A 56,071-nucleotide genomic window follows, 5' to 3' on the forward strand; every position below is an offset into this window, starting at 1 on the left:
GATCACAGCCTCGGTCACCCCTGCGCTGTGGCGCGAGTCCAGTTGCTGCGCCAGTGTGTAGCGGGACTTGCGCTCCACCAAGGTCACCAGTACCCCTTGGTGGCCCTTGCCGACCACGGTGTCACCCTCCCAGTCACCTATGCGGCTGCGTGCGTCAACGATGGCGGGGCGCTGCTCTATGCAGAGCCGATCTTTGAGTGTGCCGCGCCGCTCTTGTCCGCTGCCGTAGCGCTTGCGTCGCACCTTCTGGCAGCGCAGGTGTTTGATCAGCTCACCGCCTTTGCGTTTGTCGTCATAGATGTGCTGGTAGATGCATTCGTGGCTGATGGTCAGCACGCCCTCCAGCCGCAGCCGTCCGCTGACCTGCTCGGGAGAGAGCTCAAGGCGCAGATAGCGGTGCACCTGGCTCCACTGCTGCGCATTGAACTGGCGTGCATTGCGCCGTGCCCTTTGGCGGGCACGGGCTCGCTCATGAGCGCGGGCGGGTTTGTAGCCTTGGGCTCCAGCGTTGCGATTGAGCTCGCGGGTGATGGTCGAGCGGCTTCGATTGAGCTGTGCGGCTATCACTGCCAAGCTTATGTTTTGACGACGCAGTGCGTGGATTTGGTATCGTTCTTCTCGGGTCAAGTGGGTATAGGTCATGGTGCAACGTTTGGGACTGGCTGGTCACAAAAATGCATCCTATGCACTCTTGGCCCAACTCGGTTTACTTGCGTTGCACTTCGTACTTGAATCCGCCGTCGCATATTTATCCATCTGCGGCAGAGTGGGCTGATGCGCTCCCTCAGCCCGTGGCTCGCCCCGCGCACTCCGCCACCAACCAGTCCCTGAACGCCTTGACCAGCGGCGTCTGCGCCCGCGCCTCCGGGTACACCAGGTAATACGCATCGGTGCTGGTCAGCACCTGGTCGGACAGCTCCACCAGGCTCCCTGCCGCCAGCTCCTGTTCGATCAAGAAGCGTGGCAGCAGCGCCGCGCCCAGGTGGGACACGGCGGCCTGCGCAATCATGGCGAAGTGCTCGGACTGCGGGCCGCGCAGGGCCAGCGCCGTGGGCGCGCCCACCCGCTCGAACCACTCAGCCCACTGGGTGGGGCGGGTGCTTTGCTGCAGCAGCACCACGCGGGCCAAATCCTGCGGCGTGCGGATGCGGTGGCGGTCCCGGTAGGTGGGGCTGCACACGGGCACGGTTTCTTCGTGCATCAGGTATTCGCACACGGCGCCCGCCCAGTGCGGCGTGCCAAAGTGGATGGCCGCGTCAAACGGCGTGCCCGCAAAGTCAAAGGGCTCGGTGCGGGCCGAGAAGTTGACCAGGGCCTCGGGGTGCAGCGCCATGAAGCCTCCCAGGCGCGGGATGAGCCAGCGGGTGCCCAGCGTGGGCAGCACGGCCAGGTTGAGCAGGCCGTCGGTGCTGGCAAACGCCATGGCCTTTTGTGTGCTGGCCGACAACTGCTGCAGCACGTTTTGCACGTCGGCCGCGTAAACGCGGCCCGCGTCGGTCAGCACCACACGCTGGCGCACGCGGTGAAAGAGGGCGGTGCCGATCTGCGCCTCCAGCTGGCGGATCTGGCGCGACACCGCGCTTTGTGTGAGGTGCAGTTCGTCGGCCGCGCGCGACACGCTCTGGTGGCGGGCGGCGGCCTCAAAGGCCAGCAGGTCGGTGGTGGACGGCAGAAAGGCGCGGCGTAGCAGGGTCATGGGCAAGTCATGCGGCGGGAGAATGAAATGCAGCGGCTGTCCATGCACCCTTTTGGAGTCTGGCGCTCAGGTATCAAGCGCTGGCAGCTATGCAATTTTCAGGGAGTTCATTCTCATTTGTGATCAAGTAGTTCCATTTTTTTGCTATCCACCCGCGGCGGTTTGGCGGATATTGGCGTACCCACCGGGGGTTTGCGCCTGCAAGCTTCTCCCCTGCTGATTTGCGAGCCGCCATGTCTGCCACCACTGACACCACTGCCACCACTGCCACCACTGCCCCTGCGCCCCATGCGATCGAAGCTGATCCACTGCTGCAACGCCTGGGCGTGACGTGGGGTATCCATGTCCGTCGCTGAAGACCAGCACCCCATCGTCATCATCGGCGGTGGCGTCATCGGGAGCGCCATTGCGTACTTCCTCACGCTGCAGCAACCGGGCTGCGCAGTGGTGGTGGTCGAGCGCGATCCGTCCTATGCGCGCGCCTCGTCGGCGCTGTCGGCCAGCTCCATCCGCCAGCAGTTCTCCACCGACATCAATATCCAGATGTCGGCGTTCGGCATCGGCTTTTTGCGCAATGTGGCCACGCTGCTGGCCTGCCAGGGCGATGTGCCTGCGATTGGCCTGCACGAGGGCGGCTACCTGTACCTGGCCACCCCGGCGGGCGAGCCCACGCTGCGCGAAAACCATGCGCTGCAAAAGCAGCATGGCGCCGATGTGGCACTGCTCAGCCCGCAGCAGCTGGCCGAACGTTTTCCGTGGCTGGCGCTGCAGGGTGTGGCGCTGGGCTCGCTGGGCCTGTCGGGCGAGGGCTGGTTTGATGGCTACCTGCTGTTGACGGCGCTGCGCAAGAAGGCGCAAAGCCAGGGCGTGCGCTACCTGGCCGATGAGGCTGTCGATTTGGACACGGCGACCAGCGACGGAGTGTTGCATGTGAACGCCGTGCGCCTGCAAAGCGGGGCCGTGCTGCCGTGCCGCTACGCCGTGAACGCCGGCGGCGCGTGGGCGGCGGCCATTGCAGGCTGGGCGGGCATCGACCTGCCCGTGGTGGGCAAGCGCCGCACAGTGTTCAATCTGGCCAGCCCTGCGGCGCTGCCAGGCTGCCCACTGCTCATCGACACCAGTGGTATCTGGCTGCGGCCCGAGGGCAAGGGCTTCATCTGTGGCTTTGCGCCAGAGGCGGGTAATGACGCCGACTTTGCCCCGCTGGAGCCCGAGTACGCAGCGTTTGACGACCACATCTGGCCCACGCTGGCCGGGCGCATTCCGGGCTTTGAGGCGCTGCGCATGCAGGGCGCCTGGGCGGGCTACTACGAGATGAACACCTTCGACCACAACGCCATCGTGGGCCTGCACCCGGCGTGCGACAACCTGGTGTTTGCCAACGGTTTCTCAGGCCACGGCCTGCAGCAGTGCCCAGCCGTGGGGCGCGGGCTGGCCGAGTGGATGCTGACCGGGCGTTACCAGAGCCTGGACCTGGCGCCCGTGTCCATCCAGCGGCTGGTGGACAACCGCCCGCTGCGGGAGAAAAACGTGATCTATTGATCCGGCCCCTGTGAACTTGCATCAAGCTGCATAGCGAACAGGGCCGTGCTCGAAATACTTGCGAATTCGTTCGGGCTGGCGTTGCACGCTGCGTAAGTGCTTTGCGGCGGCCTTCACCAATTGCAGCTTCGTGCGCGCCGGCGCCTGCTTGGTTACCGCCTGCTTGATGTCCGCATTGGCCATCTCATCCGGGTTCAACTCCGGGCTGTAGCTCGGTAGGTAGAACACCTCGATGGCATCGGCATGCTCTGCCAGCCAGGCCTTGACATGCCTGGCGTGATGCACCCGCAGGTTGTCCAGGATCAGAAATAGCTTTCTGGTCTGTCCCTTGATCAGGCGGCGCAGAAAGTCGATCAGGATCGTGGTGTTGAGCGCGCCGTCAAAAATGCGCCAGCGCATCTGCCCCTTGTTGGTGACGGTAGAGATGACAGACAGGCCGTGGCGCTTGTTGTTGACCCGCACCACCGGCGTCTGGCCCTTGGGCGCGAAACCTCGGCCGCGCACGTCGTCGCTGCGCAGCCCGCTCTCGTCGCCCCAATGAATCTCCGCCCCTTCGGCCTTGGCGCGCGCGGCGATGGCGGGGTAGTCCTCATCGAGCCATTTCTTGACCGCCGCCGGTGACTGCTCGTAGGCCTTCTTCATCGGTTTTTGCGGTGTGAAGCCCCAGCGCGCCAGGTACTTGCCCATGGTGCGCACCTGCAATCGAATGCCAAACCGCTGCTCGATGAGTTGGGCCACTGCAGCGCGGCTCCACAGCGCGTAGGGCATCTTCAGCTGATCGGGTGTCTTGTCGGCAATGAGCTTGCGAACCTGGCCCTCCTGCGCGGCATCGAGCAAGCGGTTTTCTCCCACCTTGCGACCTCCGATGGTGTCGTGCAAGGCCTTGGCGCCCAGCGCTTCATGGCGCTTGCAGATGTTGAAGACGCCCGTGCGGCTCAGGCCGGTGAGTACGGCGATTTCCTCGTACGTGTTGCCGGCTTTGCGCAGTCGGATGACCTGCACGCGGCGCTCGTGCCGCGCTTCGCGGCTCAGCGATCTCATGTCGGTTGCTTGCATGAATCCCAGTTGAGGGTGGTGCAGAAAAATTCAAGTGGGCAAGGGCCGGATCAATAAGCCCGTCGCCAGGCTGCCGATGCGCGAACCTGCCGTGAACTACCACACGTTCGGGCTGAGCCTGTCAAAGCCTGCGCACCACATTCATCCACCCCGTCCATATCTTTGTAGTGAGTCGTCATGAACGCACCGCTTCCACTTTCCGCAAGCGCTGCGCCAGCCGCCACCTTTGCGCCCGCAGACCGCATTCGCTCCATCGGCGTGTCCGACATCGTGCGCATATCGCAGGCGGCCAACGAACTCAAGCGCCGGGGCCAGCCCGTGATCGTGCTGGGCCTGGGCGAGCCTGATTTCGACACGCCCGCCCATGTTCTGGAGGCGGCACAGCAGGCCATGGCCCAGGGCGACACCCACTACACGGCGCTCGATGGCACGCCCGCGCTGAAAGCGGCCATCCAGCTCAAGTTCCGTCGCGACAACGCGCTGGAATTCGCCACCAACGAAATCACGGTGGGTGCGGGCGCCAAGCAGGTCATCTACAACGCGCTGATGGCCAGCCTGAACCCCGGGGACGAGGTGATCCTGCCCGCGCCGTACTGGACGTCGTACGCCGACATGGTGCTGATTGCGGGCGGCGTGCCCGTGGTGGTGCCGTGCAGCGAGGCCAATGGCTTTCGCATCACTGCCCAGCAGCTGGAAGCGGCCATCACGCCGCGCACGCGCTGGGTGTTCATCAACTCGCCGTCCAACCCCAGTGGCTCGGCCTATAGCGCCGAGCAGCTGCGGCCCATTCTGGACGTGGCGCTGCGCCACCCGCAGGTGTGGGTGCTGGCCGACGACATTTACGAGCACATCCTGTACGACGGCCGGACCTTTGCCACGCCCGTGGCCGTGCTGCCCGCGCTGCGCGAGCGCACGCTCACGGTGAACGGCGTCTCCAAGTCGTATGCCATGACGGGCTGGCGCATCGGCTATGGCGCAGGCCCCAAGGCGCTGATTGCCGCGATGGCCGTGGTGCAGAGCCAGGCCACGTCGTGCCCTTCGTCCATCAGCCAGGCGGCGGCGGTGGCAGCGCTGACCGGCCCGCAGGATGTGGTGGCCGAGCGCTGCCGCGCGTTCCAGGCGCGGCGCGACGTGGTGGTGGCCGCGCTCAACGCTTCACCCGGCCTGCACTGTCGCGCCCCCGAGGGCGCGTTCTACACCTTTGCCCGCTGTGAAGGCGTGCTGGGCCGCACCACGCCGGGCGGTGCATTACTGCGCACCGACGCCGACTTTTGCGACTACCTGCTGCGCGAGTTCCACGTGGCTGTGGTGCCGGGCAGCGTGCTGGGGCTGGCGCCATACTTTCGCATCTCGTACGCTGCGTCCATGGCCGATCTGCAGGAGGCCTGCGGCCGTATCCAGCGCGCCTGCCACGCGCTGTTCTGAATTGTTTTTGAGAAGTGATTGCCCGACATGACCCACGTTTCCATTCCCTCCCGCACTGGCGGCCAGATCCTGGTCCGCCAGCTCATCACCCACGGCGTGAAGCAGCTTTTTTGCGTGCCGGGCGAGAGCTATCTGGCCGTGCTCGATGCGCTGCATGATGCCGACATCGGCGTGACCGTGTGCCGCCAGGAAGGCGGCGCCGCCATGATGGCCGAGGCGCAGGGCAAACTCACTGGCCAGCCCGGCATCTGCTTTGTGACGCGCGGGCCGGGTGCCACCAATGCGTCGGCCGGTGTGCACATTGCCCATCAGGACTCGACGCCGCTGATCCTGTTCGTGGGCCAGGTGGCACGCAACGCCAAGGGTCGCGAAGCTTTCCAGGAGCTGGACTACAGCGCCGTGTTTGGCACCATGGCCAAGTGGGTGGTGGAGATTGACGACCCCGCGCGCGTGCCCGAGCTGATCTCGCGCGCCTTCCACGTCGCCACGTCGGGCCGCCCTGGCCCGGTGGTGGTGGCGCTCCCCGAAGACATGCTGACCGAAGCCGCCGCCGTTGCCGACGCGCTGCCCTACCAGGTCACGGAAACACACCCCGGCCCCGCGCAGATGGCCGAGCTGGCCCAGCGCCTGAAGGCCGCACACCAGCCCGTGGCCATCCTGGGCGGCAGTCGCTGGTCAGAGCAGGCGGTGCAAGAGTTTGTGGCGTTTGCGCAAGCATGGTCGCTGCCGGTGTACTGCTCGTTCCGGCGGCAAATGCTGTTCCCGGCCAACCACCCGTGCTACGGCGGCGACCTGGGCCTGGGCGTGAACCCGCGCCTGCTGGCGCGCATCCGTGCGTCGGACCTGGTGCTGGTAGTGGGCGGGCGCCTGTCCGAGATCCCGTCGCAGGGCTACGAGCTGTTTGCCATTCCCAACCCCGCACAGCCGCTGGTGCATGTGCATGCCGATGCGGACGAGCTGGGCAAGCTCTACCGCCCGGCGCAGGCGATCCACGCCACGCCCCAGGCCTTTGCCGCCGCGCTGGCCAGCGTGCGCCCTGCAGCGCCGGTGGCCTGGCAGGCCCATGCCGAAATGGCGCGGTCTGAATACGTGTTGTGGAGCGACACCAACCCCATCCAGATCCCCGGCGAACTGCAGATGGGCCAGGTCATGCAGCACCTCAAATCCACCCTGCCAGCCAACACCATCTTCTGCAACGGCGCGGGCAACTTCGCCACCTGGGTGCACCGCTTTTGGCCGTTCACCACTTACGCCAGCCAGCTCGCGCCCACCAGCGGCTCCATGGGCTACGGCCTGCCCGCGGGCGTGGGCGCCAAGCGCCTGTGGCCAGAGCGCGAGGTGGTGGTGTTTGCGGGCGATGGCGACTTTCTGATGCACGGGCAGGAGTTTGCGACCGCCGTGCAATACCGCCTGCCCATCATCGTGGTGCTGCTCGATAACGCCATGTACGGGACCATCCGCATGCACCAGGAGCGCGAGTACCCCGGCCGAATCAGTGCCACGCAGCTCAAGAACCCCGACTTCAAAGCCTACGCCCAGGCCTTTGGGGGCCACGGCGAGCGGGTGGAGCGCACCGAAGACTTCGCCCCGGCGCTCGCCCGCGCGCGCGCCAGCGGCCTGCCCAGCGTGCTGCACTGCCTGATCGACCCTGAGGCGATCACGCCCACGGGCACGCTGCAGGGAATTCGGAGTGCGGCAATGGCAAAGCAGTGACGCTCTGATCAAGTCGTTTATTCATAGAGTTTATTTTTGGGTTTGAAATGAGCAATCTATGAATTTTCAGGCGGCTAGTTGACGCGTCCACTCACGCACGGCACCGGCGAGTTCCTAAAAAATATTCATAGAGTTGCATAAAGTAATAAAAAAGCTACTATCTATGAATGCCAAGACAAACCACCAGTCCTGCGGACTATCCGCAGGCCGTACTGCAGCAGATTGAGTTGCTGGGGCAGAACATTGCCATCGCCCGCAAGCGGCGTGGCGAATCACAGGCGCAATGGGCGCGGCGCTTGGGGGTGTCGCAGCCGACCATGGCGCGCATCGAGCGGGGCGATCCTTCGGTGGCCATGGCCTCGTATGTGATGTGCATGTGGCTGGTCAATCCTGCCGTAGTGGTGGCGGATCTGGTGGCGCCTCAGCGCGACCTTGCGGCGCTGGAGCGCGAGGTCACCCGCGTGCGGGGCGCACCCAAGCCCGCTCGTCCGACAGCGAAGCGCACGGCGGCCGCTGCAGCCGTGCCTTTTCCTGCCGCCAAGTCGGCCAACAACACGGCAGCAGGCCTGGCCGCGTTGCTGCATCCGGCTACACAGGGTTCGACATGACCGGGGCAGTCACCCCGCACAACTACGTACCGCAGGACCAGCTCTCCGTATGGGCTCTGGTGAACCCTGCGCGGCCCATGCTGGTGGGCGAGTTGCGCCTCTCCCAGCTGGTGGCCGACTGCGCCACGTTTGCCTATGCCCCGCAGTGGTGGAACTTTGCGCTGAGCGAAGATTTGCCGCTGGTGCAAGGCCAGGAGTTCACGGCGGGCGAGCGCGCAAGCGCCCCCGGTGCCATCGACGACGCGCGGCCCGACCGATGGGGCGAGCGCATCATCCGCCATGTAGACCGGCCTGCGCGTCTGTCGATTCTGGAAATGCTGCTGTTTGCGGGTGATGACCGATTTGGCGCGTTGGGCGTGTCGGTGTCGGCAGACCAATACAGTCCGCGCCACCTGGGCGCGTACCCGCAGTTGCGTGACCTGGCGCAGCTCAGCGCCGCCATGGAAGACCTGCAGACCCAGGCCCCGGTGACGGCCGCCATGCAAAGGCTGATCCAGCCCGGGGTGACGCTGGGCGGTGCGCGGCCCAAGGCCTTGCTGCAGACCGATGCCGGAGCATGTGTCATCAAGTTCAGCGAGCTGGACGACGCGGTGGACACGCCCTTGGTGGAACACGCCACGATGACCCTGGCCGCCAAGGCCGGCATCCGCGTGGCAGCCACGGGCGTGTTGCCCATCCCTGCACGCCACGGCAAGGCACGTCACGCCCTGACCATCGAACGCTTTGACCGCGTAGGCGACTACCGGCTGCATTGCATGTCGGCCCGCACCGCGCTGCGCGCCGCGCGTTTGCCCGAGAGCTACAGCGCCCTGGCTACCGTGCTGCTGCGCCTGGGCCATCCTGACCGGCAGGGCGCGCAGCGTGAGGAGTTGTTCCAGCGCATGGTGTTCAACATCCTCATGGACAACACCGACGACCATGAGCGCAACCACAGCCTGCGCCTGGGCCTGGACGGCTACCACGAGCTGACCCCTGCGTATGACGTGGTGCCGGCGCTGCAGAACCTGGGCTACCAGGCGATGTTGGTGGGCAAGGCGGGGGCGGAGTCCAGTCTGGACAACGCGCTGACTGAGGTCAACGAGTTTGGCATTCGCAGAGCCCGTGCCATTGAGCTGATCCGCCAGGTGGTTCGTGTGGTGGATGGTTGGCACACCCACTTTGCACAGCAAGGCGTGTGCCGAGCAGACATGGAGCAACTGCACGCCAGCATCGACCGGGATGCCATGCGTGCGCAAAGGAAGGCGTTTCTCTGAGCTGGAATCAGCGAGGGCTTGGCAGCAGCCTGTCACACCGCCGCGCACAATAACGGGCGTGACCGTCCCAGCGCCTGACCTTCCCGTTAACGAGCCCACAACGGCTGCCCCCCATGAGTGCCAGGGGCAGCGGCTGCGCCGCATCGCCCACCTCGACATGGATGCCTTTTTTGCATCGGTCGAACTGCTGCGATATCCCCAGCTCAAGGGCCTGCCGGTGGTCATTGGCGGTGGCCGCCGCAAGGTGGACGAGCTGTTGCTGCAAAACCCCGACGGCTCCGGGCCGCGCGAGCCGTGCTTCATCCCGGTGGAGGATTTCCCGCTGCTCAAGGATTACGTGGGCCGGGGCGTGATCACCACGGCCACCTACCCCGCGCGGCAGTTTGGCGTGGGCTCGGCCATGGGCATGATGAAGGCTGCCAGGCTGTGCCCGCAGGCCATCGTGCTGCCCGTGGATTTTGACGAGGTGCGGCGCTTTTCGCGCCTGTTCAAAAGCACCATCATGGAGATTGCGCCGGTGATGCAGGACCGGGGCGTGGACGAGGTGTACATCGACTTCACGGACGTGCCCGGGGGCCAGCGCGAGGGCGGGCGCGTGCTGGCGCGGCTCATCCAGAAAAGCATCTTTGATAGGACCGGACTGACCTGTTCCATCGGCGTGGCGCCCAACCGGCTGCTGGCCAAGATGGCCAGCGAGTTCAACAAGCCCAACGGCATCTCCATCGTTTACGAGGAAGACCTGCAGGGCAAGATCTGGCCCCTCAACGTGCGCAAGATCAACGGCATCGGTCCCAAGGCGGGCGAGAAGCTGGCGCGGCTGGGCATCGAGACCATCGGTCAGCTGGCCGCGCAGGATGCGCAGTGGCTGATGGGCCACTTTGGCAAATCCACCGGCGCCTGGATGCACCGCGTGGCCTGGGGCCGCGACGAAAGCCCCGTGGTCACCGAGAGCGAGCCCGTGAGCATGAGCCGCGAGACCACCTTTGACCGCGACCTGCATGCGGTGCGCGACCGGGCCGAGCTCTCTGCCATCTTTACCGACCTGTGCCAGCGCGTAGCCGAAGACCTGCAGCGCAAGGGCTATGTGGCGCGCACCATCGGCATCAAGCTGCGCTACGAGGACTTCAGGATCGCCACGCGCGACCACACCGCGAACACGTACACGGCAGACGGTGCCACCATCCGCCATTTGGCCGGGCAATGCCTCAAGCGCGTGCCGCTGGACAAGCGCCTGCGGCTGCTGGGCGTGCGCGCCAGCGGCCTGGTGCGCAAGGGCGATGAACCTGCGCCAGAGCACGGCCCTTCGCAGTCTGGCAAGGCGGGGCGCACGCGGCGGGGTGCAACGCAGGTGATGGACAGTCCGCAGCTGTTTTGAGCACCCGGGTCTATCCCCGTGCGCCCGGCCCTGCAATTCGGAGTTCTTTTGTGCAGGGCGGCTGATCGGCCGTTAGACTTGACAGGTATCAAGCGGTAACAGGGCCCCAGCGCCTGACGCTCAGCCTGCTCCCTTGCAGGGCCTCCAGGAGTTATTCATGCGCATCAATCTGCCGGTGACCCAGCAGAATTTCGACTTTCCGGGTGATGAGTTGCTGGTATCCAGCACCAACACCAAGGGCGAAATCACCCATTGCAACCCGGCGTTTGCACGCGTGAGCGGTTTCAGCTACGACGAGCTGATCGGCCAGCCGCACAACCTGATCCGCCACCCTGACATGCCCCCCGAGGCCTACAAGGACATGTGGCGCACCATTGGCAGGGGGGAGCCGTGGACGGGCCTGGTGAAGAACCGCCGCAAGAACGGCGACCACTACTGGGTGCGCGCCAATGTCACGCCCATCATGGAGGGCGGCAAGCCGCGCGGCTATATGTCGGTGCGCACCAAACCTGGCGCCAACGAGGTCGCCGCGGCGGAGGCGCTGTATGCGCAAATGCGCAGCGAGGCGGCATCGGGCAGGAGCAGCTTGTCTCTGGAGGCAGGGGCCGTGCGCCATGGCGGGCTGCGCGGCTGGGCGCAGCGGCTGGCGCAGATGGCGCTGTTGCCGCGCATGGCGTTGCTGATGGGGTTGCTCGTGCTGCTGGCCCTGGTGCCAGACGCACTGTCGCTGCAGGGCACTACGGCCTGGGTGGCGCGGCTGGTGCTGATGCTGCTGGGAGCTGCCTGGGTGCTGTGGCGCTTTCAGGCCATGGTGCTGCATGGGGTGCGCGATGCCACGCGGTTTGCCTCGGACATCTCGGCCTGCAACCTGACGACGTCCGTGCGCGGCGACTACCCGCAGCCCCTGGGCGCGCTCATGCAGCGCCTGCAGCAGACGCAGCTGAACCTGCGCGCGGTGGTGGGAGATGTGCGCACCGAGGTGCGCAACTTCGTCGAATCGGCCGACGAAATCGCGCGCGGCGGGCTGGACCTGTCGGCCCGCACCGAATCGCAGGCCAGCAGCCTGCAGGAGACTGCGGCGGCCATGGAAGAGCTGGCCAGCACCGTGCTGCAGACGTCCGACACCGCCGCCCATGTCTCGCGCGAAAGCGCGCAAAGCAGTGAAATTGCCAAGCGGGGAGGGCAGGCCGTGCGGGAGATTGGCGACGCCATGCAGCAGATGAAGCTGTCGTCCACCAAGATCAGCGAAATTGTCGGAGTCATCGAGGGCATTGCCTTCCAGACCAATCTGCTCGCGCTCAACGCGGCCGTCGAGGCGGCCCGTGCCGGTGAGCAGGGGCGGGGTTTTGCGGTGGTGGCGGGCGAGGTGCGTGCGCTCGCGCAGCGCAGTGCCAGCTCGGCCAAGGAGATCAGTGGCCTCATCGGCGTGACGGTGGGACAGATCGCCAGCGGTGCGCAGCAGATGGACCATGCGGGCACCACGATCGGGGGCGTTGTCGACGCGGTCGAACGCGTGAGCACGCTGGTGCAGCAGATCAGCAGCGCCACCAAAGAGCAGTCGCAGGGGATTTCGCAGGTGAATGAAGCCGTGACCCAGCTCGATACCGTCACCCAGCAGAACGCCGCCCTGGTGGAAGAGTCTGCCGCAGCCGCGCAGGGCCTGAAGGAAAGTGCCGTGTCCCTGGGCCGCTCGGTGGACGTGTTCAACATGCCCTGAGGCAGTGCCGCCCCGGGCGCCGGTGCTGTGGCCGTGCGCTACTGCCGGGCCGTGCGCACGTTGCGCGGCAGGGCCTGCGGGTGGCTGGTGCGCAGCGGGTTGATGTCCAGCCCGCCCCGGCGCGTGTAGCGCGCGTACACCGTGAGCTTGATGGGTTTGCAGCGCGTCCACACATCCATGAAGATGCGCTCCACGCACTGCTCGTGGAACTCGTTGTGGTTGCGAAAGCTCACCAGGTACTGCAGCAGCCCTTCCTGGTTGATCTGCGGGCCGCTGTAACTGATCTGCACGCTGCCCCAGTCGGGCTGGCCTGTCACCAGGCAGTTGCTTTTGAGCAGGTTGCTGGTGAGGGTCTCGGTCACGGGCGCTTCGTGGAATTCGGCTGTGAGCAGCTCGGGCGCGGGCTGGTACTGCGTGCATTCCACGTCCAGCCGGTCCAGGCTCAGGCCGTCCAGTTCATGCACGGGCTCCTGGTCGAACAGCTCGGGCGCGATGAGCTTTACGCCCACGGTGGCGGATTGCCCGGCGCCACGCCACACGGCTTCGCTGATGTCGGTGCGCATGCGCGCCTGCACTTCGGCCGCATCGGCAAAACGGGTGTTGTTGAAGCTGTTGAGGTACAGCTTGAACGACTTGCTCTCCACGATGTTGGGCGTCTCGCACGGCACGGTGATGTGCGCCAGCGCCACCTGCGGCTTGCCGCGCAGGTTCAGCCACGACAGCTCGAATGCCGTCCACAGGTCGGCCCCAAAGAAGGGTGCGGCGCCGGTGATGCCGATCTCGGCCCGTTTGCCTGCGCGCGGGATGGGGAAGAGCAGCGAGGCGTCGTACTGGTCTACATAGGCCGAAGCCTTGCCGAGCTGGGATTGTTCCGGTGTGTTCATGATTGCTATATATTTTATAGCTGCTGGCGCTTTATGGATAAGCGCCAGAGCCTGTTTTTATCTAAATTCCCGTTCGCGCAGCCACTTGGTGGCGATCCATTTCTCACCCGCAATCACCGGCGCACCGCCGTGCAGCGTGCGGGTGGAGGGGTGTGGGCGCTCGTAGCTGAAGAACACCGCATTGCCACGTTGCGGCGCCACCTCGAGGTGCACGTCGGGGAAGGTGGTGCCGCCGCCTTTTTCGGGGGTGTTCAGGTACATCACCAGCGTGCCCACGCGCTGCCCGCCGCGCTTCAGGATAGTGGGCGTGCCGGGCTCGGCGGGGTCGAAGTAGTCGTAGTGGGGCTTGTACTCGGCGCCCGGGCGGTAGTGCAGCACCTGCAGTCCCTCGCCGTTTTCGATGGGCCAGTTCAAGAGGCGCGCAATGCGCTCTTCGATGCGCTGGATCAGCGGGCTCTGGCCGCGCTGGAAGAACATGCCGTCGCTGGTGCGGTCATCGTTGATTTCCTCACCGCCCGTCTTGGTGGCCACGGTGAGCGAGCGCGCCAGGCGCGGCTGTGCATCGGCGATGAGGGCATCGCACTCCTCGGGCGACAGCAGGTTGCCAAACACCACGATGCGCGGCTGGGCCATGGCCAGCAGCACATTCACGGTGCGGTCGCCGCAGTCCAGCTGGGCGGGCGATGCATCCAGCCGGGGCTCGGGCACGGGTACGGCAGCGGGCTGGCCCTGTTGCACGGCCAGTTCGTTCAGGTGGTCCTGCAGCGTGGCCTCCAGGGCGTCGGCCGCCACGTCTTCATCCCAGCCCGCATCGCGCATGGACTGCAGCACCACGGGGGCGGCATAGCCGGCCTGGGCCTGTTCAATGATCCAGCGGCGCAACTCGGGCGTGATGGCCTGCCGCGTGGCTGTGGTGTGGCGGGTGGTTGTGGTGTGGCGGGTGGTTGTGGTGTGGTCCGTGTGCTGGTCAGAACGCGATGCCATGGCGGTCCTTTGACGTGAGCAGGGTTGTGTGCGGGCTTATGTGGAGGGTACGACTTTGCGCCGAAACACCAGGCGCTCCGGCGTGGAACATGCCGGGACAAAGGCGTAGCCATCCAGATCAAACCCTTCGAGCTGGTGTGGCGTGGCCACGCGGTGGGTGATGGCATAACGCGCCATCAGGCCCCGCGCGCGCTTGGCATGAAAGCTGATGATCTTGTAGCCGCCGCCCTTCCAGTCCTCGAACACACATTCGATGACACGGGCCTTGAGCGCCTTGCGGTCCACGGCCTTGAAGTACTCCTGCGACGCGAGGTTGACCACTACCGGCTTGGTGTCAGCGCGCAGCCGGGTGTTGAGGTGCTCGGCAATCTGGCGGCCCCAGAACTGGTAGAGGTTGTCGCCTGCGGCCGTGGCCAGGCGCGTGCCCATTTCCAGGCGGTAGGGCTGCATGCGGTCCAGCGGCCGCAGCACGCCATACAGGCCGCTCAGGATGGCCACGTGGCTTTGCGCCCAGTCCAGGTCCTGCGGGGCGAGCGTGCGGGCGTCCAGCCCCTCGTACACGTCGCCATTGAAGGCCAGCAGCGCCTGCCGTGAATTGCTGGCCGTGAACCGGGGGCGCCAGGCCTGGTAGCGCGCCACGTTCAGGGCTGCAAGCTTTTCGCTCAGAGCCATTAGCGAGGCGATCTGCTGCGGTGACTGCTCGCGCAGCACCTCGATGAGCGCGGTGGATTGCGCCACAAACTGGGGCGTGGTGTGTGGCAGGCCTTCGGGCAGGGGCGTGTCGTAGTCGAGCGATTTGGCGGGAGACAGCAGGAACAGCATGGGGGGCAGGGGGTCCGTGGATCTCGGTGGGTAAAACGGGTGCCCGTGCGGGCAGTGTGCAGTGGGGCGATGACGGCGGTGGCCTGAAATGGTACCCGTTGAACAAGCGCCGACAGCCGCGAAAGGGGCTTTGGTGAAAGCCGCAAAAAAAGAAGGCGGCCTGGGCCGCCTTCTTGCCGGGTGGCTGCGTGCCCCGCAGGAGCTGCAGCCGTCTCAGTGCATCAAGCCGAAGGAGGCTGCTCAAACGGCAGCTTCATGGCAGACAGGTCGCGGCGGGTTTCCACCAGCACCAGCGGGCCTTCGTCGATGACGACTGCTGGAGGGCGCTCGCGGGGCACGCGGATGGACTTGGGTTCGGCGGCAATCGCAGCCTGCACGGCAGCGATCTTGTCCGCGTCGGAGTTGACCCACTGCAGGCCCGATGCGGCAGCCACTTGCTGCAGGTCATCGATGGGCAGCGCAAACGCCTGGACGCGGGGCAGGCCGCTCACAGCAGGTGCCACCTGTGCGGCTGGTGCCGCAATCGGAGCAGGTGCTGCAACAGCTTCAGGTGCCACCGCAGGGGCTGGCGTGGCCGCCACCGGGGCTGCTACCGGCGCGGCGACAGGTGCAGCAACGGGGGCCGGTGCGTTGGCTGGGGCGGGCACGGGTGCTGCCACAGGCGCTGGGGCAGGTGCCGCTGCCGCTGGCTCCGCTGCAGGGGCCGTGAAGTAGCTGCGGCGTGGCGCTTCGTCCTGCGCGGGCGCGGGGTCGGCCTGTGTGGGGTCGAAATCCAGCGTCGCCGGTGCGGCGGCTTCGGCATTGCCGTTGCCGTCACGCGGTCCGCGCTCACCGCGCTCGCGGCGGTCACGGCCGTAGCGGTCGCGCGAACGGCGCTCACGGCGCTGCTCTTCGGCGGCGGCGCCGTTGGGCTGCGCATCGTTGCCGGACAGGTCCAGATCGGGCAGGGCCGCCAGCGGCGCTGTGTCAGCAAAGTCGCCGGGTGCCACCGCTGCAGCCGCTTCCTGTGCTTCCACCGCGCGGGGTGTGCGCTCGCCACGGTTGCCGCGTTCGCCTCGTTCACGGCGTGGGCCGCGCTCGCCGCGGGGCTGCTGGCCGGGCTGGGCATCTGCGCCGTTACCGGTGTTGCCGCTGTTACCGCCATTACCGTTGTTTCCGCCATTGGGCCCTTCCACCTGCGCCGTCATCGCGGTGGTGTTGTCACCGTTCAAGCCCGCGTTCTGGTGGCGTGGCTCGGTGTTGTCGCGGCGGCCACGGCCACCACCCTCACGCCCTTCGCGCCCGTTGCGGCCACCGTCGCGGCCCTGCCCGTCGCGGGCTTCGCCTTCGGGGCGGCGCTCGGCGTCACGGGGTGGACGGCTTTCGGCGTCGCGCGGTGCGCGGCCTTCTGTCGAGCGCTCACCACGGCGGCCCCGGCCTTCGCCATTGCCTTCGCGGGGCGCGCCATCGCGCTGGCCATCACGGTTGCCACCTCGCCCGCCGCGGCCACCACGGCCTTCGCCGCTGCGGCCATCACGGCGGGGTTCGCCCCGGCCAGAGGGTTCCGGTGTGACCACTGGTGCTGGGGCTGCCACGGAGGCGGGTGCTGCCGGTGTATCTCCAAAGCCGAACAGGCTCTTGAGCCAGCCGAAGAAGCCTTGCTCCTGCGGCGCTGCGGCCACGGGTGCGGGTGCAGCCACGGGTGCCGCTGCGGTGGCTGCCGCCGGGCGCTGGCCGCCACGGGGTGCGCGTGCAGCACCCTCAGGGCGGGGCTCGCGCGGCTCGGCGATGGGGGCGGGTGCGTCCGGCAGCACACCCTTGATCACCGGCGTCTGCTTGTTGGTGGGCTCTTGCGAGCGGCGCGTCACGGCGGTGGGGTCTTCCACTTCTTCGGCAAGCTTGTAGCTGGCTTCAATGTGGTCCAGACGCGGGTCGTCGTGCTTCAAGCGTTCCAGGCGGTAGTTGGGGGTTTCCAGCGTCTTGTTGGGCACCATCAGCACGGCCACGCGCTGCTTGAGTTCGATCTTTGCGATCTCGGTGCGCTTTTCGTTGAGCAGGAAAGAGGCCACTTCTACTGGCACCTGGCAGTGCACGGCGGCCGTGTTGTCCTTCATGGACTCTTCCTGAATGATCCGCAGGATCTGCAGGGCCGACGATTCCGTGTCGCGGATGTGTCCCGAGCCACCGCAGCGGGGGCAGGGGATGGACGAGCCTTCGGAGAGCGCGGGCTTGAGGCGCTGGCGGCTCATTTCCATGAGGCCGAACTTGCTGATGGTGCCGAACTGCACGCGGGCGCGGTCCTGGCGCAGCGCGTCGCGCAGGCGGTTTTCCACTTCGCGGCGGTTCTTCGACTCTTCCATGTCGATGAAGTCGATCACGATCAGGCCACCGAGGTCGCGCAGGCGCATCTGGCGTGCCACTTCGTCGGCGGCTTCCAGGTTGGTGCGGGTGGCGGTTTCCTCGATGTCGCCGCCCTTGATGGCGCGGGCCGAGTTCACGTCCACGCTGACCAGCGCTTCGGTGTGGTCGATCACGATGGCGCCGCCCGAGGGCAGCTGCACGGTGCGGGCGTAGGCCGATTCGATCTGGTGCTCGATCTGGAAGCGGCTGAACAGGGCGGCATCGTCGCGGTAGCGCTTCACGCGGGCGGCATGCTCGGGCATGACGTGCGCCATGAACTGCTGCGCCTGTTCGTAGATGTCGTCGGTATCGATGAGGATGTCACCGATGTCGTTGTTGAAGTAATCGCGGATGGCGCGGATGACGAGCGAAGATTCCTGGTAGATCAGGAAGGCGCCCTTGCCACCCTTGGCGGCGCCGTCGATGGCGTTCCAGAGCTTGAGCAGGTAGTTCAGGTCCCACTGCAGTTCGGGCGCGCTGCGGCCGATGCCTGCGGTGCGCGCAATGATGGACATGCCGTTGGGGTACTCCAGCTGGTCCATCGCCTCCTTGAGCTCGGCGCGGTCCTCACCCTCGATGCGGCGCGAGACGCCACCACCGCGGGGGTTGTTGGGCATCAGCACCACGTAGCGGCCGGCCAGCGAGACGAAGGTCGTCAGGGCTGCGCCCTTGTTGCCGCGTTCTTCCTTTTCGACCTGGACCAGCAGCTCCTGGCCTTCCTTGATCACTTCATTGATGCGCGCCTGGCTGGGCGAGACACCGGGCGCGAAGTAGGTGCGCGAAATTTCCTTGAATGGCAAAAAGCCGTGGCGGTCCTCGCCGTAGTCCACAAAACAGGCTTCCAGCGAGGGCTCGACGCGGGTGACAACGGCCTTGTAGATGTTGCCCTTGCGCTGTTCGCGCCCTTCAATTTCGATTTCGTAGTCGAGGAGCTTTTGTCCGTCGACGATGGCCAGGCGCCGTTCTTCGGCCTGCGTGGCGTTGATGAGCATCCGCTTCATGATGCGATTCCTTCTCGTGTTTCGCGGTCGGCAGCGGCGCGGCCCACAGGGCTGCGGCGGGCTGCCACCCGCAGTTCAAACCAATAACAACAAGCTCTACAGGAGCTGTGAATGCCTGGACTGACGCATCGAAACGAAGGGAATTGCCGGGGATGCCAAGAGACTGCCGAGCGCTAGCGCGGCAGTGAAAGGCAGGGGCGCGTGGATGGGGGCGAGTGAGAGTGGCGCAACTTTGCTATTGAAAAAATAGCTGCTCGCGCTTGCTGGATGGGCGCTGGGGCCGGATTGGAGCGCGCAGCCGGGGGCAACAGCCACCGCCACAAGGTCACCATCCAGCTCATCAACAACCACATGCTCGCTTCGATCCGCTGGCAGACCGCTCCCGGGTAGGGAACGGTCTGCCAGCTTGGGGGATTCCGTATCAGTGTTTCAATCTGTCAGCCCGCCGCACGGCATACAGGCCACCACAGGCATCTGGCCTGCAATCTGCGTGTACGACGCCCGTTGGCATCGACCTACCTGTGCCGATGCAAGGGTTGCGTGGACTAAACTCCAGACAAATCAACCACTTACATAACGACGCGCAGGTGAAACACATTATAGGGGGCAAACCGCCATCCCACCCCGCCCCGGCTGTCCACCCTCCTGCAGCACGTCTGGTCGAGGTCGATGCAGACTCCGCAGGGCAGCGGCTCGATAACTTTTTGATACGCCACCTGAAAGGCGTGCCAAAAACGCATGTCTACCGCATCATCCGCAGCGGCGAGGTGCGCATCAACAAAGGCCGCGTGAGTGCCGACACCCGCGTCGAAGTCGGGGATGTGGTGCGCCTGCCGCCCGTGCGCATCTCCAACAAGGTGGCCGAAAAGGCCGAACGGCCTGCGCCCGCGCGCGAATTTCCCGTTCTCCTGGAAGACGAGCACCTGATCGCCATCGACAAACCTGCGGGTGTTGCGGTGCATGGCGGCAGCGGCGTGAGCTTTGGCGTGATCGAACAGCTGCGCCAGGCGCGGCCTGCCTCCAGGTTCCTGGAGCTGGTGCACCGGCTGGACCGCGAAACCTCAGGCATCCTGCTGGTGGCCAAGAAGCGGTCAGCGCTCACTCACCTGCAAGACCAGTTCCGTGAGCGCGAGACGGGCAAAACGTATCTGGCGCTGGTCACCGGCACCTGGCCTGCCAACAAGAAGGTCATCGACCTGCCACTGCACAAGTACCTGCAGGCGGGGCCGGAAGGCACCTCCGGTGCTGGCGAGCGCCGCGTGCGTGTGACCACGGCCGATGACCCGGATGGCATGCGCTCCATCACCCTGGTCAAGGTGCGCAGCACCGTGCCCGCGCGCGCTGCGCAGGGCCTGCCCGCCATGTCGTTGCTGGAGGTGACCATCAAGACCGGCCGCACCCACCAGATTCGTGTGCACCTGGCCAGCCAGGGCCACGCCATCGTCGGGGACGACAAATACGGCGACTTTGACCTCAACAAGCGCCTTCAGAAGCTCTCGATGAAGCGCATGTTCCTGCACGCATGGCGGTTACAGTTCAATCACCCCGCTTCGGGCGAGCGTGTGCAGCTGATTGCCGAGCTGCCCCCCGAGCTGGCTGATTTTGTGTCCCCTGCCTGACGATTCAGCGCGAAAACCCCCTCCATGTCTGCCAAAAACTCCCGTCCGCGCCGCTTCGACCTCATCGCCTTTGACTGGGATGGCACCCTGTTCGACTCCACCGCCATCATCGTGCGCTGCATACAGGCGGCGGTGCGCGATGTGGGGGGCACGGTGCCCTCGGACAAGGAAGCCGCGTACGTGATCGGCATGGGTCTGATGCAGGCGCTTGCCCATGCCGCGCCGGATGTGCCGCCCGAGAAGTACACCGAGCTGGGTAACCGCTACCGCTTTCATTACGTCCAGCACCAGGACGATCTGGTCCTTTTTGACGGGGTGCTGCCCCTGCTGAACGATCTGCGCGAACGCGGCCACTTGCTGGCCGTGGCCACGGGCAAGAGCCGGCGCGGGCTGGACGAGGCGCTGCATTCGGTCGATTTGCGCGGGGTGTTCGACGGCTCGCGAACCGCCGACCAGACCGCTGGCAAGCCGCACCCCCTGATGCTGCAGGAGCTGATGGCGGAATTTGACGTGGCGCCGGAGCGCCTGCTGATGATTGGCGACACCACCCACGACCTGCAGATGGCCGTGAACGCGGGCTGCGCGAGCGTGGGCGTGAGCTACGGCGCCCACGAGCCCGAAGCTTTTCACGCCCTCAAGGCGCTGGCGGTCGCGCATTCGGTGCGCGAGCTGCACGACTGGCTGCTGCACAACGCCTGACCACCAGGACCAGAGTGGGGATACCCGTGACTACGTCTCCTGATCAGTGCATTGCGTTGTGCAACAGTGCGGATTTGCTGGAAGGCGGCCTGGCCGTTCCGTTCGATGTCCGCTATGCCGGCCAGACGTGTCGGGCGTTTGCGATCCGCTACCGGGGCGTCGCCCATGCCTATCTGAACCGCTGCACCCATGTGGCGATGGAGATGGACTACCAGCCCAACCGTTTTTTTGACGACACGGGCCATTGGCTGCTGTGCGCCACCCACGGGGCCGCCTATCTGCCGGGCACCGGCGAGTGTGCGGGTGGCCCCTGCCGCGGCGGGCTGGTGAAAATTGCCCTGACGGAGAGTGATGGTGTGGTGCACTGGCATACTGCGCACCACCTGCAACCCGCAGAGTTCTAGAAAATCCAGGACGAACGACCCCCACGCGCTGACGCCTGCCTGCCTGCGTCCGCCCGGTGCCAGGACGCAAGACATGAACGACCCTCAGCAGCCCGGCCCTTCGGGTTTTGACCCAAAAAGCACTCCAGCGCCCGACCTGTGGGCGCAAGCAGCTACTAATTCAGGAGCATCTGTGAGCGACCCATCGCAGCAACCCGGCTGGGAGCGCGCCACGCTGGAAAAGCTGGCCCTCTCCGCCCTTCAGGAACAGCGCAGCGCCCGCCGCTGGAAGATCTTCTTCCGCCTGGCGTGGCTGTTGCTGATCGCCGCCGTTGCCTTTGCGGCCCTGCGCCAGGCATCGCCCGGCGCCAGCAAAAGCGCCCCGCACACGGCGGTGGTGGACATCAAGGGCGAAATCGCCAGCGGCGCCGAGGCCAGTGCCGAGTTTGTGGTGGCCGCCATGCGCAGCGCGCTGGAGGACGAGGGCTCCCAGGCCCTGGTGCTCCTGATCAACTCGCCCGGCGGCAGCCCCGTGCAGGCGGGCATCATCAACGACGAGATCGTGCGCCTGAAGGCCAAGCACAACAAACCGATCTACGCCGTGGTGGAAGAAACCTGCGCCTCGGCCGCGTACTACATTGCCGCTGCGGCCGACGACATCTTTGTGGACAAGGCCAGCATCGTGGGCAGCATCGGCGTGCTGATGGACGGATTTGGCTTTACCGGCACCATGGAAAAGCTGGGTGTGGAGCGCCGCCTGCTGACCGCCGGTGAGAACAAGGGCTTCCTGGACCCGTTCAGCCCCCAGACGGAACAGCAGCGCGCCTACGCGCAGACCATGCTCGATCAGATCCACCAGCAGTTCATCGCCGTGGTGAAGGCCGGGCGGGGCGACCGGCTCAAGCCCACACCCGACACCTTCAGCGGCCTGTTCTGGACCGGCCAGCAGGCCGTGGAAATGGGCCTGGCCGACAAACTGGGCAACCTGGACTACGTGGCCCGGGAAGTGGTTCAGGCCGAAGACATCATCGATTACACCCGGCGCGACAATGTGGCCGAGCGGCTGGTCAAGCGCTTTGGCGCGGCGATTGGTGTGGGCGCCGTGAAGTCACTGGCCGTGGCTGGACCTCAGCTGCGCTGACACCGTCCGACGCGGCCTTTGGGCCATGCAAAAAAAAGCCCCGGGTGGAGATTCCACACGGGGCATTTTTGCGTCTGGGCCTGCGTGGCGGTACGTGGTGTGACGCATCCTGCCGTGCCGGGCCTCCGAGGGCTGGCTGGAGGGTGCTCGTTAGCTGTCCAGCCCGCCCGCCTTGCGCTGGCGCGAGCCGTCTTCCAGGATGGTGTCGTCGGCCACCAGCTTGCCCGTCTCGTCCCACTGCTTGCGGGCCGTAAGGCGCGTGCGTCCCCGGGCATCGGGGGCTGAATACTGTTCTTCCATCGCCAGTCGGCCGTTGTCGTGAAAGGCCTGCTGCGTGCCCACGGGCCATTGCTCGGCATTGAGCTGCTCGCGCCGCGCCAGCTTGCCATCGTCACGGTACATCTCGCGCTGCAGGCGGGCCTGCTCGCCGGTGCCGGTCCAGGTGCTGCGCTCTCGCACCGATCCGTTGAGGTACCAGCGCTCGATCTGCACCTCCCGCCCGTCGGCAAAACTGCGCTGCTCGATGAGCTGGCCGGATGCGCCGTAGCGCCTGGCACTGAGCAGTGCACCGCGCGTGTCACGCAGTGTGCGCTCGTCCGGGGCGAACACGCGTTCCTCGCGCAGCACACTTTTGCCGCCCTCGGTGGTGAAGCTGCGGTGCACCCGCCGCCCGTCCACCATGAGTTGCTGGGCAGAGACGATGCCGTCGCGGGTCCATTCGGTTGCGCTCAGCAGGCGGCCTTGGTCGTAGTGCAGCTGCGCGGTTTTGGCGCCGTTGTCTGCATGGAGCAGGGTGTCCGTGGCACCGTCAAAGCCGCAGAGTTTGCGGTCTTCGGGCAGCACGCTGGTGCGCGGGCAGAACAGGCGTGTGGGCTGGCCCTTGCTGTTGGTTTCCACATAGAACAGCTCCTGTCCGCCGCCGCGGAACGACACGCGCTCCACGCGGCCGGTGGCGTCAAAGCGCCGCACGGCCCCCTGGGTGCGGCCGTTGTCGGCGGTTTCCTCGCGCCTCACCTGGCCGTTGGGCCAGAACTCGGCCACCCGGCCGTGGCTGTTGCCGCGTTCGTTGACCGTGCGTTCGCGCTGCAGGCGGCCTTCGCGGTCGAACATGCGCTCCAGGCCCACGAACTTTCCACCCCGCAGTTCCTGTTCGCGCTGGAGGTGGCCGGTGTCTTCTTCGCGGCAGCGCACCAGCCCGGACTGGCCGGCGGTCTCGGCACCGTTGGAAATATTGATGGGTTTGCCATTCAATTCACAACGAATAATGGCCTCAGCGCTTGAACCATAAGCGCTAACAGCTATAAAAAATATAGTGAATAGACGGTTCATGCTTAGCGGCCCATCGCAAACACGACAGGGGTGCGGTTGTCGGGGGGCGTGGGTTGCTGGCGCCATTGCCGCACCAGTTGGCTGCGAATGCGTGCGTCGGGCAGCGTCAGCCCGCTGGCCAGCGCCAGGCGGGTGTGGGGCTGCAGCGTCTGCACCAGGGCCTGAAACAGGGCGGCGTTCCGGTAGGGCGTTTCGATGAAAAGCTGGGTCTGTCCTGTCTTGAGGGCCAGGCTTTCCAGCTCCTTGATACGCTGGGTGCGCTCCTGGCTGTCCTGGGGCAGGTAGCCGACAAACGCAAAGTTTTGCCCGTTCAATCCGCTGGCCGCCAGCGCCAGCAGCAGCGACACGGGGCCCACCAGGGGCACAACGGGGATATCAAGGTCGTGTGCCGCGCGCACCACGGACGAACCGGGGTCGGCCACTGCAGGCATGCCCGCCTCGCTGATCAGCCCCATGTCGTGCCCATTCAGTGCCGCTGCGAGCAGCGGGCGTGCGTCGAACGGGGCTGATCCTTTGTCGCCATGGTCGCCTTTTTTGTGGACTTCGCGGGGAAGCTCGGTGATCTGCTGCTGCTGCAGGGGCGATGCCAGGGGGTGCAGTGCGTCGATGCGTTTGAGGTAGGCGCGCGTGCTCTTGGCGTTCTCGCACACCCACTGGGTCAGCCGTGCCGCTGTCTGAAGGGTGGCCGAGGGCAGGGCGTTCTGCAGCGGGACCTCGGCGTCGCAGCCAAAGTCGAGGGGGGCGGGAACAAGGTACAGCGTGCCCTTGCGGGCCTCTGAGCGTGAAGTGGCAGGAGAATTTGTCATGGCAGCACCAGGCCCGCCGCGCGCAGCATGCGGCAGGTGCGGATCAGCGGCAGGCCGATGAGGGCCGTGGGGTCATCACTGTGGATGGCGTCCAGCAGTGCTATGCCCAGGCCTTCACTCTTGGCGCTGCCGGCGCAGTCATAGGGCTGCTCGGCGCGCAGGTAGCGCTCGATTTCCGGGTCAGACAGGTCGCGGAATTTCACTTCTACCGGGGCAAGGTCGATCTGCTCGAAACCCGTAGCGGCGCACACCACGGCCACGGCAGTCTGGAACACCACCGTCTGGCCGCGCATCTGGCGCAGTTGTGCCACCGCGCGCTCATGGTGGCCGGGCTTGCCCAGGGGCTCGCCAGCGAGGTCGGCCACCTGGTCAGAGCCAATCACGACCGCCTCGGGATGAAGTTGCGCCACTGCCCGCGCCTTGGCCAGCGCCAGGCGCAAGGCCAGGTCGCGCGGGGCTTCGCCGGGCAGGGGGGTCTCATCCACTTCGGGGGCTGCGACGTCAAAAGGCAGGTTCAACCGCTGGAGCAATTCGCGCCGGTACCGCGACGTGGAGCCCAATACCAGAGGGCGTTGCAGGGAGGGGGATTGATGCATGCGCCGATTCTCTTACACTGCCGCCATGACCAAGGAATTCTCCGCCCAGCGCCTCGACGTGAAAGCCTTCGCACAGGCCGGGGCTCGGCTGGTGGGCCACGAATCACTGCTGAAGTACGAGCGCCTGGCGCAGGAGGCCAAGGGCTTGCACCCGGACCTGCTGGTGGACTGGGAGGCGAAAGGCGAGATGCGCACTGCCATGGGCGGAATCGGGCAGGTCTGGTTGCGCATCAAGGTGCGGGCGAGCTTCCCCATGGAATGCCAGCGCTGCCTGACGCCTGTGGATGTGCCGCTGGAGGTGGAGCGCGAGTTTCGGTTTGTGGCCGACGAGGCCACGGCGGAGGCCTTGGACGACGAGAGCGAAGAAGACCTGCTGGCCATCAGCCGCGAATTTGACCTCCACGAACTCATCGAGGACGAACTGCTGATGGCGTTACCCGTGGTGCCCAAGCACGACGAGTGCCCTACTGCCGTGCCGCTGGCGTCTTCCGACGATGATTTTGAGGAAGCCAACGAGGAAAAACCCAATCCTTTTGCGGCGCTTGCCGCGCTGCGCAAAGACAGCAAAGGCTGATTGGGAGGCCCAAAAAGCATTTGGGTTATAATCGTGGGCTTCACGCGAACCCCATCGTGTCTTTTTGGGCTGATCGCGTTTTTACCAACCTATTCCAGATCAGGAGCCATCATGGCCGTTCAGCAAAACAAAAAGTCCCCTTCCAAGCGCGGCATGCACCGCTCGCACAATGCCCTGAATGTGCCGGGCATTGCGGTGGAACCCACCACCGGTGAAACCCACCTGCGTCACCACATCAGCCCCAACGGTTTCTACCGTGGCCGTCAGGTGCTGAAGAACAAGTCTGAAGCCTGACCTTCGCCCCATCCAAAGGCCCGTTGCTACTAAATTCGTAGCGCGGGCCTTTGTTTTGACCGTCGTATTTATATTTCCGGCCCGTCTGGCCGGCCGGACAAGTCGCCCATGATCACACTGGCTGTTGACTGCATGGGGGGCGACCATGGCCCCCGCGTCACGCTCGCGGCGTGCCGCCAGTTTCTCGACCACCACCCTGATGCCCGCCTGCTGCTCGTTGGCCTGGCAGACAGTCTGCAATCGTTTTCCCACGACCGCGCCACCATCGTTCCTGCCTCGGAAGTGGTGGCCATGGATGATCCTGTGGAAATTGCCCTGCGCAAGAAGAAGGACTCTTCGATGCGCGTGGCCATCCAGCAGGTCAAGGACGGGGCTGCTGCCGCGGCCGTCTCGGCGGGCAACACCGGCGCGCTGATGGCCATTGCACGCTACCTGTTGAAAACGCTCGATGGCATCGATCGCCCCGCTATCGCCACCCAGTTGCCCAATGCCACCGGAGGCGCCACCACGGTGCTCGACCTGGGGGCGAATGTGGATTGCTCGGCCGAGCACCTGTTGCAGTTCGCCGTGATGGGGTCGGCCCTGGTGTCGGTGTTGCAAGAGGGGCACGAGCCGACGGTGGGGCTGCTGAATATTGGTGAAGAAGCGATCAAAGGCAGTGAAGTCATCAAAAAAGCGGGTGAATTGCTGCGATGTGCGGCTAATTCTGGCGATTTGAATTTCTATGGAAATGTCGAGGGCAACGACATCTTCAAGGGCACGGTGGACATCGTTGTCTGTGACGGCTTTGTCGGCAATGTGGCGCTCAAGGCCAGCGAAGGCGTGGCCTCCATGATCATTGGCGCGCTGAAAACAGAGTTTTCTCGCAATATCTTGACCAAAACTGCCGCTATCGTCGCCTATCCGATCCTCAAGGCGCTGATGAAGCGCATGGATTACCGCCGCTACAACGGTGCTGCGCTGTTGGGGCTTCGTGGGCTCGTGTTCAAGAGCCACGGCTCGGCCGACGCCATGGCCTTCGAGCAGGCTTTGAACCGGGCGTATGATGCAGCCCGCAACAACCTGCTCGACCGTGTCCGGACCCGGATTGCGCACGCGGCGCCTCTGCTGGCGCCTGCAGATGCCCAGCCCCAGCCTGGCGTTGCGGCGACCGCACAATAATGAGACGTTATTCCCGCATTACCGGCACCGGCAGCTATCTGCCTCCCCGCCGGTTGACCAACGCCGATCTGGTGACCGAACTGGGCCAGCGCGGTATCGAAACTTCCGACGAATGGATTGTGGAGCGCACCGGGATCCGGGCACGCCACTTTGCTGCGCCCGACGTCACGGCGAGTGACCTGGGTCTGGAAGCTGCCCGCAACGCCTTGCAGGCCGCCAGCCTGAAGCCGACGGACATCGATCTGATCATTGTGGCCACGTCCACGCCGGACATGGTGTTCCCGTCCGCGGCCTGCATCCTGCAGAACAAGCTGGGCGCCAATGGCTGTGCCGCCTTTGATGTGCAAGCCGTGTGCAGCGGTTTTGTCTATGCCCTTTCGGTGGCAGATGCCATGATCCAGTCAGGCGCTGCCAACCGCGCGCTGGTTGTCGGGGCTGAGGTTTTCAGCCGCATCCTGGATTTCAACGACCGCACCACCTGCGTACTTTTCGGAGACGGCGCAGGGGCTGTGGTGCTGGAAGCGTCGGACAGCCCGGGAATCCTGTCCAGTGATCTTCATGCCGATGGCAAACACGTGGACATCCTGTGTGTGCCGGGCAATGTATCTGGCGGCGGGGTGCTCGGTGACCCGCTTCTCAAGATGGACGGTCAGGCCGTGTTCAAGCTGGCGGTGGGTGTGCTCGAAAAAGCCGCCCATGCCGTGCTGGCCAAGGCGGGTCTGACCGAGGCGGATATCGACTGGCTGATTCCTCATCAGGCGAATATCCGCATCATGCAGAGCACCGCCCGCAAGCTGAAGATGTCGATGGACAAGGTGGTGGTTACGGTGGACCAGCACGGCAACACCTCGGCGGCATCCATTCCCCTGGCGTTGGACCATGCCGTGCGCTCTGGGCAGATCAAGAAGGGCGAGACCCTGCTGCTCGAAGGGGTGGGCGGTGGTTTTACCTGGGGTGCTGTGCTCCTGAAATTATAGCTATTGGCGCTTACTGTATAAGCGCTGAAGGCAAATTTCATTCATATTCTGGATAATTTTCATGAAGTCTTTTGCATTTGTCTTTCCGGGGCAGGGCTCGCAGTCCGTCGGCATGCTCGACGGCTGGGGCGACCACCCGGTGGTGACGCAGACCCTGCAGGAAGCCTCGGATGCCCTGGGCGAGGATGTAGGCCTGCTGATCAAGGAAGGCCCCAAGGAGGCTTTGGCCCTGACCACCAACACCCAGCCGGTGATGCTGGTGGCGGGTGTAGCCGCCTGGCGTGTCTGGCGTGCCGAGGGCGGCGCAGCCCCGGTGGCCGTTGCCGGGCACTCGCTGGGTGAATACTCGGCCTTGGTGGCGGCGGGCGTGCTGACGTTGGCGCAGGCAGCTCCGCTGGTGCGCCTGCGTGCAGCGGCCATGCAAGAGGCTGTGCCGGTGGGTACCGGCGCCATGGCCGCCATCCTGGGCATGGAGGCTTCCAAGGTCATCGCTGGCTGTGCTGAGGCCTTGGCATCGTTCGGGCCTGGCACCACCGAGGTGGTGGAGGCGGTCAATTTCAACGATCCGATCCAGACCGTGATCGCTGGGACCAAGGCCGGTGTGGACAAGGCCTGCGACGTGCTCAAGGCGGCGGGTGCCAAGCGTGCATTGCCACTGCCGGTGTCGGCGCCTTTCCACTCCAGCCTCATGAAGCCCGCGGCCGAAAGGCTGCGCGTGGCGTTGACCGAGGTGGCCCTGGCCGCCCCGCAGATTCCAGTGGTCAACAACGTGGACGTGGCGGTGCAGCAGGATGCCGATGCGATTCGCGACGCGCTCTACCGCCAGGCGTTCGGACCTGTGCGCTGGGTCGACTGCGTGCATGCGCTGAAAGGCCGTGGCGTGACGCACATCATTGAATGTGGCCCCGGCAAGGTGCTGGCTGGCCTCACCAAGCGCATCGACCCCGAGCTGGTGGGCGCTGCATTGTTTGACCCGGCCACGCTGGCTGAAACCCGGGAGTTGTTGGCATGACGGAATCGACCCAGACAGCGGCGCAAGTGGCGCTGGTGACCGGCGCCTCGCGCGGCATCGGTGCTGCCATTGCCTTGGAGTTGGCGGTGCGCGGCTACCAGGTGGTTGGCACTGCTACAACGGATGAAGGCGCTGCGCGCATCAGCCAGGCGCTGTCGGCTTACCCCGGTTGCCGGGGTGCCAACCTGAACGTGAACGATGTGGCTGCGGTCGAGGCTCTGATGGACGCCATCGTCAAGCAGCAAGGTGGCCTGCATGTGCTGGTGAACAACGCCGGCATCACGCGCGACACCCTGGCCATGCGCATGAAGGACGACGACTGGGATGCCGTGCTGGACACCAATCTCAAGGCGGTATTCCGCACAAGTCGCGCCGCCATCCGTCCGATGATGAAGCAGCGTTTTGGGCGCATCATCAGCATCACCAGCGTGGTGGGTGCGTCGGGCAATCCTGGCCAGGCCAACTATGCCGCCGCCAAGGCAGGTGTGGCGGGCATGACGCGCGCACTGGCCCGTGAACTGGGCAGCCGCAACATCACCGTGAACTGCGTGGCGCCTGGTTTCATCGAGACCGACATGACCTCCGTGTTGCCCGAAGATCAGCAAAAAGCGCTCAATGCGCAGATCCCGCTGGGCCACATGGGCAAGCCTGCAGACATCGCGCACGCGGTGGCGTACCTTGCCTCGCGCGAGGCTGGCTATGTGACGGGGCAGGAGTTGCACGTCAATGGCGGCATGTACATGTAATTGAGACAAGTTAACGCCGGTTCATCCGGACGGCGGGCTGCTTAGGGGCTTCTCCTTAAGCGGCTAGAATCGCGGATTCATTCACAACCCCCAGAGGGAAACCATGAGCGATATCGAAGCACGCGTCAAAAAAATCATTGCCGAACAACTCGGAGTGGAAGAGTCCCAAGTCACCAATGAAAAGGCCTTCGTGGCAGACCTCGGTGCCGACTCGCTCGACACGGTGGAACTGGTGATGGCTCTGGAAGACGAATTCGGCATCGAGATCCCGGACGAAGACGCCGAAAAGATTACCACGGTGCAAAACGCCATCGACTACGCCAACACCCACCAGAAGGCCTGAGCGGCGCCCTGCGCCTGACTCAAGCGATCAGCAGAAGGTTTTTTACGCATGAGCCGTCGTCGCGTTGTCGTGACCGGCCTGGGTTGCGTCAGCCCCGTGGGTAACACGGTGGCCGAATCCTGGGCCAATCTCCTTGCCGGGAAATCCGGCATTGACCTCATCACCAAGTTCGATGCGTCGAACTTCGCCTGCAAGATCGCAGGTGAGGTCAAAGGCCTTGACCTGGAGTCGTACATCAGCGCCAAGGATGCGCGCGCGATGGATACCTTCATCCACTTTGGCATTGCCGCGGCTGCGCAAGCGGTGCAAGACGCTGGCCTGCCAACGGGCGAGGCGCTGGATGAGGAACTCGCCACACGCATCGCCTGTGTGATCGGCTCCGGGATCGGCGGCCTGCCGCTGATTGAAAACACCCATGCGGAGCTGGTCAGCCGGGGCCCTCGGCGCATCACGCCGTTTTTTGTGCCTGCATCCATCATCAACATGGTGGCTGGCCATGTCTCCATGCGTTTCGGCTTCAAGGGGCCGAACCTTGCCGTAGTGACCGCCTGTACCACGGGCCTGCACTGCATTGGCGAAGGAGGGCGCATGATCGAATACGGGGACGCCGACATTGTGGTGGCCGGTGGAACGGAGGCGACTGTCTCTCCGCTGGGCATTGGCGGGTTTGCTGCGATGCGTGCCCTGTCCACCCGCAACGACGACCCGACAACGGCCTCCCGCCCCTGGGACAGGGACCGAGACGGATTCGTGCTGGGTGAAGGCGCCGGGGTCATTGTGCTGGAAGAATATGAGCACGCCAAAGCCCGGGGTGCCAAAATTTATGCCGAGCTCAGCGGGTTTGGCATGAGCGCCGACGCCGGACACATGACGGCCCCCAACATGGATGGCCCGCGCCGCGCCATGCTGAGTGCCCTGCGCAATGCGGGTGTCAATGTTGATGAGGTCAACTACCTGAACGCCCACGGCACATCCACCCCGCTGGGTGATGTGAACGAAACCAATGCCATCAAGGCTGCATTGGGCGAACACGCCTACAAGACCGTCATCAGCTCCACAAAATCCATGACGGGCCATTTGCTGGGCGGCGCTGGCGGCATCGAAAGTGTTTTCACTGTCCTGGCCGTGCATGAGCAGAAGGTGCCGCCCACCATCAACCTGATGAACCCTGACCCTGAATGTGATCTTGACTATTGCGCCAACACTGCGCGTGATATGGAAGTGAACGTTGCGGTCAAGAACAATTTTGGTTTTGGCGGCACCAACGGAACCCTGGTCTTCAAGCGCATCTGACCACTTCACACAACGCAACTGCGCGGCGTAGCGGCGCCACGAAATCTCTGGAAGGTATTCCAGCGACGCCCGTGTGCCCGCGTGCGCATGTCCTTTCTGAGGGGGCGCAGCAGTCGTGGCGGAACATGGCATGAGTGCGGTCTCCCGCAAGCCCCCCGCAGTGCGATACCCTGTGCGGCGCAGCCGATCCTTGGGCATCTTGTTGGGGGCGGTGGTTCTGCTGGGTACCTCTGGGCTGTGTGCCTGGCTCTATTCCAGTGATGGCGCAGCTCCCGGGTGGGCTACAGGGTTTGCGATTGCTCTCGGTTGTGTGGGGGTTGCCGGTGCAGTCCACAGCTGGTGGACGCAATTTTCGGGGGACATTCACTGGGACGGTCACAACTGGACACTGGAATCACCGTCCGCCGGAATCCCTTGGGTGGCGCTTTCGGAGGCTCCAGAGGTCCTCGTCGACGTGCAGATGTACCTGTGGTTGCGTGCACGTACACCGGGGCATGGCCCCATCTGGTTGTGGCTTGAGCGCTCCTCCCGGCCCGAGCGTTGGCTGGATTTGCGGCGTGCGGTATATTCGCGCGCCAGACCGGGCGCTGAGCACGTTGATGAAACCGCCCCGGCCAGCAGCCGTGGGCGTGAATCCTGAGTATCCATGACTGTAATTCCGCCATCCCCTTCCGAAGACAGCGATTTCCAACTGGTGGAGCGCACGGTAGCGGGCGATCAGCGTGCGTATGAGTTGCTTGTCATCAAGTACCAGCGTCGTATTGAGCGTCTAATCGGGCGCATGGTGCGTGATACCGACCTGGTTCAGGACATCGCCCAAGAGACATTCATCCGGGCCTACCGGGCGTTGCACCAGTTCCGCGGCGACGCACAGTTCTACACCTGGCTGTACCGGATCGCCGTGAACACCGCCAAGAAGGCGTTGATGGACATGAAGCGCAACCCCGTCATTTCGGAAAACGCGCTGCGCGGGAATGAGGATGAAGATGAAACTTCCCGCCTTGGGCACGAACTAACCAGCGAAGAAACCCCTGAAACCGTGCTCGCTGCCCGAGAAATCGCGCAAGCCGTGAATGCGGCCATGGAGGCGCTTCCGGATGACTTGCGGCAGGCAGTTACCTTGCGTGAGATCGAGGGTTTGAGTTACGAAGAGATCGCTACCGCCATGGATTGCCCCATTGGCACGGTGCGATCCCGGATTTTTCGGGCGCGCGAAGCCATATCGGCCAAGGTGCGTCCCCTGCTTGAGAACCAGACGGGTAAACGGTGGTGAGGTATGGAAATGGACAAAGCTGTACAAAGCAATGCGGTAGCCAACGGCGTGATGGGCAACCCCTTAAATGGGCGTGAACTGTTGTCTGCGTTGGCAGACGGTCAGTTGCATGGCGAAGACCTGACAAGGGCTCTGGCTTACGCGGAGGAGTCCGAAGGGCACGCGACGTGGCAGGTGTACCACCTCGTAGGCGACGTGCTGCGCTCCCCCGAGCTGGCGCGACCCGCAAGGCCCGATTTCATGGCGGGTTTGCGGGCTCAGCTTGCCCAAGAGGGTGGTGCGGTTCGGCCGCAGGCCCCCACTCAGCTTGAGGTGGTGGCACCGGTGATGGAGAACGCAGCGAACGCATCCGTATTCCGCTGGAAGATGGTCGCCGGCTTTGCCTCGCTGGCGGCGGTGGCGGCGATTGGCTGGACTTCATTGAGCGCTTTGCAGGACGGCGGGGCCCTGAATCCCTCGGGTGGCGCGCAACTGGCGCGGTCTCCCGAGTCCAATCCAGGGGCTGGTGCCGCACCGGTGGTTGCCGTTGCTAATGCCGAGGGTGGATCCCAGGTGATGATCCGGGATCCCCGCCTTGACGAATTACTCGCGGCCCACAAACAGTTCGGGAGCACGTCCGCGTTGCAGATGCCAGCCGGGTTCCTGCGAAACGCAACGTTCGAGTCCCCCGGCCGTTGAAATGTGAGGCGTTCTGCTCAACGGGTTGAGACTGTGCAATGAGCCGTACTGAAGTTGTCAGCAGTGGGTCGATCGCGCTCGGTAGAAAATTAAAGCCTTGGGTAGTGGTTGGCATCTGGGCATCGGGGCTTTTCGCAGGTTCTGGCGTCTGGTCCGCCGACGGCCCTTCACCGAATCAAGTGCCGTCGACCGCTGCTGACCAGGGCATCGTCAAATGGATCGATCGCATGCACAGCGCACCCTGTGCGCGTCCCTACGCAGGCACGTTTGTCGTACTTGCCGCCTCGGGCGCAATGGCCAGTTCGCGGATCTGGCATGCCTGTGATGGCGTGCAACAGATGGAACGGGTGGAAGCATTGAGCGGCACGCCCCGCACGGTTTTTCGTCGCAATGACGAAGTTCGCACCTTCTGGCCGCAGACCCGTGTGGTGCGGTCAGACCGCAGAGACGCAGCCACCCTGTTTCCCCGCGTGCCGTTGATTGGCGGAACGTCGATTTCGCAGTTTTATGCCTCCCATGCCTTGGGTCAGGAGCGGGTTGCAGGTTTCACCGCCGATGTGGTCTGGTTCAAGCCGGTGGACTCCCTGCGCTTTGGCTACAGACTGTGGAGCGAGCGGGAGACGGGTCTCGTGATCAAGCTGCAAACCCTGGACGTCCGGGGCCGTGTACTTGAGCAAGCTGCATTCTCCGAGCTCGATTTGGATGCGCCGGTGCGTGTCGAGCAGCTTTCGCGTTTGATGGACGAGACCACGGGGTACAAGGTGGTGGCTCCGGTGGTTGTCAAAACCACTGCCGCGGCGGAAGGCTGGGCATTGAGGCAGCCTATTGCGGGCTTTGTGCCAGTCAGTTGTCATCGCCGTGTGGTGTCACCGGACGATGGCGCAGACGGGGTTTTGCAGTGCCTTTTCTCGGACGGACTCGCATCCGTATCGCTGTTCATGGAGCTGTTTGACCCGCGGCGCCATTCCGCTCAAACGCAGATTTCCAGCGTAGGCGCAACCCAGTTGCTTGCCCAGCGTATTGCGCCAGACGTGTGGCTCACGGCGGTGGGCGAGGTTCCTTTGCAGACCCTTCGATTGTTCGCGGGGCAACTGGAACGCACCCGCTGAAGCCACATGGGCATGGCGCCAAGGCCCTGTGCGGCATGACGTTGTCAGGGCAACGGCACGCAAATGACGTGGCGATTTGGGAACCAAATGGCGCCACACTCTTCACAGTTACACACAGTTGGATGACTGCATTCGCCACTATTCATGAAAGGTCGATGATGCCGAAGCTCGATGGAAATGCGCTGCGCTCCGTAGCGTTTGCATGCATGTTTGCCGGGATCTCCGGTGCAATGGTTATGCCGCAGGTTGCGCTGGCCCAGCCTGCAGCGGCCGTGCGCGGTCTGCCTGACTTCACGGATCTGGTGGATCAGGTCGGGCCGTCCGTGGTCAATATCCGGACGGTGGAAAGGGTGTCAAACCGCGCGAACGCCAACGGCATGGATGAAGAAATGCTGGAGTTCTTTCGCCGTTTCGGTGTGCCCATTCCCAACGCTCCGCGGCAGCAACGACCGCAGCGACCACAAGACGACGAGCAACCTCGCGGCGTGGGTTCGGGTTTTATCCTGACCTCTGATGGTTTTGTCATGACGAACGCGCACGTCGTGGACGGCGCGGATGAAGTGGTTGTCACGTTGACCGACAAGCGTGAGTTCAAAGCCAAGATCATTGGCGCAGACAAACGCACGGACGTGGCTGTGGTCAAGATCGAGGCCACCGGGCTGCCTGCCATCAAGGTCGGGGATGTGAGCCGCCTTCGCGTGGGCGAATGGGTGATGGCCATCGGATCGCCGTTTGGACTTGAGAACACTGTGACGGCAGGCATTGTCAGTGCCAAGCAGCGCGATACCGGCGACTACCTTCCGTTCATCCAGACCGACGTCGCGATCAACCCTGGCAACTCGGGTGGGCCGCTCATCAACATGCGTGGCGAAGTGGTCGGGATCAACAGCCAGATCTATTCGCGCTCCGGAGGGTTCATGGGCATCTCGTTTGCCATACCCATGGACGAAGCCATTCGCGTGAGTGAGCAGTTGCGCTCCTCTGGCCGCGTGACGCGAGGACGAATCGGCGTGCAGATCGGACAGGTCACGAAAGATGTCGCCGAATCGATCGGGCTGGGCAAGGCGCAGGGCGCCCTGGTAACGGGTGTGGAGGCGGGCTCGCCGGCCGACAAGGCCGGTGTGGAGGCGGGCGACATCATCACCCGTTTTGACGGCAAGGCGATCGAGAAGGTCGCGGATCTTCCCCGCCTTGTGGGAAATACCAAGCCGGGAACCAAGAGCACGATGACCGTTCATCGCCGAGGTTCCTCGCGGGATCTGAGCATCACCATTGCCGAGATTGAACCCGACAAGCCGGCAGCCAAGGCAGCCGCGAGCGAAGAGAAACCCAAGGCCTCACCGGCCGCCCAGCAAATGGGGTTGGCCGTGACGGAGCTTTCAGAGGCTCAGAAGAAGGAACTCAAGCTCAAGGGCGGAGTGATCGTGGCGGCTGCTACGGACGCAGCAGCGCGCGCCGGACTGCGGGAAGGGGATGTCATCCTTGCAATCGCCAATACCGAAGTGACGGGTGTGAAGGACTTTGAAGCCACGCTGGCCAAGGCGGATAAGACGAAACCAGTCAACGTGTTGTACCGTCGCGGCGAATGGGCGCAATACGCCTTGATTCGTCCGGCCCGCTGAAAAGCTGCGAAAAAGGGAGGGGCAATACGGGCGGTTGGCCCCCTCACTCAGTTTTTTTGGGGGATTGTCGGCCGCAAGTACCGGATCTCGCCCCGTCCCCAAGTTAGTTCAAACTAACTTATGCCGGAATGCTATCAACCGGTTTCGATAGAATACGAACCCCTGTTCAACGCTAATTCATATATTGGTTGAACGTTGATTCACGATGCGGGATGTGACGGTGTAATACACAACTCATTCACAGTTCACCCACAAGTTGTCCAGCGTTGTAGTTGTGCAGACTGTGAATAAGTTGTTGATAAGTTTCCTGTTGCACCATGGCAACTCCCCTTGGATGCAGTCGGGTGGGCGTTATCCGCCGGGCTTTTTGCCTACAATGAAGGTCCAACTATCGCAGTTGCCAATGATTGTTGGTTCAGGGCGCGTCGCCATTCGACGCGCCCTTTTTTCTTGTGTGCTCCGTTTTAATTCAATCACTTGACGCTTTCCGTTGATGAACCACATCAGAAATTTTTCCATCATTGCGCACATCGACCACGGCAAGTCGACGCTTGCCGATCGCTTGATCCAGCGCTGCGGAGGCCTTGCGGACCGTGAGATGGAGGCCCAGGTTCTGGACTCGATGGATATCGAAAAAGAGCGTGGGATAACCATCAAGGCGCAGACCGCAGCGCTGCAATACAAGGCGCAGGACGGACAGGTCTACAACCTCAATCTGATCGACACGCCTGGGCATGTGGACTTCTCGTATGAAGTGAGTCGCTCGCTGTCTGCCTGCGAGGGTGCATTGCTCGTGGTCGATGCTTCGCAGGGAGTGGAGGCTCAGACCGTTGCGAACTGCTACACCGCATTGGATCTGGGTGTCGAGGTGGTGCCGGTACTCAACAAGATGGACCTGCCCAACGCCGATCCGGACAATGCAAAAGCCGAGATCGAAGATGTGATCGGCATAGACGCAACCGACGCCATTCCATGCTCGGCCAAAACGGGCATGGGTATTGACGAGATCCTGGAAGCCATCGTGGCCAAGGTGCCTGCGCCGCGTGGCAATGCCCAGGGTCCGCTGCGCGCGATGATCATCGACAGCTGGTTCGACAGCTACGTGGGCGTGGTGATGCTGGTGCGCGTGGTCGACGGCCGCTTGCTCAAGGGTGAGCGCATCAAGATGATGGCCAGTGGTGCGGTGTATAACGCCGACAACCTGGGCGTGTTCACGCCCGCCAACGAGCCGCGCAACTCGCTGGATGCGGGGCAGGTGGGCTACATCATTGCCGGCATCAAGGAGCTGCAGGCGGCCAAGGTGGGCGACACCATCACGCTCGAAAAGAAATTGCCCAACAATGCGGGCCCGGCCGCTGAGGCGTTGCCCGGTTTCAAGGAAATCCAGCCGCAGGTGTTTGCCGGGCTGTACCCCACCGAGGCCAGCGAGTACGACTCGCTGCGCGATGCGCTCGAGAAGCTCAAGCTCAACGATGCATCACTGCACTACGAACCCGAAGTCAGCCAGGCACTGGGATTCGGATTCCGTTGCGGGTTCCTGGGTCTCCTGCACATGGAGATCGTGCAGGAGCGTCTGGAGCGTGAGTTTGACCAGGACCTCATCACGACGGCGCCGAGCGTGGTGTACCAGGTGGTCAAGGCCGATGGCGAGGTGATCATGGTCGAGAACCCTTCCAAGATGCCCGACCAGGGACGTCTGGAGGAAATCCGCGAGCCCATCGTCACGGTGCATCTGTACATGCCACAGGACTATGTGGGCCCGGTGATGACGCTGGCCAACCAGAAGCGCGGCGTGCAGATGAACATGGCATACCACGGCCGCCAGGTGATGTTGACCTATGAAATGCCGCTCGGCGAAATCGTGCTCGACTTTTTCGACAAGCTCAAGTCGGTGTCGCGCGGGTATGCCTCCATGGACTACGAGTTCAAGGAGTACCGGGCCTCCGACGTGGTGAAGGTTGATATCCTGCTCAACGGCGAAAAGGTGGATGCGCTGTCCATCATCGTGCACCGCTCGCAGTCGCAGTACCGCGGCCGTGCCGTGGTGGCCAAGATGCGCGAAATCATCAGCCGCCAGATGTATGACGTGGCCATCCAGGCCGCCATTGGCGCCAACATCATTGCGCGCGAAACCATCAAGGCCTTGCGCAAGAACGTGCTGGCAAAATGCTACGGCGGTGACGTCAGCCGCAAACGCAAGCTCCTCGAAAAGCAGAAAGCAGGCAAGAAGCGCATGAAACAGATCGGATCGGTGGAGGTGCCCCAAGAGGCATTCCTGGCCATTTTGCAGGTGGAAGACTGATGCTCCAGTTCATGCAGATCGTTACCGCATTGCTGCTGGCCGCCTTCGGGGGCTATGTGGGTGCCTGGTACTTCGGCGCGCTGGAAGGCAACTTCGCCTTGCTGCTGTTTCTTGCCACCGTCGTGACGGGTGCGTACTGGCTGGCCGAGCGCCTGTACTTTCTGCCCAGGCGGCGCCGCGCTGCTCAGGCCGTCGAAGATGCCGCAGCCCAGCGACGCGCTGAGCTGGACCGCATGGGCATCCAGAAGGTGGATGTGGATGTCCAGGAGGCCAAGAGTCGCCTGCTCATGCAGCCATGGTGGCTGGACTGGACGGCGGGGCTCTTTCCCGTCATTGCCGCGGTGTTCCTGCTGCGGTCGTTCCTGTTCGAGCCCTTCAAGATTCCTTCGGGCTCCATGATTCCGACGCTGCTCGTGGGCGACCTGATTCTTGTGAACAAGTTCACCTACGGGGTGCGTCTGCCGGTGATCCACACCAAGATCACCGAGGGTACGCCGCCGGCACGCGGCGATGTCATGGTGTTCCGCTACCCGCCGCAGCCGAGCCTGGACTACATCAAGCGGGTGGTTGGCGTGCCTGGCGACGAGGTGGCCTATCTCAACAAGCGGTTGACCGTCAACGGACAACCTGTAGATACCAAGGCGCTGCCGGACTTTTTTGAAGAAGACTCGATGCGCTACTTCAAGCAGTTTGAAGAGCAACTGGGAGCCCAGCCCCACCGGCTGCTGAACAACGCCGACGTACCGGCCTTTGTGCAGGGCGCGAGCAATTTTGCCTATCGTGAGAACTGCCGCTACAGTGTCGAGGGCGTGGTGTGCAAGGTGCCGGAAGGCCACTATTTCATGATGGGTGACAACCGGGACAACTCGCTCGATTCGCGCTATTGGGGGTTCGTCCCGGAGCGCAATATCGTGGGGAAGGCCTTTTTTGTCTGGATGAATTTCGGTAATCTCAAGCGCATCGGCTCATTTCATTGATGGGCGATTGGCTTTCAAGAACACAAAAGGGGGAAATACATGATGCGTATTCAACGTTCTGCTGCACGCGGTCGCCAGCGTGGCCTGTCTTTCATTGGTGTGATCTTCATCGGCTTGCTGGCCGTGGCTGCCTTTGCCATCGGTGGCCAGTCCGTGCCGATCTTTCTGGAGTACCAGGCGATCAACAAGGCTGCTGCCAAGGCCGCCAAGGAAGGCAGCACCGTCGCGGACGTGCGCGCCTCTTTTGACCGGGCTGCCGCCATCGACACCATCAACTCCATCCAGGGCAAGGACCTGGAGGTGAGCAAGCGCGGAGACAAGGTGGTGGTGTCCTTCAAGTACTCCCGTGAAATCGCTCTGGCGGGCCCTGCCTACCTGGTGTACCGATTTGAAGGACAGACCAACTAGTGCAACCCGGCCTTCAAGCGCTGCAGAGCCGTCTGCAGCATGTTTTTTCCGATCCCTCCCTTTTACAGCGCGCCACCACGCACCGCAGTTTCTCGGCCGACCACAATGAGCGGCTGGAGTTTCTGGGGGATTCCGTGCTGAACCTGGCCGTTGCGAGCCTGCTGTACCGGCAGCTGTCGGCCCTGCCGGAGGGAGATCTCTCCCGCGTGCGGGCCAACCTTGTCAAGCAGGACACCTTGCACCAGCTGGCGCTGGGTCTCAAGATCTCCGAAGTGCTTCGCCTGGGTGAAGGCGAGTCCAGATCCGGGGGGCAGCAGCGCCCCTCCATCCTGGCGGACGCGCTGGAGGCCCTGATCGGCGCGGTGTACCTCGATGCGGGATACCCGAGTGCCGAAGCCCTGGTGCACCGCCTTTTCCAGGCCGTGGAGATCAACCCGCAGATGCAGGCGGCGTCCAAAGACGCCAAGACGGCATTGCAGGAGTGGCTTCAGGGCCGCAAAATGAAGCTGCCGCAGTACAAGGTGGTGGCCACTGTGGGTGCTGCGCACCGCCAGACCTTCGACGTCGAGTGCGATATTCCTGAACTGGGCCTGACCGAACGCGGCATCGGCGGCTCCCGCCGGGCGGGCGAGCAGGCGGCGGCTGCGGCCATGCTGGCCACATTGAAAGCAAAGAAATTATGAATGATGCTACCAAAGATGTAGCTGGTGACGCCCATCCGGTAAGCCCTAAGGTCCAAAATGACCTCGATGCCATGCTGGCTGCGGCCGGCGCTCCGGCGGCGGTGCCCGGCCAGCGCTGTGGCGTGATTGCCATCGTGGGCAAGCCCAACGTGGGCAAGTCCACCCTGCTCAACGCGCTGGTGGGCCAGAAGATCAGCATCACCTCGCGCAAGGCGCAGACCACGCGGCACCGCATCACGGGCATCCGCACGCGCGAGCAGACGCAGTTCATTTTTGTTGACACCCCCGGGTTCCAGACCCGCCACGCCACCGCGCTCAACAAGTCGCTGAACAAGACCGTGATGGGCGCCATCGGCGATGTGGACCTGATTCTCTTCGTCGTCGAGGCCGGCAACTTCACGCTGGCCGATGCCAAGGTGCTGTCGCTGTTCAAGCCCGGCATTCCCACGCTGCTGGTGGCCAACAAGCTGGACATGGTGCACCGCCGTGCCGAGCTGGCTCCCTGGCTCAAGAGCATGCAGGAGCGCCACCCGTTTGCCGAGTTTGTGCCCATGTCCGCCAAGAACAAGGGCGACATCGAGCGCCTTTTCGGCATCTGCGCCAAATACCTGCCCGAGCAGGCTTGGTGGTACGGCGAGGACGAGCTCACCGACCGCAGTGAGAAATTCCTCGCGTCCGAGACGGTGCGCGAGAAGCTGTTCCGCTTCACGGGCGACGAGCTGCCCTACACATCCACCGTGGTGATTGACAAGTTCGATGAAAAGGCCAGCAAGCAGCACAAGCGCTTGGTCAAGATCGCCGCGACCATCGTGGTCGAGCGTGACAACCACAAGATGATGGTGATCGGCGACAAGGGCGAGCGCTTGAAGCGCATCGGCACCGAGGCCCGCCAGGAGCTGGAAAAACTCATGGACGCCAAGGTGTTCCTCGAACTCTGGGTCAAGGTGCGCTCTGGCTGGGCCGACGACGAAGCGCGTGTGCGTTCGTTCGGTTACGAATAATTCCGTGCCCGCCCGCGACCCTGTCTTGCCCGGGCGGCACAAGCTGTCTGGCGCTTGCCAGCCGAATGCATTTCTGCGGGCCTGAAGCCAATGGCTGTCGCCAAGCGCATCTCCGATGAACCCGCCTTCGTGCTGCACAGCTACGACTGGAGCGAGTCCAGCCTGATTCTGGAAGTCTTCTGCCGCCGCCAGGGGCGCGTGGCCTTGGTGGCCAAGGGCGCGAAGAAGCCCAGCTCCAATTTCCGCCCCGTGTTGCTGCCGCTGCAGCCCCTGCTGGTGACCTATACGCTCACGGGCGACGGCAGCGCAGACATTCACACCCTCAAGGGCGCCGAATGGGTGGGCGGCCATGTGATGCCCACGGGCGACGCCCTGCTGTCGGGCATGTACCTCAACGAGCTGCTGCTGCGCCTGCTGGCCCGCGCCGATCCGCACGCGGCCTTGTTCGATGCCTATGCCGGCGTGGTGCGCGTGCTGGCCAGCGAACACGGCGATGCGCTGGAGCCCGTGCTGCGCAGCTTCGAGCTGCTGCTGCTGCGCGAAATCGGCCTGCTTCCGGGCCTGGATGCACAGACCATGACCCTGGAGCCCCTGGGAGCAAGCGTGCGCTACACCCTGGTGCCCGAAGGCGGCCTGCGCGCCGCATCCCCGGCCGACCGCGCGGGCCTGCTCGGCAGCCAGTGGCAGGCGCTGCAGCGCGCGCTGGACGACGCGGCCAGCTACACCGCCACCTTGCGCGCGTGTGCGCCGGTGGCGGCCGAACTCAAACCCCAGCTGCGCACCCTGCTGCAATACCATTGCGGCAGCCCCACGCTGCGCACCCGCCAGCTCATGATCGATCTGCAGGCCCTATGAACCAGCCCCCACCCACATCCCGCCCCACGGCCTTGTCCGTCAACGTCAACAAGGTGGCCCTGGTGCGCAACACGCGCCACCTGGGGATTCCCAGCGTCACCCGTGCGGCCGAGCTGTGCCTGCAGGCGGGCGCCCAGGGCATCACCGTGCACCCGCGGCCCGACGAGCGGCACATCCGCAGCCAGGACGTGTTCGAGCTGGCCACGCTGATGAAGGCCTGGCCCGACCGCGAATACAACATCGAGGGCAATCCGTCTCAGAACCTGATGGATTTCATCCGCCAGGTTCGCCCGCACCAGGCCACTTTTGTGCCCGACAGCGAAGACCAGTTCACCAGCGACCACGGCTGGAGCTTTCCGCAGGATGCCGAGCGCCTGGCGCCCCTGATCGCCGAGTGCAAAGCACTGGGCGTGCGCGTGAGCCTGTTCATGGACCCCGTGCCCGGGCAGATGGCCGCCGCCCGGGCGGTGGGCGCTGACCGGGTGGAGCTGTACACCGAGCCCTATGCCGCAGCCTGGGGCACGCCGCAGCAGGATGTGGAGCTCAAGCGCTATGCCGCCGCCGCCCAGGCCGCGCTGGATGTGGGCCTGGGCGTGAATGCAGGCCACGACCTCAACCGCGACAACCTCGCCGCCTTTGTGCGCGAGGTGCCCGGCGTGCTCGAAGTCTCCATTGGCCACGCATTGATTGCCGAGGCGCTGGAGCTGGGGTATGCCGCCACCGTGCAGGCCTATCTGGCGTGCATCAATGCGGGGTGTTGTGGGAATGTTAACTCCTGATTTGATAGCTGCTGGCGCTTGATGGATAAGAGCTGGAGCCCAATTTCATTCAAAAACCATGATTTACGGCATTGGCACCGACATCTGCGACGTGCGCCGCATCCGGGTCAGCCTGGAGCGCCATGGCGAGCGCTTTGCCCAGAAGGTGCTGGCCGACGGTGAACTGGCCACCTGGCGCGAGCGCAGCAGCCGCTGGCCCGACCGGGGTTTGCGCTATCTGGCCACGCGCTTTTCTGCCAAGGAGGCGTTCAGCAAAGCCATTGGCCTTGGCATGCGCATGCCCATGACCTGGCGCCACTGCGAGGTGGCCAAGCTGCCATCGGGCCAGCCCGTGATCGTGCTGCATGGCGCGCTCAAGGAGTGGTTCGACGCCAGAGGTCTGCAGGCGCACCTCAGCGTGACCGACGAGACCGACTACGCCGCAAGCTTCTGTGTGGTAGAGAAATCTGATTAAAAAAGGGCTCTGGCGCTTTCTGGATAAGCGCCAATAGCTATGTATTGAATAGCAAACTGATGTTGAAGGCTCCATGACCGAACACGCCCCCCTGATCCTCGACGTGGCAGGCACAGCGCTGACCGCCGCCGACCGCCGCCGCCTGGCCCACCCGCTGACCGGCGGCGTGATCCTGTTTGCCCGCAACTGGGACAGCCGCGCGCAGCTGTTGCAGCTCACCGCATCCATCAAGGCCGTGCGCGACGACCTGCTCATCTGCGTGGACCACGAGGGCGGCCGTGTGCAGCGCTTTCGCACCGATGGCTTCACGCATCTGCCGCCCATGCGCTCCCTGGGCGCAATGTGGATGGACGACGGCAAGGGCGCCAGGGCCGTGCCTGGCAGCGGCGCGCTGCGTGCCACCAATGCGGCCACCGCTGCGGGCTATGTGCTGGGCAGCGAGTTGCGCGCGTGCGGTGTGGATTTCAGCTTCACACCGGTCCTCGATCTGGACTGGGGTGAAAGCGGCGTGATCGGCGACCGCGCCTTCCACCGCGACCCGCGCGTCGTGGCGCTGCTCGCCAAGAGCCTCATGCACGGCCTGCTGCAGGCGGGCATGGCCAACTGTGGCAAACACTTCCCAGGTCATGGCTTCGTCAAGGCAGATTCACACACTGAAGTGCCGGTGGACAAACGCAGCCTCAAGGCCATCCTGGCCGACGATGCCGCGCCATACCCCTGGCTCAGCAGCACGCTCACCAGCGTGATGCCGGCCCATGTGATCTACCCCAAGGTGGACAGCCGCCCCGCAGGCTTTTCGCAGCGCTGGCTGCAAGACATCCTGCGCCGCCAGATGCGGTTTGACGGCGCCATCTTCAGTGACGACCTCAGCATGGAAGGCGCGCGCCGGCTGGACGGCCAGGTGGTGAGCTACACCGACGCCGCCGTGGCAGCGCTGCAGGCTGGCTGCGATCTGGTGCTGCTGTGCAACCAGAGCGTGGGCGACGGCAAGGCCGTGGACGAACTCATCGACGGACTTGAAAACGCGCGCCAGCAGGGCCGCTGGCAGCCGAGTGTGGACAGCGAATCCCGCCGGCTGGCGCTGCTGCCCGAAACGCTGCCCCAGGCCTGGGACGACCTGATGTACCAGCCCGCCTACCTGCAGGCGCTGGACCTGCTGCCCTGACGGTGGGCGCGCGCGTGGCCCGCTGCCGGGCCGGGCCCTGCTGCGCTCTGGATTTGGCTGCTATGGCGTATTGAAGGGCCCGGGCGTGACCGGCGGCAGCGCTGGCGGCTCGGCTTCCGGCGCCTCGGCAGGGGGTGCTGGCGGCGCAGGGGGTGGCGGAACGCCCCTGAAGCGGCGCACCACGCGCTGGAACACCAGCGAATTCGGAATCTGCAGCCAGGCAGGCTGGCCGGCGGCTGCGTCGTGGTCTTCCAGCGTGGTGTAGAGCAGGTTGATATCCACCACGCGCCCCTTGGCCCCCGGCTTTTCGGCGGTGTCCAGCACTTCGATGTAGTCGCCGATGCGGAATGGCCGCACGGTGAAGATCAGGAGCGCGCAAAACAGGTTGGAGAGCACGCTCCACGCGGCAAAGAACGCCACGGCGCCCACGGTGGCAAAGCCGGTGAACGCCGTCCACAGCACGGTGGCCGAGACGCCCATGCGTTCCAGCACCAGCAGCAGGGCGCCCGCCACGATGAACCACCGGATCAGCCCGTTCATGGGCACCAGCAGTTCGTCCGGCACCTGGTAGTGCACGCTGGCACGGCGCACGATGCGGCGCAGCACGCGCTGCAGCAGCCATGCCGCCAGCAGGATCAGCAGGATCTGCATGCCGGGCACGATCACTTCCAGCCAGTCCTGCACCCATTCGGGCAGACGGGTTTTCAGGACCTGCATGCGGGACGCCACGGTTCGGGCGCTGCGCTCTGTGGCTTCAAACGATAGTGGGGAAAAGAAGGTCAATTGCGCAGTTGCTCCACAGTGTCCATCTGCATTTCAAAACTGAAAAACCGGTTGCGGCCCTGCGCCTTGGCGGCATACAGCGCCTGGTCGGCCCGCATGATCATGCTTTCGGCGTTGGTGCTGTCGTCGGGCACACACGTGGTGATGCCGCCCGACAGGGTCAGGGTGCTCCCCAGGGGTGAATCGGCGTGCGCAATGGCGCGCACCTTGAGCAGCTGCCCCAGTGCGCGCGCGAAGGTCATCGCACCCGAGCGCGGCGTGTTGGGCAGGATCAGGGCAAATTCCTCGCCGCCGTAGCGCGAGGCGACATCCCGGGGGCGCACGCACACCTCGCGCAGCAGGCGCCCCACCTCTTTCAGGCAGGCGTCGCCCTGCACATGGCCGCTGGCGTCGTTGAAGAGCTTGAAATGGTCCAGATCGCACAGCATCAGCGTGAGGGGCGTGCCATCGCGGCGGGCCGCCAGAATTTCGTTGTGCAGGATGCGGTCGAACCCGCGGCGGTTCACCAGACCGGTGAGGGCGTCCACCTCGACCATCTCGTTGAGGCGCTGGTTGGCAAGGTGCAGCTCGGCCGACATGGCCACCAGCCGGCGGCGCATGTCCAGCAGGCGCCGCATGGCGCGCAGCTTGGCCATCAGCACGATGGGGGTGACGGGCTTGACCAGGTAGTCGTCTCCGCCCACTTCAATGCCGCGCCAGACGTCCAGCTCGTGGTCCAGGCCCGACAGGAAAATGATCGGCGTCCAGTCACCGGCTTCGCTCTCGCGCATCTGCTGGGCCACCCAGTAGCCATCGTGGCCGGGCAGCCGGATGTCGAGCAACACCAGGTCGGGTCGGTGGGCCTTGAACAGGTCCAGTGCGGCATTGCCCTCGGCGGCCTCCAGGATCTCCGACACGCCAGCGCGCCGCAGTTCGGCCACCAGTGCAGCGCGTACCGAGCCCTGGTCTTCCACCACCAGCACCGAAAAGGCATTGCCCTCGGGCAGGGGCGCGGCGGGCGGATACGGGGCGTTGGTGGAACTGAAGGGCACGGTGGAACTCCTGGGGCCTGACGGCGTGCTGACCCGGGTCAGCCTGGTTTTCAGGACTCGCGGCGCAGCGCGGGGAACAGGATCACGTCGCGGATGCTGGGGCTGTCGGTCAGCAGCATCATGAGGCGGTCAATGCCGATGCCGCAACCCCCCGTGGGTGGCATGCCGTATTCCAGCGCGCGCACAAAGTCATGGTCGTAGAACATGGCTTCGTCGTCGCCGCTGTCCTTGGCCGCCACCTGGGCGTGAAAGCGCGCGGCCTGGTCTTCCGCATCATTCAGTTCGCTGAAACCGTTGCCGAACTCGCGGCCGGTGATGTACAGCTCAAAGCGCTCCGTCACCTCGGGGCGCGCGTCGTTGGCGCGCGCCAGAGGCGAGATTTCGGTGGGGTGTTCCATGATGAAGGTGGGCTGCCACAGCTTGTCTTCCACCGTTTCTTCAAAGTACAGCACCTGCAGGCTGGCCAGTGTGCGGGCGGAGAGCTTGTCCTTCTCTTCCGTCATGCCCAGCTTCTTCAATGCGCTGATGAGCCAGGCGGCATCGTCCACATGGGCGCCTGCTTCGGTGTGCTGGAAGATGGCTTCGCGGATCGTCAGGCGGGCAAAGGGCTGGGTCAGGTCCACCGCACGGCCCTGGTAGGTCATCTGCAGCGAGCCCGTGGCTTTCAGGGCCACTTCACGGATCAGCGTCTCGGTGAAGTCCATCAGGTCCAGGTAGTTCCAGTACGCCGCGTAGAACTCCATCATGGTGAACTCGGGGTTGTGGCGCACCGAGATGCCTTCGTTGCGGTAGCTGCGGTTGATCTCGAACACCCGCTCGAAGCCGCCCACGATCAGGCGTTTGAGGTAGAGCTCGGGTGCGATGCGCAGGTACATCTCCTGCTCCAGCGCGTTGTGGTGCGTGACGAACGGCTTGGCATTGGCACCGCCCGGGATGGGGTGCAGCATGGGCGTTTCGACTTCAAGGAAGCCATGGCTCACCATGAACTCGCGCAGCCCGCTCACGGCCTTGCTGCGTGCCATGAAGCGCTTGCGTGCCTGCTCATCGGTGATCAGGTCCACATAGCGCTGGCGGTACTTCTGCTCCTGGTCGGCCATGCCGTGGAACTTGTCGGGCAGGGGGCGCAGGCTCTTGGTGAGCAGGCGCAGGCTGGTCACCTTGACCGACAGCTCGCCGGTCTTGGTCTTCATCAGCGTGCCTTCGGCGCCCACGATGTCGCCCAGGTCCCAGTGCTTGAAGGCGGCGTACAGGTCTTCGCCCACGGCGTCGCGCGTCACATAGAGCTGGATGCGCCCGCCCACTTCGCCCAGCGAGCCGTCCTGGATCGTGGCAAAACTGGCCTTGCCCATTACGCGCTTGAGCATCATGCGGCCCGCCACCGAGACGGTCACGGGCGTGGCTTCAAGCGACTCGTTCGTGGCAGCGCTGTGCTCCAGGTGCAACTGGGCAGCCTTGTGGCCGGGCTTGAAGTTGTTGGGGAAAGCAACGCCACCGCCGTTGGCCTGGGCTTCGCGCAGAGCGCGGAGCTTTTCGCGGCGCTCGGCGATGAGCTGGTTGTCGTCCTGGGGCGCGGGGGCGTGGTTTTGGTCTGACATAGGTGCCGTCTGTGCGGGGCGTGAAATGGAGGGGCTGGGTTCAGCCAAACCGCTGATTTTATCGGCTACGGGGTGCCGTCAAGTTCCTGTGCCCCCGGCGGGGCGGTCATTCCACAGTGCTGCGACCGTGCTGATGATGATCTTGAGGTCGCCCCATAGCGTGTTGGAACGGGCGTACTCGGCGGCATAGCGCAGCTTGATGGGAAGGATCTGTTCCACGTAAGTGGGCTCCGGCTCGTTGCTCTGGCCCAGCAAAGTGCTTTCGTCGCGAAATTCGATGGAGGCGCGGTCCGTGATGCCCGGCCGGACGCTGAGCACCAGGTCTCGCACAGAGTCCGGGTAAAGCGCCACATAGTGCGGCACCTCGGGCCGGGGGCCGACCAGGCTCATATGGCCCAGCAGCACGTTGAAAAGCTGCGGCAATTCATCGATCTTGGTGCGCCGCAGCCAGTGGCCCGCCCGGGTGATGCGGGCGTCGGCGCCCACGGTAATCGCCGGGCCCGCAGCTTCTGCGCGCGGGTGCATGGTGCGGAACTTGACGATGCGAAACAGGCGGCCTGCGCGTCCCACACGCTGTTGGCGAAAGAATGCCGGGCCGGGCGAATCCCACACCACCCACAGTGCCACGGCCAGCAGCACGGGCGCGAGCAGCAGCAGCCCAAGGGCGGCAAAGAACAGGTCGAACAGCCGCTTGGGCATGTCAGCCCAGCACCTCGTGCAGCGCGGCAATCACACGGTCCTGGTCGCTGTCGCTCATGGCGGTGAACAGGGGGATGCTGATCATGGCCTGGTAGGCCGCATCGGCCTGGGGGAACATCTCAGGCGTGAGCTGATAACGGTCCCGCCAGTACGGGTGCCGGTGCAGCGGCACATAGTGCACGCTGGTGCCGATGCCCCGGTCCGACAGCGCCTGGATGACCTCGTCACGCCCCAGTGGTGCGTCCGCCCGCAGCCGGATGACATACAGGTGCCATGCGTGGGTGTCGCCTTGTGGTGCATCGGCTGGCAATATGAGCGGCAGAGGCGTCAGCTGTGTGTTGTAACGGGTTGCGAGGTCTTGCCGCCGTTGCACAAACTGCGGCAGCCGCGCCAGTTGCTCCACGCCCATGGCGGCGGCAACGTCCGTCATGTTGTATTTGAAACCGGGTGCGACCACCTCGTAGTACCAGGCCGGGGTTTTGGAGGTGAAGCGGTCAAACGCATCGCGGTTCATGCCGTGCAGGCGCATCACGCGCATGCGCTTGGAGAGCTCCGGGTCGCGCGTCACCGCCATGCCCCCTTCGCCCGTCGTGATGGTCTTGTTGGCGTAGAAGCTGAACACCGTCAAATCGGACCGCAATTGCCCCACCAGGGTGCCGCGCCAGGTGGTGGGCAGGGCATGGGCCGCGTCTTCCACCACCTTCAGGTGATGTTCTTTGGCGATGGCCAGGATTGCGTCCATGTCGCAGGCCAGGCCCCCATAGTGCACGGGCATGATGGCTTTGGTGCGGGGTGTGATGGCCGCGCGCACCTTGGCCGGGTCGATATTGAGGGTCACCGGGTCCACGTCCACCAGTACCGGGTCGGCGCCCAGGTAGCGCACCACCTCCACGGTGGCGGTGAAGGTCAGTGTGGGCGCGATCACTTCGTCGCCGGGGCCGATGCCCAGGGCCTCCAGCGCGAGGTGCAGGCCCGCCGTGGCGGAGTTGACGGCGATGCTCTGCAGACCACCGCCGCCCAGGAAGGCGGTGAATGCCTGCTCAAACTCTTTGGTCTTGGGCCCGGTCGTGACCCACCCCGAGCGCATGGCCGCGCTGACGGCATCGATTTCTGCCGGCCCGATGTCGGGGCGGGCGAACGGGAGAAAGGGCAGGTCGGTGGCGGAGTTCATGGGTATTTGTGCGTGCTGAATGGGCCAGAGCGAGGCCGCGCTCAGCGTGGCTTCACGGCCCAGGTCAGGCGGTGGGTGCGCAGAAACCACAGCAGTGCGGACGCTGGCGCAATCGCTGGCGCGGGCAGGCGTCGTGCCAGTGGAGGTGCCAGCGTAACGCGGCGGGAGTGTATCTGTGCCCCGGGAAACAGGGTGCCCAGTTCGCGCAGTGGAATGCCCTGTACATCGCTGTTGGCGGGGTTGTTGACGACAAAGTCATAGACGAGAACACCGCCGCCGGGCGCAACCCATTGCCAGATCACGTCGGCCAGATGGCGGCGATAGCCCTCGTCCAGCAAGGAGCTGAATAGCGTGAACGCCATCACGGCATCCTGGCTGGCGGGCTGCACCGGGGCCAGGGCGGCATCCCCTTCGACAATGGCCACGCCTGCTGGCAGCGAGGCGCGCGCTGCGGCGGCACGCTCGGGTAAAAGCTCCAGGCCCGTCAGGCAAGCGGGCGTGGCGCCCAGCCGCACCAGATCGTGCAGATTGCCCGCGCTTCCGCAGCCGACCTCCAGCATGGGCCGCTGGGCCAGGCTGCTCCAGCCGTGGGCTTGCCAGATGCGTGCCATGGCGCGCAGGCGCTCCTGCTGCGCCTGCAGCGCCGCAGCGTTGGCATACAGGCTGTAGCGCGCTTCGTCGGCCGCTGCATCACGCCGGGCGTAGCGAGCCTTGACGGCCAGGGGTTCGTTGTCGGTCATCGCGTGATGCGTGCAAAGTCAGATGAAGGCGCGCGCGAGCGTGCAATGTCCCATAGCCCGCGCCAGGTGCCCAGGCCGTAGCCCACATGAAACGCGGCAATCGTCGCCGGGAGGCGGGGCAGCAGCCCCCAGTTGCGTGCCGACCGGACTGCCGCCACCGATGCCGCCAGAAGATACCCTGCGTAGGCGATGCCCAGTGCGGCCAAGGGCCCAGCGGACCACGGCGAGGCAGCGGAGGCTCCCACTGCTGCGGCCACAAAAGCTGCGGGCACCAGTTGTCGCACGGAGCCCGGCTGCCCATGTTTGCGCATCACAAAAGGCCGCCAGTAGCCATATTGCCGTTGTTGCGCGAACAGGTGCCTGAGCGAATTGCGCGGGTGGTAGGTGGAATGGATGCGGCTGCTCTGCCAGATGCGTGCACCCCCCAGGCGCATGCGCAGGTTGTGCTCGTCGTCCTGGTTGCGCACCAGCGTTTCGTCAAACAGCCCGAATCGGTCAAACACGCTGCGGGGCCAGCAGCCCAGGTAGACGGTATCCACCTCGCCTTCGTACTGCACATCGCGCGACCGTGCGCCGCCCACCACCCAGCGGCACTGGAAGGCTGCGGCTATGGCGGCCCCGGTGGGGCCCGTTCCTTGGGCGACCCAGGGGCCGCCCACGTTGTCGGCCCCGGTGCGCCCGAGCGCACCGACGCACTGCGCAAGGTAGTCGGGGGCAAACTGGCTGTGCACGTCCATGCGGGCTATGGTGCCGCCCCGTGCTCGGGCAATGCAGGCGTTGAGTCCGGTGGAGACAATGCGGCCGGGGTTGTCCACCAGCACGAGCCTGGGGTCTGCAGCACAGTGCTGCATCAGGTGTTCGCGCGTGCCGTCATCGCTGTCACCGTCTGCAATCAGCACTTCCATGCGCCAGCCCGCCGGGAGTTGCTGGCGAAGGGCGGAATCGCAGAACGCATCGATGTGCTGGCGCTCGTTGCGGCACGGCACGATCACGCTGATCAGGTTGTCCAATTCAAGGCCTTGGGGCATGGGGTTCAAGGTGTACGGAGCAGTTGCTGGTACAGCGCGTGCATGCGGTTCATTTGCACCGCGCGGTCGCCGTCTTGCGCTATGCGGGCAGCATTTTGCAGCCCGGCTTGTTCCGCGATGGCGTCATTGGCAATCAGGGCTTCGAGCCGGGCGGCGAGCGCTGTGGCATCTCCGGCTGCAACCAGCCACTCAGCGTCGATCCAGTGCCGGTTGGCCTGCAGTTCGCTGGCCACCACGGCGAGGCCGCACGCCATGCTCTCCAGCATGGCGACCGATGTGGCATCGCTGCTGGGCACCGACACAGATATCTTGCTTTCGCCCAGTACCCGGGTCATGCCAGCGTCATCGAGTCGGCCGTGGAACTGCACCTTGTTGTCCAGCTGCGCCGTGTGCACCTGGCTGCGCAGGGCACCTTCCAGACTGCCTCCGCCGAGCAGGTGCAAGCGCAGATCGGCGCCCGGCAATCGCGCCTGCAGCAGGGCGAACGCTTCGATGATGGTGTCGATGTTGTAGTTGGGTTCCCAGGCGCGCAGGCTCACCAGCTGGCTGCCTTGCTTGTGACCCCAGGGAACGGGGTGGAAGCGTTGCAGTTCCACACCCCAATGGATTTCCTCGGCGGCGCCGGGCGGGCGGAAGTCTGCCACCGCGCTCATCAGGCTCGCTGAGTCGCCCGTGATGAGGTCGGCCTGGCGCAGTATCCAGCCGGTCAGCCAGCGCATCCAGGCGCTTTTGCCTGGGGTCACCAACAGGTCGCTGCCCCAGGCGGTCATCACCAGCGGATGTTTGCCGCAACGTGCGGCCAGATAGCCGTAGGAGGTGACGTAATGGGCATGCAGGAGGTCAGGAGCCAGTTCGGCCACGTGGCGCCTCGTTTCCCGTACACGGAGCAGCCAGTCCAGCGATCGGTGCACAGGCCGGATGGCCCGCACCGTGACGCCATCGATGGACGCGGGGCGGGCCGTGATCAGCGAAACGCGGTAGCCACGCTGGAGCATCTCCCGCGCCCACCGCTGGATATGGGGGCTGGTGGCATCGCCCAGCAGGCACAGGTGTGTGGCCATGTCAGCTTGCCCGTGTCCAGGATTCGTAGTGTGGGCGCAGTTCCGGATGCTGCAACAGCAGGCGCTCATCCTGCTCGCGCACATCGCCAATCTGGCGCGCGGGGGCCCCTGCCATGATGGCGAAGTCGGGCACTTCGCCGCGCACCTGCGCGTAGGCACACACCACCACCCCCTTGCCGATGCGTGTACCCGCTTCGATCAGGCTGTGGGGTCCGATGAAGGTGTAGGCGCCGATCTCCACAGGAGCGCTGATGTAGGCAGGCTTGGGGCCGTCGTGGACTGCGTAGCTGCTGCCCAGAAGGCGAATGGCGCGGTGGGAGCTGTGGGTGACGATGCTGACGAAGTTGGTGATCTGGACCCCTTGCCCAATCTGCAGGCCTGCCGTGGCGTCGATGAAGTTGAATTGCCCAATGAACACGTGGTCGGAAAGCCGCAGCCCCTCGGCGCCTTCGATGCAGGTGCTGGGGGCAATGCGGGTGTGGGGCAGGCTGCGGCCCAGGTGGTCGCTTTCCCCGAACACCATGCGGTAGAACAGCGCCTGCCACAGGCGGCGGCGCCAGCGGTTAAGCACGGCTCTCATGTGGGATGTCCTTCCAGTTTGCCAACGCCCAGAAATAGTAGGCAAAGTAGGCCAGCATGCTCGCTGACACGCCCCATCCGGCGCCGGTCAGCCCGCCCAGATGGAGGCCCAGCAGCAGGCCCGCAAAAAACAGGCATTGTCCAATCAAGGCCAGGCGCAGCGCCCAGGCCTGTGCACCCCAGGCCATGGTGACCACCGCGAGGGGCGATGCCATGAAATGCACGGCGATGTACGGCGCAATGGCCCGGGCCAGTTCCCCGGTCTGCGCCCATTGGGTGCCAAAGGCCAGGGAAAAGATGTCCGGGCCCCAGACAAGCAGTACCGCCGCCAGCGGGCAGGCTAGGGCGGCCAGCCCCAGCATGGCCTGGCGCACCAGGGTGCGCGCTTCGTTGGGGCTCTGCGCCTTCAGAAGGCGGGGGTACAGGGTTTGCGACAAGGCCCCGCCGATGAGGGTCGCAGGGGCCTTGAGGTAGCGCAGCGCCAGCGCCCAGAACCCCGCTGCGGCGTCTCCGGTCCAGGCCGCCACCAGCACCAAAGTCAGGGTGTCCTGCAGCGCCCCCATGAAAGCGTGGGGTGTGTTGAGCAACGGAAAGTCCCGGTGCTGTTGGGCCATGGACCGGAGTGTGGCCAACGGCTGGCGCCACAGACCCACCCAGCCACCCGCAGGGGCAGGCCTCGCCAGTATCCATGCCGCACCCAGGCTGGCCAATGTGGCGCCCAGCACCAGACCCAGCGGGCCGGTCTTCATGAATCCGAACAGCAATTGCAGGATGGCGCCACCGCCTTGCTGCAGCAGCCTGGCCGCCGACAGCAGGCCAAAGCGCTGTGACCGAGTTGCCCACAGGGTGAGCCATTGCACAGCGCCGCCTGCGAACACTGCCAATGGCAGCGCCCACACCATCGGCATGCCGCGCCACAGCACGAGCACGGCCGCGGCTGCAGCAGATGCCGTGGTGACAGCGAGCAAGATGCGCGCGCACAACGCCATGAGCTGGGCGGCGCGCGGCTCGGTGCTTTCGAGGGGGAGCGCGAATTCATAGCGCGCACAGCCCACCACCGCCAGGTTGGTGGCCAGCGCCCACAGCAGTGCAAACTGTCCGAAGTCCTCAGGGCTGTAGAGGCGTGTGAGTGCCGGGCCCAGCACCAGTGGGATGGCGTGGGCTGCAACGCTGCCCGTGAGCAGGGTCAGCGTTGCCCGTACAAGTCCCGACTTCATGGCAGTACGGGTTGCGTTTCGGGGTGGTAGCCAGGCACCAGCTGTCGCAGCAGAGCGGTCATGGCGATGGGGTCGCCCGCATGGGCTGCCTTCTGCAATGCCTGGAGCAAGGTCTGCAATTCCTCCCACGGGCGATACTCTTCACGTGCCCGCAGGATGCGGGGGTGGTCGGTAGGGAAGGGATTGTCTCCAATCAGCAGTTCCTCGAAAAGTTTTTCACCCGGGCGCAGCCCGGTGAAAACGATTTCGATGTCTCCTTCGGGGTGCAGATCGTCGCGCACCGTCAATCCCGACAGGGCCACCATGCGCTCTGCCAATTCCACAATCTGCAGCGGCTCGCCCATGTCCAGCAGGAACACGTCGCCCCCCTCGGCCATCGCCCCTGCCTGCAGTACCAGCTGGGCGGCTTCGGCAATGGTCATGAAGTAGCGCGTGACGTCCGGGTGCGTCACGGTCAGGGGGCCGCCAGCCGCGATCTGCTTGCGAAACAGCGGTATCACGCTGCCACTGGAACCCAGCACATTGCCAAAGCGCACCATCGACAGGCGGGTGGGGCATGCCCAGGCGGGTGAGCTGTCGGCAAGCTGCGGGAAAGGCGCGCGGGGCGACGCTGCAATCGCTTGCAGCACCATCTCTGCCACACGTTTGGTGGCGCCCATGATGTTGGTCGGGCGCACGGCCTTGTCGGTGGAAATCAGCACGAAATGGCGGGCTCCGCACTCCAGCGCCACCTGCACCATGTTCAGGGTGCCAAACACGTTGTTCAGAATGCCCTCGCCCGCGTTGGCCTCCACCATGGGCACATGCTTGTAGGCGGCCGCATGGTAGATGGAGGTGGGGCGGTATTGCCGGCAGATGTCGGCCATGCGCTCGGGGTGCGTGACGCTGGCGAGCAGGGGCACCAGGGCACACGCATGCCCGCCCTGCTGCGCCAGGGCTTCCAGTTCGTGGTGGATGGAGTACAGCGCGTATTCGCTGTGGTCCACCAGCAGCAACTGGCGCGGGCCCTCGCGCACGATCTGGCGGCACAGCTCGCTGCCAATGCTGCCGCCCGCCCCGGTCACCAGCACCACGGTGCCCGCCAGGTTGCGCCCCAGGAGTCCCGGGTCCGGCGCCACCGGCTCGCGGCCCAGCAGGTCTTCGATCTCAAGGTCCTGAAAATCCGTGACCGTGACCCGACCGCTGGCCAGGTCTGACAGTCCGGGCAGTGTGCGTATGCGCACGGGCAGCTCGCGCAGGCTCTCGATGATCTGCCGCCGCCGCTCGCGCGTGCTGCTGGGCAACGCCAGCAGCACGTCGGTGATGCCGAGGCGCCGCACCACCTCGGGCAGTGCCCGCGGGGCATGTACGCGCACGCCGTTGATGCTGCGCCCGATCTTGCTGGCGTCGTCGTCCACAAAGCCCCTGAGCTGGTACTGGTGCATGCCGCCCAG

At 64.7% G+C, this 56,071-nt stretch carries 54 protein-coding genes (2 of these 54 only partly in view); 33 read left to right on the forward strand and 21 right to left on the reverse strand.

The features are described 5' to 3' along the window. Together AAFF19_RS07090 and AAFF19_RS07095 are read right to left on the reverse strand one after the other, a co-directional pair. A protein-coding gene (locus AAFF19_RS07090; protein WP_342721581.1) for an IS30 family transposase crosses the window boundary here: on the reverse strand, nt 1-642 show its 5' portion. 324 nt of this gene lie to the left of the window's left edge; only the first 642 of its 966 coding nucleotides appear in the window; it begins with the start codon at nt 640-642; its stop codon lies off the left edge, out of view. A 142-nt stretch (nt 643-784) separates the two neighbouring features. Continuing rightward, nucleotides 785-1,696 (reverse strand): LysR family transcriptional regulator, encoded by a 912-nt coding sequence (locus tag AAFF19_RS07095; protein WP_182119401.1) that lies wholly within the window; start codon nt 1,694-1,696, stop codon nt 785-787. Nucleotides 1,697-1,929: 233 nt separating this feature from the next. On the opposite strand from AAFF19_RS07095, the gene AAFF19_RS07100 reads away from it, so the two are divergent. Next, nucleotides 1,930-2,052 carry a hypothetical protein gene (locus AAFF19_RS07100; RefSeq protein WP_255344418.1) on the forward strand — a complete coding sequence of 41 codons (123 nt, stop codon included), beginning with the start codon at nt 1,930-1,932 and terminating at the stop codon, nt 2,050-2,052. Continuing rightward, the gene (locus AAFF19_RS07105) at nt 2,039-3,238 is read left to right on the forward strand and encodes an FAD-binding oxidoreductase (protein WP_342721582.1); all 1,200 of its coding nucleotides are present in this window, start codon (nt 2,039-2,041) and stop codon (nt 3,236-3,238) included. The genes AAFF19_RS07100 and AAFF19_RS07105 overlap by 14 nt, the downstream gene beginning before the upstream one ends. 21 nt (nt 3,239-3,259) lie before the next feature. On the opposite strand, the gene AAFF19_RS07110 is transcribed toward AAFF19_RS07105, so the two are convergent. Continuing rightward, nucleotides 3,260-4,294, reverse strand: coding sequence for an IS630 family transposase (locus AAFF19_RS07110; RefSeq protein ID WP_060983906.1), 1,035 nt, complete (start codon nt 4,292-4,294; stop codon nt 3,260-3,262). Between the two features lie 177 nt (nt 4,295-4,471). On the opposite strand from AAFF19_RS07110, the gene AAFF19_RS07115 reads away from it, so the two are divergent. From AAFF19_RS07115 to AAFF19_RS07140, 6 genes are all read left to right on the forward strand, one after another. Further along, complete coding sequence (locus tag AAFF19_RS07115; RefSeq protein ID WP_342721583.1) at nt 4,472-5,719, forward strand: pyridoxal phosphate-dependent aminotransferase; 1,248 nt, start codon at nt 4,472-4,474, stop codon at nt 5,717-5,719. 27 nt (nt 5,720-5,746) lie between these two features. Beyond that, nucleotides 5,747-7,432 (forward strand): thiamine pyrophosphate-binding protein, encoded by a 1,686-nt coding sequence (locus AAFF19_RS07120; RefSeq protein ID WP_342721584.1) that lies wholly within the window; start codon nt 5,747-5,749, stop codon nt 7,430-7,432. A 167-nt stretch (nt 7,433-7,599) separates the two neighbouring features. Next, a complete protein-coding gene (locus tag AAFF19_RS07125; RefSeq protein WP_342721585.1) occupies nt 7,600-8,040 on the forward strand; it encodes a helix-turn-helix transcriptional regulator in 441 nt (146 codons plus the stop codon). Continuing rightward, complete coding sequence (locus AAFF19_RS07130; protein WP_342721586.1) at nt 8,037-9,293, forward strand: type II toxin-antitoxin system HipA family toxin; 1,257 nt, start codon at nt 8,037-8,039, stop codon at nt 9,291-9,293. The genes AAFF19_RS07125 and AAFF19_RS07130 overlap by 4 nt, the downstream gene beginning before the upstream one ends. 157 nt (nt 9,294-9,450) lie before the next feature. After that, nucleotides 9,451-10,668, forward strand: a complete 1,218-nt coding sequence (locus AAFF19_RS07135; RefSeq protein WP_182119406.1) for a DNA polymerase IV — start codon at nt 9,451-9,453, stop codon at nt 10,666-10,668. 157 nt (nt 10,669-10,825) lie between these two features. Continuing rightward, nucleotides 10,826-12,385: a PAS domain-containing methyl-accepting chemotaxis protein gene (locus tag AAFF19_RS07140; RefSeq protein ID WP_182119407.1), complete on the forward strand. Its 1,560-nt coding sequence runs from the start codon at nt 10,826-10,828 to the stop codon at nt 12,383-12,385. A gap of 38 nt (nt 12,386-12,423) precedes the next feature. Here the strand turns inward: AAFF19_RS07140 and queF are convergent, their stop codons facing one another. The 4 genes from queF to AAFF19_RS07160 form a co-directional block, all read right to left on the reverse strand. Then, nucleotides 12,424-13,269 carry an NADPH-dependent 7-cyano-7-deazaguanine reductase QueF gene (gene queF / locus AAFF19_RS07145; RefSeq protein ID WP_342721587.1) on the reverse strand — a complete coding sequence of 282 codons (846 nt, stop codon included), beginning with the start codon at nt 13,267-13,269 and terminating at the stop codon, nt 12,424-12,426. A 57-nt stretch (nt 13,270-13,326) separates the two neighbouring features. Continuing rightward, a complete protein-coding gene (locus tag AAFF19_RS07150; RefSeq protein WP_342721588.1) occupies nt 13,327-14,253 on the reverse strand; it encodes a 2OG-Fe(II) oxygenase in 927 nt (308 codons plus the stop codon). A 36-nt stretch (nt 14,254-14,289) separates the two neighbouring features. Then, nucleotides 14,290-15,075 carry a peroxide stress protein YaaA gene (gene yaaA, locus AAFF19_RS07155; RefSeq protein ID WP_342721589.1) on the reverse strand — a complete coding sequence of 262 codons (786 nt, stop codon included), beginning with the start codon at nt 15,073-15,075 and terminating at the stop codon, nt 14,290-14,292. A gap of 221 nt (nt 15,076-15,296) precedes the next feature. After that, complete coding sequence (locus AAFF19_RS07160) at nt 15,297-18,455, reverse strand: Rne/Rng family ribonuclease (RefSeq protein ID WP_342721590.1); 3,159 nt, start codon at nt 18,453-18,455, stop codon at nt 15,297-15,299. Between the two features lie 587 nt (nt 18,456-19,042). On the opposite strand from AAFF19_RS07160, the gene AAFF19_RS07165 reads away from it, so the two are divergent. The 4 genes from AAFF19_RS07165 (at nt 19,043) to AAFF19_RS07180 (ending at nt 22,297) form a co-directional block, all read left to right on the forward strand. Next, a complete protein-coding gene (locus tag AAFF19_RS07165) occupies nt 19,043-20,074 on the forward strand; it encodes an RluA family pseudouridine synthase (RefSeq protein ID WP_342721592.1) in 1,032 nt (343 codons plus the stop codon). Between the two features lie 24 nt (nt 20,075-20,098). Next, nucleotides 20,099-20,773, forward strand: a complete 675-nt coding sequence (locus tag AAFF19_RS07170; RefSeq protein ID WP_342721593.1) for an HAD-IA family hydrolase — start codon at nt 20,099-20,101, stop codon at nt 20,771-20,773. A gap of 26 nt (nt 20,774-20,799) precedes the next feature. Beyond that, nucleotides 20,800-21,177 carry a Rieske 2Fe-2S domain-containing protein gene (locus AAFF19_RS07175; RefSeq protein ID WP_034693494.1) on the forward strand — a complete coding sequence of 126 codons (378 nt, stop codon included), beginning with the start codon at nt 20,800-20,802 and terminating at the stop codon, nt 21,175-21,177. Nucleotides 21,178-21,250: 73 nt separating this feature from the next. Beyond that, nucleotides 21,251-22,297, forward strand: coding sequence for a S49 family peptidase (locus tag AAFF19_RS07180; RefSeq protein ID WP_182119414.1), 1,047 nt, complete (start codon nt 21,251-21,253; stop codon nt 22,295-22,297). Nucleotides 22,298-22,447: 150 nt separating this feature from the next. On the opposite strand, the gene AAFF19_RS07185 is transcribed toward AAFF19_RS07180, so the two are convergent. The 3 genes from AAFF19_RS07185 to AAFF19_RS07195 all read right to left on the reverse strand — a co-directional run bounded on the left by AAFF19_RS07185 (nt 22,448) and on the right by AAFF19_RS07195 (nt 25,028). Continuing rightward, on the reverse strand, nt 22,448-23,548 hold the full coding sequence (locus AAFF19_RS07185; protein WP_342721594.1) for a hypothetical protein: 1,101 nt from the start codon (nt 23,546-23,548) through the stop codon (nt 22,448-22,450). Between the two features lie 80 nt (nt 23,549-23,628). Continuing rightward, on the reverse strand, nt 23,629-24,432 hold the full coding sequence (locus AAFF19_RS07190) for an SAM-dependent methyltransferase (protein ID WP_182119416.1): 804 nt from the start codon (nt 24,430-24,432) through the stop codon (nt 23,629-23,631). Continuing rightward, the gene (locus tag AAFF19_RS07195) at nt 24,429-25,028 is read right to left on the reverse strand and encodes a Maf family nucleotide pyrophosphatase (protein ID WP_034693357.1); all 600 of its coding nucleotides are present in this window, start codon (nt 25,026-25,028) and stop codon (nt 24,429-24,431) included. The genes AAFF19_RS07190 and AAFF19_RS07195 overlap by 4 nt, the downstream gene beginning before the upstream one ends. Before the next feature lie 25 nt (nt 25,029-25,053). Between AAFF19_RS07195 and AAFF19_RS07200 the strand changes: the two genes are divergently transcribed. The 21 genes from AAFF19_RS07200 (at nt 25,054) to nagZ (ending at nt 44,734) form a co-directional block, all read left to right on the forward strand. Beyond that, nucleotides 25,054-25,602 (forward strand): YceD family protein, encoded by a 549-nt coding sequence (locus tag AAFF19_RS07200; protein WP_342721595.1) that lies wholly within the window; start codon nt 25,054-25,056, stop codon nt 25,600-25,602. 111 nt (nt 25,603-25,713) lie between these two features. Then, nucleotides 25,714-25,896, forward strand: a complete 183-nt coding sequence (gene rpmF / locus AAFF19_RS07205) for a 50S ribosomal protein L32 (protein ID WP_005794249.1) — start codon at nt 25,714-25,716, stop codon at nt 25,894-25,896. A gap of 108 nt (nt 25,897-26,004) precedes the next feature. Continuing rightward, on the forward strand, nt 26,005-27,057 hold the full coding sequence (plsX, locus tag AAFF19_RS07210) for a phosphate acyltransferase PlsX (RefSeq protein ID WP_342721599.1): 1,053 nt from the start codon (nt 26,005-26,007) through the stop codon (nt 27,055-27,057). After that, nucleotides 27,057-28,034, forward strand: a complete 978-nt coding sequence (locus AAFF19_RS07215) for a beta-ketoacyl-ACP synthase III (protein WP_342721600.1) — start codon at nt 27,057-27,059, stop codon at nt 28,032-28,034. The genes plsX and AAFF19_RS07215 overlap by 1 nt, the downstream gene beginning before the upstream one ends. Before the next feature lie 61 nt (nt 28,035-28,095). Beyond that, nucleotides 28,096-29,046: an ACP S-malonyltransferase gene (gene fabD, locus AAFF19_RS07220; protein WP_342721601.1), complete on the forward strand. Its 951-nt coding sequence runs from the start codon at nt 28,096-28,098 to the stop codon at nt 29,044-29,046. Beyond that, a complete protein-coding gene (gene fabG, locus AAFF19_RS07225; protein ID WP_182119421.1) occupies nt 29,043-29,792 on the forward strand; it encodes a 3-oxoacyl-ACP reductase FabG in 750 nt (249 codons plus the stop codon). Before fabD ends, fabG begins: the two co-directional genes overlap by 4 nt. A 103-nt stretch (nt 29,793-29,895) precedes the next feature. Next, complete coding sequence (acpP, locus tag AAFF19_RS07230) at nt 29,896-30,135, forward strand: acyl carrier protein (protein ID WP_003058049.1); 240 nt, start codon at nt 29,896-29,898, stop codon at nt 30,133-30,135. A 48-nt stretch (nt 30,136-30,183) separates the two neighbouring features. Next, entirely contained in the window at nt 30,184-31,428 is a 1,245-nt protein-coding gene (gene fabF / locus AAFF19_RS07235; protein WP_008903958.1) for a beta-ketoacyl-ACP synthase II, read from the forward strand. Nucleotides 31,429-32,074: 646 nt separating this feature from the next. Then, the gene (gene rpoE, locus AAFF19_RS07240; RefSeq protein WP_008903957.1) at nt 32,075-32,701 is read left to right on the forward strand and encodes an RNA polymerase sigma factor RpoE; all 627 of its coding nucleotides are present in this window, start codon (nt 32,075-32,077) and stop codon (nt 32,699-32,701) included. Between the two features lie 3 nt (nt 32,702-32,704). Next, entirely contained in the window at nt 32,705-33,379 is a 675-nt protein-coding gene (locus tag AAFF19_RS07245) for a sigma-E factor negative regulatory protein (protein WP_246330890.1), read from the forward strand. 38 nt (nt 33,380-33,417) lie between these two features. Next, complete coding sequence (locus AAFF19_RS07250) at nt 33,418-34,488, forward strand: MucB/RseB C-terminal domain-containing protein (protein ID WP_246330892.1); 1,071 nt, start codon at nt 33,418-33,420, stop codon at nt 34,486-34,488. A gap of 158 nt (nt 34,489-34,646) precedes the next feature. Then, the gene (locus AAFF19_RS07255; RefSeq protein WP_034693366.1) at nt 34,647-36,110 is read left to right on the forward strand and encodes a Do family serine endopeptidase; all 1,464 of its coding nucleotides are present in this window, start codon (nt 34,647-34,649) and stop codon (nt 36,108-36,110) included. Between the two features lie 493 nt (nt 36,111-36,603). Beyond that, nucleotides 36,604-38,412, forward strand: a complete 1,809-nt coding sequence (lepA, locus tag AAFF19_RS07260; RefSeq protein ID WP_008903953.1) for a translation elongation factor 4 — start codon at nt 36,604-36,606, stop codon at nt 38,410-38,412. Beyond that, on the forward strand, nt 38,412-39,389 hold the full coding sequence (lepB, locus tag AAFF19_RS07265; RefSeq protein ID WP_342721602.1) for a signal peptidase I: 978 nt from the start codon (nt 38,412-38,414) through the stop codon (nt 39,387-39,389). Before lepA ends, lepB begins: the two co-directional genes overlap by 1 nt. A gap of 42 nt (nt 39,390-39,431) precedes the next feature. Further along, on the forward strand, nt 39,432-39,797 hold the full coding sequence (locus tag AAFF19_RS07270; RefSeq protein WP_008903951.1) for a DUF4845 domain-containing protein: 366 nt from the start codon (nt 39,432-39,434) through the stop codon (nt 39,795-39,797). Beyond that, nucleotides 39,797-40,480 (forward strand): ribonuclease III, encoded by a 684-nt coding sequence (gene rnc, locus AAFF19_RS07275; protein ID WP_182119424.1) that lies wholly within the window; start codon nt 39,797-39,799, stop codon nt 40,478-40,480. The genes AAFF19_RS07270 and rnc overlap by 1 nt, the downstream gene beginning before the upstream one ends. Further along, a complete protein-coding gene (era, locus tag AAFF19_RS07280) occupies nt 40,477-41,481 on the forward strand; it encodes a GTPase Era (protein WP_182119425.1) in 1,005 nt (334 codons plus the stop codon). The genes rnc and era overlap by 4 nt, the downstream gene beginning before the upstream one ends. A gap of 90 nt (nt 41,482-41,571) precedes the next feature. Next, nucleotides 41,572-42,336, forward strand: coding sequence for a DNA repair protein RecO (gene recO, locus AAFF19_RS07285; protein WP_182119426.1), 765 nt, complete (start codon nt 41,572-41,574; stop codon nt 42,334-42,336). Beyond that, a complete protein-coding gene (locus tag AAFF19_RS07290) occupies nt 42,333-43,115 on the forward strand; it encodes a pyridoxine 5'-phosphate synthase (RefSeq protein ID WP_182119427.1) in 783 nt (260 codons plus the stop codon). The genes recO and AAFF19_RS07290 overlap by 4 nt, the downstream gene beginning before the upstream one ends. Before the next feature lie 58 nt (nt 43,116-43,173). Continuing rightward, nucleotides 43,174-43,569, forward strand: coding sequence for a holo-ACP synthase (gene acpS, locus AAFF19_RS07295; RefSeq protein ID WP_182119428.1), 396 nt, complete (start codon nt 43,174-43,176; stop codon nt 43,567-43,569). A gap of 73 nt (nt 43,570-43,642) precedes the next feature. After that, the gene (nagZ, locus tag AAFF19_RS07300) at nt 43,643-44,734 is read left to right on the forward strand and encodes a beta-N-acetylhexosaminidase (protein WP_182119429.1); all 1,092 of its coding nucleotides are present in this window, start codon (nt 43,643-43,645) and stop codon (nt 44,732-44,734) included. Between the two features lie 60 nt (nt 44,735-44,794). On the opposite strand, the gene AAFF19_RS07305 is transcribed toward nagZ, so the two are convergent. The 11 genes from AAFF19_RS07305 to AAFF19_RS07355 all read right to left on the reverse strand — a co-directional run. Beyond that, complete coding sequence (locus AAFF19_RS07305; RefSeq protein ID WP_182119430.1) at nt 44,795-45,451, reverse strand: mechanosensitive ion channel family protein; 657 nt, start codon at nt 45,449-45,451, stop codon at nt 44,795-44,797. A 62-nt stretch (nt 45,452-45,513) separates the two neighbouring features. After that, on the reverse strand, nt 45,514-46,503 hold the full coding sequence (locus AAFF19_RS07310) for a diguanylate cyclase (protein WP_246330898.1): 990 nt from the start codon (nt 46,501-46,503) through the stop codon (nt 45,514-45,516). Between the two features lie 95 nt (nt 46,504-46,598). Further along, entirely contained in the window at nt 46,599-48,143 is a 1,545-nt protein-coding gene (lysS, locus tag AAFF19_RS07315) for a lysine--tRNA ligase (protein ID WP_182119432.1), read from the reverse strand. A 78-nt stretch (nt 48,144-48,221) separates the two neighbouring features. After that, on the reverse strand, nt 48,222-48,842 hold the full coding sequence (locus tag AAFF19_RS07320) for a sugar transferase (protein WP_342721604.1): 621 nt from the start codon (nt 48,840-48,842) through the stop codon (nt 48,222-48,224). Between the two features lies 1 nt (nt 48,843). Then, the gene (locus AAFF19_RS07325) at nt 48,844-50,013 is read right to left on the reverse strand and encodes a DegT/DnrJ/EryC1/StrS family aminotransferase (protein WP_182119434.1); all 1,170 of its coding nucleotides are present in this window, start codon (nt 50,011-50,013) and stop codon (nt 48,844-48,846) included. Between the two features lie 41 nt (nt 50,014-50,054). Next, nucleotides 50,055-50,753 carry a class I SAM-dependent methyltransferase gene (locus AAFF19_RS07330; protein ID WP_182119435.1) on the reverse strand — a complete coding sequence of 233 codons (699 nt, stop codon included), beginning with the start codon at nt 50,751-50,753 and terminating at the stop codon, nt 50,055-50,057. Further along, nucleotides 50,750-51,781 (reverse strand): glycosyltransferase family 2 protein, encoded by a 1,032-nt coding sequence (locus tag AAFF19_RS07335; RefSeq protein WP_182119436.1) that lies wholly within the window; start codon nt 51,779-51,781, stop codon nt 50,750-50,752. The genes AAFF19_RS07330 and AAFF19_RS07335 overlap by 4 nt, the downstream gene beginning before the upstream one ends. 5 nt (nt 51,782-51,786) lie before the next feature. After that, complete coding sequence (locus tag AAFF19_RS07340) at nt 51,787-52,842, reverse strand: glycosyltransferase (RefSeq protein ID WP_182119437.1); 1,056 nt, start codon at nt 52,840-52,842, stop codon at nt 51,787-51,789. 1 nt (nt 52,843) lies between these two features. Next, nucleotides 52,844-53,422, reverse strand: coding sequence for an acyltransferase (locus AAFF19_RS07345; RefSeq protein ID WP_182119438.1), 579 nt, complete (start codon nt 53,420-53,422; stop codon nt 52,844-52,846). After that, nucleotides 53,406-54,638 carry an oligosaccharide flippase family protein gene (locus AAFF19_RS07350; protein WP_182119439.1) on the reverse strand — a complete coding sequence of 411 codons (1,233 nt, stop codon included), beginning with the start codon at nt 54,636-54,638 and terminating at the stop codon, nt 53,406-53,408. Before AAFF19_RS07350 ends, AAFF19_RS07345 begins: the two co-directional genes overlap by 17 nt. Next, nucleotides 54,635-56,071, reverse strand: partial view of a nucleoside-diphosphate sugar epimerase/dehydratase gene (locus AAFF19_RS07355; protein WP_182119440.1) — the 3' portion only. It continues 477 nt past the right edge of the window; the window shows 1,437 of its 1,914 coding nt (coding positions 478-1,914); the start codon falls outside the window, past its right edge; its stop codon occupies nt 54,635-54,637. Before AAFF19_RS07355 ends, AAFF19_RS07350 begins: the two co-directional genes overlap by 4 nt.

Source organism: Acidovorax sp. FHTAMBA (assembly GCF_038958875.1).
Lineage (GTDB): Bacteria > Pseudomonadota > Gammaproteobacteria > Burkholderiales > Burkholderiaceae_C > Acidovorax.

Excerpts from the sequence above, each read along its gene's own strand:
- AAFF19_RS07095 (WP_182119401.1), bottom strand. The coding sequence starts at position 1,696 with ATGACCCTGCTACGCCGCGCCTTTCTGCCGTCCACCACCGACCTGCTG.
- AAFF19_RS07100 (WP_255344418.1), top strand. The coding sequence starts at position 1,930 with ATGTCTGCCACCACTGACACCACTGCCACCACTGCCACCACTGCCCCT.
- AAFF19_RS07105 (WP_342721582.1), top strand. The coding sequence starts at position 2,039 with ATGTCCGTCGCTGAAGACCAGCACCCCATCGTCATCATCGGCGGTGGC.
- AAFF19_RS07110 (WP_060983906.1), bottom strand. The coding sequence starts at position 4,294 with ATGCAAGCAACCGACATGAGATCGCTGAGCCGCGAAGCGCGGCACGAG.
- AAFF19_RS07115 (WP_342721583.1), top strand. The coding sequence starts at position 4,472 with ATGAACGCACCGCTTCCACTTTCCGCAAGCGCTGCGCCAGCCGCCACC.
- AAFF19_RS07120 (WP_342721584.1), top strand. The coding sequence starts at position 5,747 with ATGACCCACGTTTCCATTCCCTCCCGCACTGGCGGCCAGATCCTGGTC.
- AAFF19_RS07125 (WP_342721585.1), top strand. The coding sequence starts at position 7,600 with ATGCCAAGACAAACCACCAGTCCTGCGGACTATCCGCAGGCCGTACTG.
- AAFF19_RS07130 (WP_342721586.1), top strand. The coding sequence starts at position 8,037 with ATGACCGGGGCAGTCACCCCGCACAACTACGTACCGCAGGACCAGCTC.
- AAFF19_RS07135 (WP_182119406.1), top strand. The coding sequence starts at position 9,451 with ATGGATGCCTTTTTTGCATCGGTCGAACTGCTGCGATATCCCCAGCTC.
- AAFF19_RS07140 (WP_182119407.1), top strand. The coding sequence starts at position 10,826 with ATGCGCATCAATCTGCCGGTGACCCAGCAGAATTTCGACTTTCCGGGT.
- queF (WP_342721587.1), bottom strand. The coding sequence starts at position 13,269 with ATGAACACACCGGAACAATCCCAGCTCGGCAAGGCTTCGGCCTATGTA.
- AAFF19_RS07150 (WP_342721588.1), bottom strand. The coding sequence starts at position 14,253 with ATGGCATCGCGTTCTGACCAGCACACGGACCACACCACAACCACCCGC.
- yaaA (WP_342721589.1), bottom strand. The coding sequence starts at position 15,075 with ATGCTGTTCCTGCTGTCTCCCGCCAAATCGCTCGACTACGACACGCCC.
- AAFF19_RS07160 (WP_342721590.1), bottom strand. The coding sequence starts at position 18,455 with ATGAAGCGGATGCTCATCAACGCCACGCAGGCCGAAGAACGGCGCCTG.
- AAFF19_RS07170 (WP_342721593.1), top strand. The coding sequence starts at position 20,099 with ATGTCTGCCAAAAACTCCCGTCCGCGCCGCTTCGACCTCATCGCCTTT.
- AAFF19_RS07180 (WP_182119414.1), top strand. The coding sequence starts at position 21,251 with ATGAACGACCCTCAGCAGCCCGGCCCTTCGGGTTTTGACCCAAAAAGC.
- AAFF19_RS07190 (WP_182119416.1), bottom strand. The coding sequence starts at position 24,432 with ATGACAAATTCTCCTGCCACTTCACGCTCAGAGGCCCGCAAGGGCACG.
- AAFF19_RS07195 (WP_034693357.1), bottom strand. The coding sequence starts at position 25,028 with ATGCATCAATCCCCCTCCCTGCAACGCCCTCTGGTATTGGGCTCCACG.
- AAFF19_RS07200 (WP_342721595.1), top strand. The coding sequence starts at position 25,054 with ATGACCAAGGAATTCTCCGCCCAGCGCCTCGACGTGAAAGCCTTCGCA.
- rpmF (WP_005794249.1), top strand. The coding sequence starts at position 25,714 with ATGGCCGTTCAGCAAAACAAAAAGTCCCCTTCCAAGCGCGGCATGCAC.
- plsX (WP_342721599.1), top strand. The coding sequence starts at position 26,005 with ATGATCACACTGGCTGTTGACTGCATGGGGGGCGACCATGGCCCCCGC.
- AAFF19_RS07215 (WP_342721600.1), top strand. The coding sequence starts at position 27,057 with ATGAGACGTTATTCCCGCATTACCGGCACCGGCAGCTATCTGCCTCCC.
- fabD (WP_342721601.1), top strand. The coding sequence starts at position 28,096 with ATGAAGTCTTTTGCATTTGTCTTTCCGGGGCAGGGCTCGCAGTCCGTC.
- fabG (WP_182119421.1), top strand. The coding sequence starts at position 29,043 with ATGACGGAATCGACCCAGACAGCGGCGCAAGTGGCGCTGGTGACCGGC.
- acpP (WP_003058049.1), top strand. The coding sequence starts at position 29,896 with ATGAGCGATATCGAAGCACGCGTCAAAAAAATCATTGCCGAACAACTC.
- fabF (WP_008903958.1), top strand. The coding sequence starts at position 30,184 with ATGAGCCGTCGTCGCGTTGTCGTGACCGGCCTGGGTTGCGTCAGCCCC.
- rpoE (WP_008903957.1), top strand. The coding sequence starts at position 32,075 with ATGACTGTAATTCCGCCATCCCCTTCCGAAGACAGCGATTTCCAACTG.
- AAFF19_RS07245 (WP_246330890.1), top strand. The coding sequence starts at position 32,705 with ATGGAAATGGACAAAGCTGTACAAAGCAATGCGGTAGCCAACGGCGTG.
- AAFF19_RS07250 (WP_246330892.1), top strand. The coding sequence starts at position 33,418 with ATGAGCCGTACTGAAGTTGTCAGCAGTGGGTCGATCGCGCTCGGTAGA.
- AAFF19_RS07255 (WP_034693366.1), top strand. The coding sequence starts at position 34,647 with ATGCCGAAGCTCGATGGAAATGCGCTGCGCTCCGTAGCGTTTGCATGC.
- lepA (WP_008903953.1), top strand. The coding sequence starts at position 36,604 with ATGAACCACATCAGAAATTTTTCCATCATTGCGCACATCGACCACGGC.
- lepB (WP_342721602.1), top strand. The coding sequence starts at position 38,412 with ATGCTCCAGTTCATGCAGATCGTTACCGCATTGCTGCTGGCCGCCTTC.
- AAFF19_RS07270 (WP_008903951.1), top strand. The coding sequence starts at position 39,432 with ATGCGTATTCAACGTTCTGCTGCACGCGGTCGCCAGCGTGGCCTGTCT.
- era (WP_182119425.1), top strand. The coding sequence starts at position 40,477 with ATGAATGATGCTACCAAAGATGTAGCTGGTGACGCCCATCCGGTAAGC.
- recO (WP_182119426.1), top strand. The coding sequence starts at position 41,572 with ATGGCTGTCGCCAAGCGCATCTCCGATGAACCCGCCTTCGTGCTGCAC.
- AAFF19_RS07290 (WP_182119427.1), top strand. The coding sequence starts at position 42,333 with ATGAACCAGCCCCCACCCACATCCCGCCCCACGGCCTTGTCCGTCAAC.
- acpS (WP_182119428.1), top strand. The coding sequence starts at position 43,174 with ATGATTTACGGCATTGGCACCGACATCTGCGACGTGCGCCGCATCCGG.
- nagZ (WP_182119429.1), top strand. The coding sequence starts at position 43,643 with ATGACCGAACACGCCCCCCTGATCCTCGACGTGGCAGGCACAGCGCTG.
- AAFF19_RS07305 (WP_182119430.1), bottom strand. The coding sequence starts at position 45,451 with ATGCAGGTCCTGAAAACCCGTCTGCCCGAATGGGTGCAGGACTGGCTG.
- lysS (WP_182119432.1), bottom strand. The coding sequence starts at position 48,143 with ATGTCAGACCAAAACCACGCCCCCGCGCCCCAGGACGACAACCAGCTC.
- AAFF19_RS07320 (WP_342721604.1), bottom strand. The coding sequence starts at position 48,842 with ATGCCCAAGCGGCTGTTCGACCTGTTCTTTGCCGCCCTTGGGCTGCTG.
- AAFF19_RS07325 (WP_182119434.1), bottom strand. The coding sequence starts at position 50,013 with ATGAACTCCGCCACCGACCTGCCCTTTCTCCCGTTCGCCCGCCCCGAC.
- AAFF19_RS07330 (WP_182119435.1), bottom strand. The coding sequence starts at position 50,753 with ATGACCGACAACGAACCCCTGGCCGTCAAGGCTCGCTACGCCCGGCGT.
- AAFF19_RS07335 (WP_182119436.1), bottom strand. The coding sequence starts at position 51,781 with ATGCCCCAAGGCCTTGAATTGGACAACCTGATCAGCGTGATCGTGCCG.
- AAFF19_RS07340 (WP_182119437.1), bottom strand. The coding sequence starts at position 52,842 with ATGGCCACACACCTGTGCCTGCTGGGCGATGCCACCAGCCCCCATATC.
- AAFF19_RS07345 (WP_182119438.1), bottom strand. The coding sequence starts at position 53,422 with ATGAGAGCCGTGCTTAACCGCTGGCGCCGCCGCCTGTGGCAGGCGCTG.
- AAFF19_RS07350 (WP_182119439.1), bottom strand. The coding sequence starts at position 54,638 with ATGAAGTCGGGACTTGTACGGGCAACGCTGACCCTGCTCACGGGCAGC.